The following is a 57,671-nucleotide window of genomic DNA, read 5'->3' as shown; positions in this document are numbered from 1 at the left end:
TCATCGCTTTCTTCTGGCTTCTCGGATTATTACGCCTTTTCGATATTTCCATTTCGGCGTACAGCGCGCTCGCCTTCCCCATTTTAATCGGGATGAGCCTCGACGGTTCCATTCAACTTTGGAATTCGTATTTTGAAAATTCCACCGGAAGCATTCACTACGTTTTCCGCACCACGGGAATCACTTGTCTTTTCGCAGAATTTTTAACCCTCATCGTCCTTTGCGGACTTTTTGCTTCTTCGCATCCAGGCATTCACGAAATCGGACTCATCTCGATTCTCGGACTTTTCTGTCTTATGCTTTCTCACCTTTTCGTTTTTCCGCTTCTCGCCGGAGCCATTGATCGTCGGCGAATCCGCAGGAGAAATCTTCCATGAAAAATCTTTCTATCCGCATTCAAAATATTGCGCCATCGCTCACCGTTGCCGTGGACTCTCTCGCTAAAAAATTAAAAGCCGAAGGAAAGGACATCGTTTCTCTCGGCGCTGGCGAACCCGATTGGGATACTCCCGAAGAAATTTGCGAAGCCGCAAAATCCGCAATCGATGAAAAGAAAACACGTTACACAGCACCGCAAGGAATTTTAAGCGTCCGCGAAGCGGTTGCAAAAAAATTGAAAAATGAAAACGGTTTAGATTATGCGCCGGAGCAAATCATTTTAACGAGCGGTGCAAAGCACGCGGTTTTCAATTCTCTTCTCGCGCTCATTAACCCCGGCGACGAAGTCATTATTCCAGAACCGTATTGGGTGACTTATCCCGAACTCGTGAAATTATTGGGCGGTATTCCTGTCATTGTGCACACGAAAGCCGAAGATGATTTTCAAATGAGTCCGCAAGAATTGGAAGCGGCAATTACCGCAAAAACGAAAGCGGTGATTTTAAATAATCCGACAAATCCGACGGGAACTCTTTACACGGAAAATGTTCTCGGAGAAATTGCAAAGCTCATCGTCAAACACGATTTGTATGCGGTCTCCGACGAAATTTACGAGCATTTTTCCTACAGCGAAAGTTTTCATTTTAAAAGTCTCGCCGCGTTCCCGCAAATGGCAGAGCGCACTCTCATCATCAACGGACTTTCAAAATCGCATTGCATGACCGGTTGGAGAATCGGCTACGTCGCCGCCCCGAAAGAAATCGCAAAACTCATCGCCAAAGCGCAAGGACAAACGACGCATCACCCGTCGAATATTGCGCAATACGCAGCCGAAAAAGCGCTTCAAATGCCACTCAACAATGTTTACAAAATGCGCGATGAATTTAAACGCCGCCGCGATTTTCTCTTTCAAAAAATTTCTGCGATTCCCGGAGTTTCTGCAAGACTTCCGCAAGGCGCATTTTATTTGTTCGCAAATGTGAGCGCACTTTTCGGGAAAAAATCTCCGGACGGCAAAGTGATTTCGGATTCCGTCACATTCTGCACTTATCTTCTCGAAAAAGAAGGACTCGCAATTGTGCCGGGAAGTGCATTCGGCCGCGAAGGCTATGTGCGATTCTCGTATGCTGCGTCGATGGAAACTCTCGCCGCTGCCGCAGAACGCTTCGCCAAAGGAATTGCTCAGCTGCAATAATTTATGGCTTCTACTTTTTTGGTGCAAAAAATTTCTCCGGATGAACCATTTTTCATCGGGCGCGGAAAAAATGTGAATTTTGAACTTCACGATGCTTCCGTTTCGCGCATGCATGCAAAAATTGAATTTCAAAATGGACGTTGGATTTTCACCAATTTAAGTCAAACTTCGGGAACTCTTTTCGCCGGGAAAAATATTGAACAAAAAGAAATTGAAGACGGCGATATTTTCTTGCTCGGTTTGCAACAACTTCGTTTTGCGTTAAAACAAAATGAGCTTACGCTTTCTCATGTGCGTTCTCTCGAAGATGTGCCCGCGATTCCGCTTTCCAAAGATTCTCCGATTTTCCTCGGGCGCGGTGAAGACGACGATATTCCGGGAACCATTTTGCATCCCGCTTGTCCGAAAAAATTGGCGCAAGCGACTTTGTGCGGAAAACGTTTAAAGCTCATTTTTTTACAATCGCATTTTCATCGCGTACAATTTTTAGAAAATCACGAAACCTTAAAATTGCCGTGGTGTCTTTTGGAATTTCGCGATGGCAATATTTTTCTGCATCAAAAAGACATCGGATTTTCGTTAACCGTCCACGATGTTTCCGTTCATCTTTCGAAAAAAAATATTTTAGAAGACATTCGATTTTCTTTGCCCGCCGGGAAAATTCTTTCGATTATCGGATTAAGCGGACAAGGAAAAAGCACACTCTTAGAACTTCTCGCAGGAAAAGTCAAACGCCAAAACGGTTCCATTTTTTTAGATGGCATCGATTACGAACAAACGAACATTCGCCGCGAAATCGCTTACTTACCACAAGAACCGCTTTTGCGAAATGCGCTCACGGTCATGGAGACGTTAAAACTCGCCGCCCGCATTTCTCTTCCGAAAGATTACACGAAAAAAGAAACCGAAAAACGCGCCTGCAAATTGCTTCAGTTGTTGCATATTTCTGCGTTAGCCGATAGCCGCATCGCTGTCCTTTCGGGCGGAGAACGCCGCCGCATAGCGATTGCGACGCAACTGATGAGCGCACCGGGAATTATTCTTCTCGATGAACCGCTTTCGGGTTTGGATCCGCTGAATGCGAAACGTCTTTGCGGTCATTTAAAAGAACTCGCTGCCAAAGGCCATACGGTCATTCTCACAACGCACAGTTACGAAGCGTTACAAATTTCGGATAAAGTCCTACTCATTCATCAAGGAAAAGTGGGATTTTACGGGACGCCAGAAGATGCGTTTCATTATTTCAACGCCGAAGATCCCGAAGGCATTCTCGAAACTCTTTCCGATAAAACCGCAGAAAATTGGCGCGATTCCAAATTAGAAACCGCAGTGGATTTTCCCGAATCCGCGCGCAGTTATTTTCCAAAAGTTTCACACAAAAATTTTTTCTTTTCTTTTTTCCCCGTTTTATTTCGGCAGTGGTTCCGCGACTTCGGAAAATTATTTTCTCTCATTTTGCAGCCGTTAATTATCGGCGCTTTGCTTTCGATGATTTTTTCGAATTCGTCATCGCTTTGGGTCGCAGCTTTCGCTTTGATTTTATGCGCGAACTGGTTTGCTCTTTCTCTTTCGGTGCGCGAAATCGTCCAAGAAAAAAATTTACTTTTAGACGAATTTCGCCGCGGCGCATCGCCCTTTGCCGTCATCACGACGAAGCTTATTTTCACCGCATTTTTTGCCTTTCTTGAAACCGGAATTGTCTATGCGTTCATCGCCAAAAACATCGCAGTTTTTCCGAGCATTTTATTATTCGTCATTCTTTTTTGCAGCGTTCTTCCCGCCGCTTCCGCAGGAATTTTCCTCAGCACTTTTGCGAAAAATCCGGGACAAGCAAACGCATTTCTTCCGCTCGTCATTTTACCGCAGATTGCACTTTCGGGCGCTCTCGTTCCCTTTGATCAAACTTCGAGCATTGCGCAATTTCTTTCGCATCTCATTTGGACAAGTTATAATCAGTCTGCGCTCAAAGCTCTCTTTACCGGGCTAAATCCGGAACATTTCGACATTTTCATTCCCGCGGGAATCGCTCTCTTAATTTATATTATATCCATTCTCGCTCTAAAAATCATGAAGAACGCAAAATGACAGCAGAAAAATTTCCAAGACCGTTCAACGAAAACTATGAACTTCTCGGCGTCCTCGGCAAAGGCGGTATGGGCTACGTTTACAAAGCCCTGCAAAAAAATTTAAAACGCGAAGTCGCTTTAAAAGTTCTCGACGCTTCTTCGGACAAAGAATCGATTGAAAGATTCTACATGGAAGCGCAAGCGATGAAGGAATTGGACCACCAAAATTTGGTGCAAGTTTTTGACTTCGGTCGTCAAGGAAATCAGCTTTTCATTTCGATGACATACGTCCGCGGCAGTACGCTTTCAGAACTTTTGGAGCACCGCCGCCGTTTAGATTTTGATGCGATTGAAATCATTACGAAGCAAGTTGCCCGCGGGCTTTTATATGCACACAGCAAAGGAATTGTGCACCGCGATGTGAAACCTTCGAACATCATGATTACGCACGATAACCGCGTGTATTTGATGGACTTCGGCATTTCGCACATTCAATCTGCGGAACGTCTGACTCTCACCGGCATGACGATGGGCACTCCCGAATATATGTCGCCCGAACAATGTCACGGCGACGAAGTTACCATCGGCTCGGACATTTACAGTTTAGGCGTCATCTTATTTGAAATGACTTGCGGACGCCTTCCCTTCACCGGTTCCAAGCCCATCGAAATTGCGATGAAGCACGTTCAAGAAGAACCGCCAAATCCCGAAAATTTCCGTCCCGATATGCCGAAGGGTTTAGCGAAGCTCATCTTAAAATGCTTGAAGAAAAATGTTTCGGATCGCTTCAAAAATATGCAAGAATTTTTGGATGCGCTCGACATTGTTTTTGCGCCGTTACATCCGGGTGAACAGCATCACGGACACGATACGATGAGCATTCGTAAACTCATCAAAAATCGTCCGCTGATTTCCAATAAAGTCACGGACAATGTGCGAAAATTTACCAACAAGCATGTGCTGCTTTTTGCGATTGCCCTTTTCCCGCTTTTAATCCTTTTAATTTTAGCGTTTCTCTTAACTTATAAACCGCCCAAAACTTTGCAAGAAGTTTCAAGCGTTGATATTCGCGCCGCCTACGAAGAAAAAAATGTCGAAGGCGATGGCGATTATGAACCGTCCAATTTATTCGATAAAAATTTGCGCAGCGCATGGCTTCTTCCGTTACAAGAAAATTCGCGTTCTCCCATTTTCATTCTCGATTTTAGTTCGCCGACAATCATTACACAAATCGGATTCGCTTCGGGTTTTCAAAAATCCGTTGACGATGAATTTGGCGATCGCTTTTTAGTTTTTAATAAACCGAAAACTCTTTCGCTTTTAACCCGCGAAGGATTTCGTCAAACGATTCAGCTCGAAGACATTAAAGGCGTTCAGTATCCGCAAATCAAAGCGATGGAAACGACCGAGATTCAAGTCTTTTTAGATGAAGCTTACGTTACCGATCCATCGAAAGATTTAGCGATTTCTGAAATCCGTATTCTCGGGCTTTTAGCGCAATGATCGACGCAGGGAAAAGTGCGAATAAAAAGAAAGGACGCTTCGCCGAATTGCAAGCGACCGCATTTCTTTGCCGAAAAAATTGTCGCATTCTCGCCCGCAATTATCGCTATCTCAACGGCGAATTAGATATCGTCGCCCAAGCGCCCGACGGCACCATTCTTTTTGTCGAAGTAAAATCCGTTTGGAAATCCGACAAAGGGACGCCCGCAAGCCGCGTCAATTCCAAAAAGCAATTTCAAGTTTGGAAAACCGCAGTGCACTTTTTGCATTTTCACGGAGGCCTCGATCAGAAATCGCGATTTGATGTCGTCTGCGTGGACATGAGTCAAGGAACGCCGAAACTCACGCATTACGAAGACGCCTTCGTCGCAAACCAAGTCATTCCGCGTTGCTAATTTTCGCTTCCCTTTTTCGCTTTACTATTTTTTTTCTATGCGTTTAGAAGTTCATCCCTTAAATCCGCAGGCTCGTTTCGTCAAACAAGCCGCCGACATTTTAGACAAAGACGGTCTCGTTTTATACCCGACGGAATCGGGCTATGCCATCGGATGTTCCGCCGAATCTTCGCGGGCAATTCATCGCTTGTATCAGTTGAAAAAGCCGATGAAAAAATTTGTGATGGCGATTATTTTGCCCGATATTCGGAAAGCTTCGGAATACGCTCACGTGAGCAATTTCGCTTTTCAAATTATGAAGCATCGCGTGCCAGGGCCTTATACATTTATTCTCCCCGCAGATCCTTCCATCGCTCGCAAGCTCGATGTCAAACGTCCCGAAGTCGGCTTCCGGATGCCCGAGCATCCTTTTTTCAAAGAACTTTTCCGCATTTACGACAAACCGATTTTGAGCACAGCGGCAAAAATTTCGGACGATGAAGTTTTCACCGAGCCCGATGATTTGTGGAAACTTTTCGAACATAAAGTCGATATGATGATCGACTGCGGACCGATTGAAATTAAGCCGACAAATATCATCAGCCTCGTCGGCGATTCCATTGAAATTATCCGTGGCGATTTACTTCCCGAAGAATAATTTCAAATTAAAATCGCACTTCGTAAGAAAAAATCCAAGCCGCGACCCACAAGACCGCGAGAATAAATCGCGATTCGCGTTTATACGGATGCAAAAAATAAATCGGAAGAAATGTCGAAGCTAAAATAATTAACGTCGCCGGATGAAATTCTTCGCCGCGATACGAAAGCGAAAGCATTCCAAAAAATTCAATCCACATCCAAAGTAAAGATGCGAGAATTCCAAAAAGGCGTCGCCGCATTTCTAAAAATAATGAGGAAATGCAAAGGGTTAATGCGAGCATTCGAAAGGGTAAAATTTCATATTGCGGATAAGTGGGCGAAGCGACAAAGTAAATAAAAAACTCCGCCGCCAAAAGCACCATCGCAATCGAAGCACCGCGTAATTCTAACGGCAATTTTCCGCGGAATAAAAAGGGCGCAGGAATCATCGCAAAAAGAGCGGCGAGCATATACGAAAAAGAACTCATTTTGCCTCCGCATTTTTTTCAGCTAATTTTTTCAAATGCATGACGAGCGCATTTGCTTCGGATTCCGAAACGCGTCCGCGAAAAGCTTGCATATAATTTCGGCCGTTTAAAATGACTTGCGAAAGCGAATCGACGCCGAGAGAATCGATTCGTTCGCGCGAAAGTTTTTGCGGTAACGGATAATATTCGCGAACAAATTTTTTGTTGAACTTTCCATCTTTTCCGTGGCAAGAAGCGCAGCGTGCGTTGAATAATTTTTCGGCTTCGCGTTCGCTGCGCACCGTCTGCGTTTTTTCGGCTTTCACTTGAATGTAATCTTCGTCATATGCGGTTTCATGCCCGCGGTAAATCCATGCACTAGCCGAAACGAGAGCGCAAAAAATAGCGATAAAAGAAACGATAACTTTTGACTTGGAAAAAATTTTCCACGCTGCGATTCCAGATAAACTCACTATAGCGACAAGCGCTGCAATCGGAAGCAAAAACGGTACGATGCGAAGAATTGGAAATGCCGAAGCATTACAGATAAAGTAAGTTGCAAATCCTGCGGCGCAGAAAACGCCGAGAAGAATCGAAAAGAAAAACGGTCGTTTTGCAAATAAATTTTTCGGCAATTCTTCTGCCGATTCTTCGTCCAATGCTTTGGCAAAAAATTTCTGCGTAAAAATTCGGAGGAGCGCAAATAAAACGCAAAAAAGTCCGATGCCAAATGATAAAAGTCCGATGTCCACCCAAGTCCAATCGAGCGGATTTTTTTGCACCAAAAGAATGCGTTCCCACCAAAGAGAAATGATGACGGCAAGCGCCGCCGACGCCCGCACCATCGAGCGTTCCCGCAACGAAGGAATCCAAAGCAACTGCGGAATTAAAAATCCGAAAACGAGAATTTCTGGATGCCAAATATTTTTTGTTAACGCTTCCCAAATCCAAAAAGAAAGCATCGCCCACGAAAAAGTGATGAGCAAACTTTCGATGCGACGAACGCGGCGTTTCAAAAGTTCTAATAAAATTTGCACCAGCGCAATTCCCGAGAAAAGCGCGCCGCTAATAAAATAAAGCGGAAAATATGCGCCTTGCCATTCGGGGACAAATGTCACCGCAAAATCGAGAGAGACAATCGTATGCACCCAAAGCACAAGCGGAAAAAGTATCCACGCCATCGGTCTTCGAAAACTTTCGAGAGTTGAAAATTTCGTTTTCAAAAGATGCAACAAAAGAAAAAGAGTCGAAGCCGTCGTGTAAGCGAGGATGGCGACAAAATCCCACGTGAGCGGAGATTCGGGATTGATTAAAAATGTGCGCACATTGCCAAAGGGAATCATCGCATCAAAGCGACTCGGAATTCCCAAATGAATCAGCGGGAAAGTGCCCGCGATAACGAGAGATGCTAAGGTGGAAAATTCTGCGATTAACGCAATGCGATGCTGAAAGCGTGCGCCCAATACGAGAAGAATCGCCGAGAAAAAAGTTCCCGCATGCGCAAGTCCAATCCAAAAGACAAAATTAGAAATCGGCGTTCCCCAAAATTCTTTTTGCGAAATCGCCCAAGACGCAGGCCCGAACGCAAGCGCAAAATCCACAGCGATGAGTCCCGGAATCAAAAGGATAATTCCAAAAATCAACAAATACCGATTCATAGTTTCCCCAAAAGATAAACGACAGCGGGCGAAAAATCCGCAATCGCTTTCGGCGCATACAGAATTCGTCCACGCGTTGCACGCACGAGTTCCGAATCTGCATCCAACCAATTTCCGCAAATAATCGCTCGATTCGGACACGCTTCTGCACAAGCGGTTTTAACTCCAGAACCGTCCCAATTTTCGCCCCAAGTTTTCGCACGAATTCTCGCATTTTGTAAACGCTGAATGCAAAGCGAACATTTTTCCATCACGCCTTGCGGACGTAACGGAACTTCGGCATTGAATTTATAAGCGAATCCATTTTCTTCGGCGCTTGTATAATTGAATTTTCGCGCGTGCAATGGACAATTCGCCCCGCAGAAACGCGTCCCAATGCAACGCGGATAAACCATTGCCGAAAATCCGTCTGGGCTTGCAACGGCAGCTCCCGTCGGGCAAACTTTTTCACACGGCGCATCGCCACAATGCGCACACATCACAGGAATATCGCCGCGCATTTCAAGCCAATGCATAAAGCGTCCGCGCTTCGATTCGTCTTCGTTTACCCGCGGCACATTATTTTCAACCATGCAAGCGAGCGCACATTTTCCGCAGCCATTGCATTTTTCCAAATCAATCGCCATGCCAAATCGCACATCGGCATGCGGAAATTTGGGATGCGCTCCCGGCCGCGAGATGCGCACTAAATTTTCATTCGTCGGCGTATTCTTGCTGGCGATTGCGATTTCTTCTTCGAAAAGTTTTAAATCGGGCTTGACCGAAACGCGGTGAAAATTTTCGGGAATCGGACGCATGCGTCGGCAGCTTACGAGCGAAAAAAGCGCAGACATTCCCGCCATCAATTTGAGAAAAGTCGCCCGCGAAATTTTCATCGATGACACCTCGCACAATCCGTGGAAGCTTTGGGAAATCCGCGATTTCCGCGATGACAATCCATACAATCTTCCATCCGAACAATCGGACGCTTTCCCGCGTTAATTTCTTTTGCAGAACCGTGACACGTTTCGCAAGTTACTCCTGCTTTCGTATGTAATCCATGCGGGAAAATCACATTCGCCGGCAAAAGACTTGTAAAACGAAACGGAAAATCCGAGGCATTTTTGAGCGCTTCTTGCAATTTTTCATCTTCTGCGGTGCCGGTGAGCGGCAAATTATGACAATCCATACAGTCCGATTTCGCAGGCATTAACGCGCGCATTCCCGTTTCTGCTCCCCCATGACACTTGGCGCAATCGACTCCGATATTTTCGCCGTGTTTTTCGTGGTCAAATGAAATCGCCGAAGGCACATGCAACGATTCAGGATAAACCAAAAGATCCCACAGAAGAAGCCCCGTTCCGCCGACGAGAATGAGGCAAAGCAGATATTTAACTTTTCGTTTCAATTTGTAAAAAAATAAAAATCCAAAACCAAAAGCCGAAAACTTTCTATCTTTTTAGCGCTTAAATTCCAATCAAGGAAGTTCACTTTATGAAACGTACACACAACTGCGGCGAACTCCGCAAAGAAGACATCGGTAAAACCGTTTCTCTCGCAGGCTGGGTTGACCGCCGTCGCGATTTGGGCGGCGTTATTTTCGTCGATCTCCGCGACAAATACGGAAAAACTCAGGTCGTCTTCAATCCGGAACGCAACGCCGAAGTTCACAAACTGGCAGATAACCTCCGCAATGAATTCGTCATTTACATTACCGGTGAAGTCCAGGCTCGTCCCGAAGGCATGGAAAACGATAAGCTCGCCACTGGTGCTGTTGACGTCAAAGTGGACAAGCTCGAAATTTTGAACGAAGCACAAACTTCGCCGATTGAAATCAACAACGCCAAAGAAGAAAGCAAAGAAAACGATGACTTCCGTTTGAAGTATCGCTACTTGGACTTGCGCCGTCCGTGGATTCAGAAAAATCTTTTGCTCAAGAGCCGTTTCCTCAAAGCGGTTTATGATTTCTTCTACGCAAACGGTTTTGAAAATATCGAAACGCCGGTGCTTTGCAAATCGACGCCGGAAGGTGCCCGCGACTATCTCGTCCCGTCGCGCGTGAACCCGGGCGAATTTTACGCTCTTCCGCAATCTCCGCAACAATACAAGCAGTTGTTGATGATTGCAGGCTTTGACCGCTACTTCCAAATTGCGAAGTGCTTCCGCGATGAAGACCTCCGCGCAGACCGTCAGCCCGAATTTACGCAGATTGACGTGGAAATGTCTTTCGTCAATCAAGACGAAGTCATGGAAATGTTCGACAAATTCGTGACCGAAGTTCTCGGCAAAGTTTGGAACTTTGAACCGCCGCGTCACATTCGTCGGATGAAGTGGCACGAAGCGATGCTCAAATACGGTTCGGATAAACCGGACCTTCGCTTCGACTTGGAAATTCACGATGTTTCTGAAATTGCAGCGACATCGAATTTCGGCGTTTTCAAAAACGTCGTCGCAGCCGGCGGAAAAGTCCGTGGCATCGCTGCCAAGGGTTGCGTTGATTTTACCCGCAAGCAAATCGATGACTTGACCGCTTATGTCGCCAAGTACGGAGCAAAGGGTCTTGTGTGGATGCGCGTCAAAGAAAACGATGTCGTCGAAACGCAGGTTGGTAAATTCTTCACCACCGAACAATTAAACGCTCTTCGCGACGAAGTCGGCGCTAAAAACGGCGACATGATGTTCTTCATCGCAGGTCCGGAAAAAGTAGCCGCTACCGCAATGGGTCAGCTCCGTTTGGAAGTCGCCCGCATCAAAGGTCTCCGCGATCCGAAGAAACGCGAATTTGTTTGGATTACCGAATTCCCGATGTTCGAATACAGCGAAACGGAAGGCCGCTACATGGCGATGCATCACCCGTTCACCAATCCGCTTCCGGAACATCTCGAAATGATGCTCTCGGGCAATTTGAAGGATTGCAACGCCGAAGCTTACGACCTCGTTTTGAACGGTGTCGAAATCGGTGGCGGTTCGATTCGTATTCACGATCCGAAAGTCCAAGAAAAAGTCTTCCGTCTTCTCGGTCTTTCCGAAGAACAAGTCCGCGATAAGTTCGGCTTCTTCGTGGATGCGTTCAAGTTCGGCGCTCCTCCGCACGGCGGTCTCGCCTTTGGTTTGGACCGTGTCGTCGCCACGATGGAAGGTCAAGATTCCATCCGCGATTTCATCGCCTTCCCGAAGAACACAAGTGCTTCGAGCCCGATGGACAACTGCCCGAGCGAAGTCGATGTCGCTCAGTTGAACGATTTGCATATTTCGATCAACAAAATCGACTAAGTCCATTTGTCAAAAAAGCCCCGCAATGCGGGGCTTTTTTTGTGGTTTGAATTTTTGAAAAGCCGTCAATTCGACAAAAATTTTCGATAAAAATTAGATAAAAAAAACTCCACAGCCGTTCGGAAGTGGAGTTGTTTTTTGTGAGTGTGGTCTAGGATGTTTGTTGTTTTTCTAGCCACAAATCTAAAAGCATTCCCTAAAAATGTGAAGTCTTTTTCCGCAGAAAGCGTTGTAGTCTTTTACAACAATTACACGAAAAGAAGAATCATTAAAAACGACGCAACCGCGATAATTCCCATCGCCGGTAAAATCGCCCGCCGCATATTTTTATCGCCGATGACACAAGCGAGAACGCCTTTGCAAAGAGTATTCGCCAAAGCCGCGAGCGCAATCGCTTTGCACGCCGCCGACACAAGCACCGTATTCGACTTTGTCATATCCAAAACCGAAAGCGTAATCGCATCCATATCCGCAAGGCCGGTGATAAAACTCGAAAGCAAAAGCGCATCACTTCCGAAATATTTCTGCGTCGCATTCGCCACAAAAAGAACCACGGCGAAAATAAATCCAAACTTAATCGACGGGAGCAAATTAAACGGATTCGTAAAATTTTCATTTTGCGTCGGATGCAAAAGTTGATTGCGACGATGTAAAAAGTAAGCGTAAATGAGTCCGGGAATTGGCGGAATTAAAAGAGCGAGAGCAAGTCCTTTCGCTGTCGCGGGCACAAAGAGAATGCAGATTAAATAAACCCGCAGATACATGACCGACCAAGCGATGACAATTCCTGTCGTTAATGAACCCGAAAATTCTGGATTATCTTTACTGCGCCCCGAAAGGCTGAGTGTTAACGCTGTACTTGAAGCAAGCCCGCCAAAAAGTCCTGTTAAGCCGATGCCTTTTCCCGGGCCAATCCATTTGATAAGCACATAACCGATAAAAGAAATTCCCGAAATAAAGCAGACAAAAAGCCAAATTTTATACGGAGAAATGACTTCTAATCCGGGTGGACCGTAAGCGGTTTTTGGAAGAATCGGAAGAATCACCGCCGAAATAAGCGCAAATTTAAGAGTCGCCACAATGTCTTCGCGCGAAACGCGATGCGCAAAAGAATGCAGCGGATCTTTGAGAGTCAAGAGCCCGAGAACAGCAATCGCCGTCGCGACACTTTCAAGAATTTTTCCGTAATAACAAAGTCCGCCCATCAAAAAAACGGCAAGCATGGCGACCGTCGTCGTAAGCCCCGCCGCCAAAATACTTTCTTCCGATTTGCGTAAAAATGTCGCATGCGAAACCGCAAGAATAAGCCCGAGCACAACTAGCACGCCGATAAACGGCACCGCAGTTCCCATCTGCATCGAAAGGAGTGCCGCAATCGCGCCCAAAAGCCCCGTAATCGAAAACGTGCGAATCCCAGCCGGATGCACATCCGCCTGATTTTTAAACGCACCTTCTCGCTGTAAACCGATAATCAGTCCGATTGCGAGCGCACAAGCTAGTCGATAAAATGAACTAAATTCCATACAAAAGAAACTATACAATTTTTGGAAAAAAGCAAGAGAGCGCGCCGAAGGCGCGCTCTTCACAGTTCCCATTTTGAAAAATTTAATGCGTGTGTCTTCCGAGAACGCGGTGCGGAATTCCGTGAGCGATTAAATCCACTTCGCAGCCGTACATTCCCTGCACCATTTCCGGAGTGATTTGAGCGCCCGAATGAAAATGCACTTCGCGGTTCACGCAAGCGACGCTTTTCACATGATTTGAAAGCACCATCAAATCGTGGCTGACGATGACAATCGTCATTTTCTCATTCAATTTGGCGAGAAGTCCGTATAAATCTTCTTGCCCGCGGGCATCGATATTGCTCGACGGTTCATCGAGAAATAAAATTTGCGGATCCGCAGCTAACGCCCGCGCAATTAAAACCCGCTGCCGTTCTCCGCCCGAAAGTTCTCCAAGACGTCTGTTAGCAAACGATTCCATTTTCACCGTTTCTAACGCTTGCGCAACTTTTTCTGGATTCGGTTTATACTGAGGAAGTCCCGTCGCCACCGTTTCGGCAACCGTAATCGGAAATTCCAAATTGCGATTGGTATTCTGCGGCACATAACCGACCGAGATTTTTTTTGTCGGAACTTTTTCGCCAAATAAACGGATATCGCCCGCGGACGGTTTGAGTAGCCCGACAATCAATTTCATAAGCGTACTTTTTCCGCCGCCGTTCGGTCCGATAATCGCTAAAAAATCCCCCGCAGAAACCGAGAAAGAAACGTCCGAAAGCACCGGCGTTTTGTCGTAAAAAAAACTGACTCCGCGGACTTCTATCGCTGGGAACGGATTCACTTCGCTTCTCCCGCAAGAGTTTTCAAGAAGAATTTTAAGTTCGCTTCAAAATCGTAAGCGAGCGGATCGATCGAAACAATTTTCGCTTTAATTTCTCGTGAAAGCGATTCGGCTGCGCGACGGCTAAATTGCGGTTGCACAAAAACCGTCGAAACATGATGTTCTTTGGCTTCGCGGACAAGATTGGCTAAATCTCGTGGCTTCGGTTCTTTGCCGTCCATTTCCACGGCGATTTGCGTTAAACCGTAATCGCGGGCGAGGTAACCGTAAGACGGATGAAAAACGATGAACGTCCGCTTTTCCACCGGGAGCGCATTTATGCGATTTGAAAATTCCAAATCCAACTGCGTCATTTTTTTGTTGAACGCTTCTAAATTCGTGCGATAAAATCCCGCATTCGCCGGATCCATTTCGACGAGAGTGCTGCAAATATTCGAAGAAATTAAAATCACTTGACGCGGCGAATTCCAAAGATGCGGATCCAATTCCGGACCGTCTTCATGACCTTCATGATCCTCGTGTTCTTCGTATAACCAAGAAATACCCGCCGAAAGTTCTGCAATGCGAATCTTCGGATTTACCCCTTTGAAGCGCGGCATCCACGCTTTATCCATTCCCGATCCATCGCTAAAATAAACCGAAGCTTCGGCAAATTTTTTGAGCACCGCAGGCTTCGGCTCAAAAGTATGCGGATTTGCATTAGACGGAACGAGAGTGAGCACGTCCATTTTATCGCCAGCGATTGCCCGCACAATATTTGCGTAAGGCGCAAGAGTCACTGCGACTGTCAATTTTTCTCCCGCAAACAGAAATGTGGTAAAGCAAAAAATCCAAACGAAAAATAAACGATTCATCGAATCCTCAAAAGTTTATTTAAAAATAGTAAACTTCGGAGAATCCATTTTGAAAGCAAAAAACTTCTCCGCAATTCGAGAAGTTTCTGTTCGCATTTTATTTTTTTACGCTCGGCGAAATGCCTTGATAAATCGCTTGCAATGCGCCCGCCACATAAGCCAAAGGCGCATTCCAGTTAATCGCGACTTCGTTCGTCGCATAACTGCATTCATCATCTAAATAGGCCAAAGCCGGTTTTTCGGACGAAGCATAATTCGGACATTTCCACGCATCTTTTCCGTCTAAGTTGATGTCTTGCTTTCCTAAATGCGGACCGCCTACAAGCATTCCGGGGACAGGATCATCCACCAAATCGCATTGACTCGGGCGATGATGCGGCTTTCTTGGACTTCTAAATCCAAATCCTGTTACGTATGAAATTTCCATCGGATTTTTTCCGATCAAATAATCTAAAACTTGCTGAGCGCCATCGACGTAACTTTTGTCTTTTGTTAAAAGGTAAGCGTGCAATAAAACCATCGCATTATTCGCCATCGCACTGTTACTTCCCCAATTCCAACTCCAATCAAAAGCCGGCAAATGATAACCGCTCGAATCGCCCACGGCGCGCAAATTATTCGCTTCGTTCATCATCACTTTTTTAGCGGCATCTTTTACATCTTTGGGGAAAGCTTCGTCTAATGCTACGCGAAATACGGCAAGCATATTGACATCGCCCCACCAAGCGCCATTATTTGTAAAAGGATTTTCTTTCAGCTCTTTTAAATAATTCGCTTTTTTCGTCGCGCGGTAAAGTTCTGCCGAAGCCCACCGGAACTCATCTTTTGCATCTTCGCCACTATGCGTGTAATTTCCAGTTTCCACATCGCTCGGTTGCTTGTATAACGCTTTGGGATTTTTCTTTGCCCACGCATACGCCAGTTCCGAAGCCTTCAAACACTTTTCCGCATAAGCTTTGTCAAATTTTTTATAAACGACAGAAGCTTGCGCCATCGTCGCAGCAAAATCTAAAGTCGCCGTTAAACTTTTCAGAATCGCATAACGCGGCGCCCCATCTTTTTCGGGCATAACGGGGCCGCCAAACGCTAAAGTCGTTACCTTATGATAAACTCCGCCGTCATTATCTTGCACCGAAAGCATCCAATCTAAATTGTAGCGCACTTCTTCTAAAATCGCGGGATAATTTTTATACTCGCGCGGAATATTCCACGAAAGCGTATCCATATAACTCGAGAAATTTTCGTAAAGTTCAAGCAAAGTAAAAACGGTAATGCCCGAATTCACAATGTATTTGCCATAATCGCCGGCGTCGTACCAACCTTTCGGCGAACTTATCACTTTCAATTCTTTAGGCGCTTTTTTCCCAGTCGCTTCTTCGTAGCCTTTTTTCGTACTTTCATCGGTTCCGTAAACGATGACTTTATCGTCGGGATGTCCGGAAGCACGCATCCATTTTCCGCCGTATTGATAATCCACAGGTGCGCTGACGCGCTGAAAATAAAACCACTTTAACGCAGCTTTTGTCAAATTTTCGTATGCGTGATTATCGATGATAATCGGGTTTCCTAAATATTCGCCGCCGCGGTATAAGCGGTAAACGCCGGGAGTTTTAATCGACGAAAAATCGTAAGTCTGCACTTCTTCGCCACTATAATTCCAATCGTAAACTAACGGCGCTTTAATCTTTAAAATAGTTTTGCCGTCCATATCGCGGATTTCTGCATCATTGGCATCGCTTCCGGGCACAAGCGCGAACTTTTCGGATTCTGGATTAAAGCCCAACTGATTGATTAAAAGAGGTCCAGCAAAAACAGATGCCGCAAAACAGAAAAAAGCAAATTTGAGAAAATTCATAAAAATCCTCAGCGAAGTGGAACTTTCTCTAATATACAGAAAAATTTTTCGCCTTGGAATTTTCTTTTTTCCATTTTTTGGATTCTTTTGTAAACTCAGCGAAAAATGTATCAACTGTATGACAAAAATTCGCCCGTTTAAAATCTTTTATGCAAAAATTCACATCTATGCATTCAATTTTCGACCTTTTTTTATTATATTATGCGCATGAGTTTTAGAAAGCCAAAAGATATTGCCTTGGAATTGGTTCCGCGTTCGCTCGACGGCATCCTCGCCGAAGCAAAGCAATCGCTTGCGACCTTTCCGTTTGTCACTTCCGTTAACGTGCCCGAAATTCGCCGTTTGCCGATTAAGTCCTTTGAACCGTCGCAGTTGCTTTTGCAATCGAACATCGACACAACGCCGCATTTTCGTTTAATCGACCGCACCGAAAAAGATTTGCTGCAAAAAATTTCTGCTCTCGTCGAAGCGGGTTTAAAGCAAGTGCTTCTCATCGGCGGCGATCCTGCGCACGATGATCCGAATTTTGTGCCTTCGGGATTAACGACTTTAAGCGCCATTCAAGCGGTCAAGCGCGAATTTCCGGGACTCAAAATTTACGCGGGCTTAGATCCGTATCGCAGTTCTTTCCGCGAAGAATTGGATTATGCCTTCGCCAAACGCGAAGCGGGCTGTGACGGATTTTATACGCAGCCGTTTTTCTCCATCGGGATGCTCGAACTTTGGCTTGAACAACTTCCCGAAGCCGAAATTTGGTTTGGCATTGCGCCCGTTTACACCGAGCGTTCCAAAAATTATTGGGAACGGGTGAACAACGTCGTTTTCCCGCCGAATTTTAGCTTTGACAAAAATTTTAACACGCGTCTCGCCCGCCAACTTTTGGTCACGATTTCCGAAACACAACAACGCGCCTATTTAATGCCCGTCGCAAACGGTGCCATCGAATATTTGCAGAATCTTTTTGATTGCTAACGTTTTACCGTAACGGTGAAGCGCATCTGCCCAACAAATCAAAACTTTTTGCCGAAGATTTCATTTGAAATTTCTTCGGCATTTTTTGAATTGCTTCCGGAGAAGTGCTGCTAGCATTCGGGTCAATTTCACGAATCGTTACGAATTGATAATAAGGATGATCATTGTCCGAGCGCATCAAAACGGTGCCGCCGCCTTTTAAAATCGGAGCATAAGCATCGGTATAAGAACAGCCGGAAATGGCTTCGGAACTCGCTCCGCGGAAATCGATTCCCGCATCTTCCACAGCGCCGACAAATTCCCACTTTCCCGGAGGCGTTGCATTTGACGTGGAATCAATCCACAATTCTAAACGCACCGTACTCGCGTCTTTATTCCTTGCGACATATTTCATCCCAATCCATTTTCCAACAGGCAAAACGTCGCCATTCCAAAGCGGGTCTTGATTTCCCACTCCCGAAGTGGTGCGATAGTAACTTTCGGGATGTTTCCATTCTTTTTCAAAATCCCATTTACCATCATTGCGAAAGCGAGCGTAATAAGTCGTCGCGTCGCAATCATCTCCCCCGCTCGACGCATGTCCAAGAGGACCGGAACGCAATCCCACAATCATTCCGCCGTAATCTTTCCCGCCGAGAGCATTACGCATAAAGTAACCCGTGAATTCGACATTCAAAAAGAATTGAGTCTGCGAACCGCGTAAACTGTTAATGTGAAAACGCGGACCGTCATTCCAATTCATCTGCATGACGCCTTTTCCGTCGATGTCAAAAGAGCCATCGCCAGCGCTATGACTTTCCGTCCAATCGAGCGGATCATCCGAATCGCCGTCCCATTCTACTTGGCGGGCTTTTCCATTCGCCCAATGCGCCGAATTCCATTCGACAGAGCCCGCTTTCGTCGGGTACATTTCTTGAAACCCGAAAGAATCATAAGTCGTTTCGGCAAATAAAACCGATGAAAGACCAAGAAATAGCGCAACGAATTTCTTCATGCAAAAAATTCTCCCGAAATTCAATTCATTTTCGCAACTCGAATTTTAATCCGATAATTTTCCCCAAGAAGAACCATTACACATATAAAGTGCATTTTCATCTTCGACGAAAACGATAAAACGATTTTTGGTCGCGTTGCAAACGCCTAATTTATCAGCGCTTTCCACTTTTGGAACGGCTGCGCTCGACGAAGAAATCGCAGCGCTACTAGAACTCATCTCACTCGAAGAACTTACGCTTGAAGAACTTTCCTTTGCCGAAGAATTGTTATCGCCGCGGCTCGAGCTGCTCTTTGCAGAAACTTTTTCCCAGTCATCCGCGCAGACATAATCTTCTTTTTCTTGAGTTACCCAAACGATTTCGCCTTGATTTTCCTTTCCGCATTTTTCCAGCGCATAAATCGAAGGCACTTCTTTCCGCAATTTTTTCCAACCCGATTCTTCACAGCGGTAACGCCGCGCTTCGCTTTCGACAAAGACGCTATCGCCTAACGAAGCCGCATCGCAAGAATCCAAATTTTTCGTTTCATCCACATGGCGAATCGTGATATTCCACGATCCATTTTTACAAAGATAAAAGCGACTTTCCTTTTTAATGAAAACAGAATCCCCGTCAAAATTTTTCGAGCAAATGCTTAAATCTTCTCGGGTTTCGACTTCATCAAAATTCGCTTCCGGCTTACTAGAACTCGAGGAATCGCTGCAAGCCATCCAGGCGAGAGCCGCAGCCGAAGTCAGCGCAAAACGCATCCATTTACCGCTCATTTTCGAAGAATTTTTCATCTGTTCGTTCCTTTTGTAAAAGGCTGTTTACATAAAAATACATTAAATCGGACAAAAGTGCGAAAAATTTAATGCGTTACCGCCGCACTGCGAGAAATATCACATTTTAAAACAAAAACAGCCGACTGCAAAGCCGACTGTTTTGAAACGCTTTTATTAACGCTTACGATTCCGGATAGACCGAAACCTTCTGCGCACCAGCATTCTGTTCGAACTTGACCTTTCCGTCAACGAGAGCGAACAAGGTGAAATCCTTGCCCATGCCGACGTTTGCACCCGGATGGAAGTGGGAACCACGCTGACGAACGATGATGCCGCCAGCCTTGATTTCTTCACCTGCGAACTTTTTCACGCCGAGATATTGGGCGTTGGAATCGCGGCCGTTACGAACGGAGCCTTGACCTTTCTTGTGAGCCATTATTAAGCCTCCTTCGACTTGCGGATGGAATTCTTCTTGACCTTAGCGGGCTTCGGAAGACCTTGTGCGATCTTTTCTTTGCGAGTCAGCGGTACGTTCTGCACCTTCTGAGCGGCAAGAGCCTTGATGCGAGCGCGGTTGCGTTCAACAATCTTCTGATCGACAACTTCGGATTCTGCACCGGCATGGAGTTCCGTGACGAGCACTTCCGTATAGTCCTGACGATGACCGTTGCGACGAACGTAACGGGTACGACGCTTCTTCTTGAAGACGATGATTGTATCGTACTTATCTTGGGCGAGAATTTCGACCTTGACAGAAGCATCATTCAGGACAGGGGTGCCGACCTTAACTTCTTTTCCGTTGGAGAAAAGAAGGACGGACTTGAGCTCCAGAGTAGAACCGACAGCAGCGTCGAGGCTCGGAACTTTGTAAGTCTTACCGACTTCGACTTTATACTGGAAACCACCTGTTTCAACAATAGAATACATAATATTCCTTTTTTTAGGTTTGCTGTGGGCTCCCAAATATAGAAAACATTTTGAAAAATGGAAGCCAAACGAGAAACTTTTTCATTTTTTTCAAAAATTTTTGCGAAAGAATTCCGTTGTTACATTCATTTTAGCAAAAATTGCCCTCAAAGAGTTAAAAAGTCCGCAAAATTTCCCCGCTGAACATTCTTCGGCTGACCGTAAAGTCTATTTTTTTTATCTTTTAAAAAAACATGTTTGGTTTTCACAAGGAATGCGAATGAACTCTATTGTAAGCCTGAATGGCAACTGGGAACTTCTGTTCGATACAGAGGACACGGGAATTGTCAACCGCTGGTATGCAACATATCCATCGGGCACGCAAAAAATTCAAGTGCCAAGCGTTTGGGAAAAATATTTTAGCAAGGTTTCGATTTCCCAAGATGCCGCTTTCTATTTCAAGCATTTTACAGTCGATGCCAAACAGATTTCTAAGCGTATTTTCTTACGGTTTGAACGCATTTCGATGCATGCGACTTTCTGGCTCAACGGAAAATATCTCGGTTCGCATTTCGGTGCTTACACTCCTTGCATTCTCGATCTTTCGAAGGCGATTAAACCGGGCGAAGATAATGTGCTCTGCGTCCGCGTTGCCAATATGGGCTCTGCCAATAGCCGCATCGACCTCGGCCGCGAAAGCAAAGAAGGGGCAGACGACCGTTTCGTGCGCCCGACCGAAATGCCCGTCGGTCTTCCGTGGAGCGAATATCCGTTCGGAGGAATTTACGGCAATGTCGATTTGATTCTCGGCGGTGCCGCTTTCATTACCGGAGTTCAATTAGAACCGGACTTAGACGAAGAACGCATCGCTGTCGATGTCGCTTTTAACAATCCGCGCGGCTTCAACGCAAACCTCCGCATTTTAATGCGAAATCCGCAGGGCGAAGTGGGCGAACTTTTGAAGGAAAATTTGAAACTCGAAAAAGAAAATACTTCGAGCCGTTTCGTCCTCAAAATCAACAATTTTAAAAAGTGCGTTTGGACGCCCGCATCGCCGAAACTTTTTGCGATTGAAATTCAATTAGAAGCCAAGGGCAAAGGCAAAGGCGAACCGGATTATTCTTTCTCGGTGGTGAAGAATTTTGCATTCCGCAAATTCGATTGCATTAAAGGCGACTTCTATTTGAACGATTCCATTATCAAAATCCAAGGCGTCACCTATACGCAGCACTTTAGCGAAGGCGGTCTTTGGACTGCGGATACGAAAAAACTCCGCAAAGATTTGGAAGCGATTAAGAAAGCGGGATTTAACACGATTCGTTCGAACGGTGCACCGCTCACGACCGCTGCACTTGATATTTGCGACGAACTGGGACTTCTCGTCTTCCAAGAATTCCCCATTTACACGATGCGTTCTACGCCGCGCGGACTCGAAGAAGTTTACAAGCTCATCGAAGAAATTGTGATGGAACAAAAACATCACCCGTGCATCGCAGCGTGGATTCTCGGTTCGGAAAATGGTCCGCTCGTTCTCGAAAACGGAAACAAATTATTGAATGCGGTCGATGACTACGACAAGTGCCGTCCGATTATCAGTAACTTGAACTGCGTTTATCTTTCGAACGAAGAAGAATTCCACAAAGATACCGGAAAACTCATGGGCGTTACCGACGAAAAAATTCGTCTGTATTCGTCGCACCGTTTGCATTTGCGCATGAGCCCGAATGCAGCGCTCACGGACTTCCTCGCCCATTACTGCGACAAGGCTTCGGTCGAAGACGAAGAAGAAATTTCCATTCCGGATACAACTCTTGGCAATTCGCAATTCCAAGATGAATATGCGGAATTCGTGAACGACACCAACGGAAAAATTTTGGTGACGTTAAAAAATCACACATTGCTTCCGGCTTCGGCGCCTTCGATTAAAGGTTCGCGCAGTGCGAAAAATGATAAGGCGGTCAAGACGCTTTACAAGCAATTAGAAACTTTCGTCGCCGACAAGAAACTTTCCATTTGGCGCGATGTCAAATCGTTTACCGCAGACACAAATCGTCTTGCGCTGCAGAGCAAATTGACGCAGATTAACGCCATCCAAAGTAATCCGCTCGTTTCGGGATTTATGCTCGATCAATGGGCAGATTTTGGCACGGACTTCTGCGGACTCGTCGATGAAAATCGCAACAGCAAAGGATTCGATGCCTTTATGCAAGCAGCGACAACGCCGACGCGTCTTCTCGTCACCGGATACGAACCGGTTTGCGCTCCGCAATCCGAAATTTCTTTCCAACTCGCCCTTTTAAACCAAGCGCGTTTAGAAGATGTGGAAATTGAAATGGCAATCGTCGATGCGAACGGGAAAAAAGTTTCCTCGCAAGTGCAAAAGGCAAAGGGCCAGACGAGTTTAACTCCGCTCGGAACCTTTACCATTGTAGCGCCGAAAACAGCTGGCGATTACAAATTGATGTTCACACTTTCTGCTCTTGGCGAAGTCGTGAGCGTAAGCAGCGAAAATCTTCTCGTTCTCGAAGACGCTGATGTGCAAAAAGCGATATCGCAAGTTTGCTTCCTCGATAACAGCGGCGAAACTTCGGACGACGCCAAAGCGGCTCTCGCAGGTCCCGAAAAAATCATCTTTACCGCGAGCTTAAGTTCTTGGAATGATGATGTTTTGAACCGTATCGTAGAACTCACCCGCGACAGCGGCAAAACGCTTTTCCTCTCGGATTTGAATCCAGAAGATATTGAAGCGTTCAATTCGAGCCATCATTTTGCGCAGACGATTGATTCGCATTTTACAACCGGTGCGAACGGCATCTCGGTGCATTACTTGATGAACAATTCCGAACTCCTTCCGGAATTTGCGAACCATCAAATTTTAGATGATCTCGCATCGTCGGTAATTCCAAATATCTCGCTCACCGAATTGCCCGAAGCAAAAGTTCTCGCCCGCTCGGTTTCTATCGTGAACGGCGAAATCAAAACCGGCGTCGATTTGCAGATTATTCCATTTGGCAAAGGTCGCATCGTCTTCAATCAGCTGAACCTTTTTGAAGGCTTGGAAACGAACCCGCTTGCAGACCGCGTCTTTGCAAAATTGGTCAAAATGTTAATCGGCTAAAAAATTATGATATAAAAAAAGTCCGCGAAAGCGGACTTTTTTTGTTTGCAGAAAACTCAAATTTTTTTCGCAAAAATTTCGAGCGGATTTCTGAGAGAATGCCGCGGACTCGGTTTGCCGTTTTCAGGATCAGCGTAGCCTAAATCCAATAAGCAGACGAGTTTCAAATTTTCGGGAAGCGCAAATGCGTTTGCGATTTCTTGCGCGTTAAAGCCCCGCGCCCAAAGCGTATCGAGCCCGAGAGATTTCGCTTCGAGCATCATATGCGTCGTGACAATGCTCGCGTCTTCGAATCCGCAATCGTGATCGTCATGATGATTAATCGCTTTATAGCTCACCGCAGAATCGTAGCAAACCATCAAGACAACGGGAGCGTTATACGCCATCCGCGTCGCCTGTCGAATTTTTGCAATCGCGCCTTCGCTTTCTAAAACGAAAACGCGCACCGGCTGCGAATTCGTTGCCGTCGGCGCAATTCTTCCCGCTTCTAAAACGAGTTGCAATTTTTCTTCTTCAACGGGAGTCGCAGAAAATGCACGGCAGCTGAATCGGCTTTTCGCTAAGTCTAAAAAGTTCATTTTATCCTCGTTTATTTTTTCGCCATTAAATTTTCGGGATTGAGCGGTTCTAGTTCGGGGATGACAAAGCGGCCGTCTTTGCGAACCAAGCGATCGTCCAAATAAATTTCACCGCCGCCATATTCCGGCGTCATGATGAGAACTAAATCCCAGTGAATGGCCGAAACATTTCCGTTCGGCGCATCTTCGTAGCATTTCCCCGGAGTAAAATGAATACTGCCCGAAATTTTTTCGTCAAAGAGAATGTCGCACATCGGATGATGCACAAACGGATTGAAGCCAAACGAAAATTCGCCGACGTAACGCGCACCTTCATCGGTATCAAAAATCGCATTCATCGCTTTCGTATTCGACGATGTCGCTTCGACAATTTTTCCGTTCTTAAACACAAGACGAATATTTTCAAAGCGTTTTCCTTCGTAAAGAGTCGGCGTATTATACGTGATGACGCCGTTGACGCTATCGCGGACCGGTGCGGTATAAACTTCGCCATCGGGAATGTTCATCGTTCCGCAGCACGGCACTGCCGGAATTCCGCGGATGCTGAAAGTCAAATCCGTTCCCGGCGCTTTGAGATGCACTTTATCCGTTTTATTCATCAAGTCGATGAGGCCTTGGGCTGCGCGACGCATCGCTGGATAATCCGCAAGGCACGCTTGGAAATAAAAATCTTCAAACGCTTCGGTGCTCATGCCAGCGCCTTGCGCCATCGACGGATTCGGCCAACGGAGAACGCACCAACGCGTTTTGTTAATGCGCCAATTCAAAACCGGATTACGAATCGTGCGATTCGCCAGAGAACGTTTATCGGGAACATCGGAAAGTTCTACCGAATTATCGCTTCCGCGAATCGCCAAATACGCTTGCATTTGCTTCATAAATTGCAAATCGTGTTCGGCAGAAAGTTTTAACTGTTCATCGGTAGAATTCATCAAAAGGATGCGATTCACCGCATTGCGATGCAGCGTCACATACGGTTTTGCGCCGACTTGAGAAACCGCTCGCACTAACGCAACTGCGACATCATCGGGAGTATCGGTGAGCTCGATTAAAATATTTTCATTTTTTTGAAGAGCTAAAGCGTCGCGGACTAGCATTTCCGCAAGCTGAACAATTCTAGGATCCATTTTTTTTGCCTCGTTTTTTCTCAAATCTAATTTAGTTTTGCGCTTTCGTTTTTTGAAATTTCTCTCGATAATTCCTGAGCGCGTCCGCGCGGAGAACGTCCTTTTCATTCCAAAATAATTTTACACATTTCTAACACGGAAAGTCTATAATATAAAACATCAAATCATCCTATTTGTTCTAAATTGGAATAATTTTTACACAGACAGAAACAAAACTGTGCAAAATTTCTTTTAAAAAGGATGGTTTGGTATGCATGTGAAATCACTTTTGAGCTTCTGCATTCTCGGGGGCATCTCTTTTGGCATTGCCGCCACAGGTGACGCTTATAACTGGCCAAGTTATCGTTCGGACTTGGATTACGACACGCGTTCTAATATCGGTGTAATCAATCCGCCGACGAAATTTTCTACAGACTGCGATGGCGTTACAGGTCAAAAAGCGGGAAAATGGTGGGCTTTTTATTGGGGAAATGACCGCGACCCGCGCGTAACCGACGAAGCAATCGACAGTTTACTCGCTAAATACGACCGCGATTTTGGATTTTTACGCGATACGATGGGCTGGGCTCCTGATAGGCGAGCACAAAATGGCTATTACAGCGCTGTTTATTACTATGGTTCGGGCACCTGTGCAGGTGGCGCAAAAACAGACACGACAGGTGGATGGCAAACCAATGTGGGTAGTAATTATTACGAAGCCGTTGCCGCATCATTTTACCCAGTCTATAGTTTTAATCCGAGTTGCCCTTATCACGATAAAGTCGCCCAGCAAGATGCGATGGTGCACGAAGGCATTCACTCGATGACGAAAGCTTACCCAGGCGCACAAAATGCCCACTGGTTCCAAGAAGGCGGAAACACTTGGATTCAGCAAGAAATGGCAGCGCAGCGCGATAAAAGCGGAAATTGGCATAGCGGCATGGGATTTTTAAATGCGGGTGCAGTGATTGCTCCATTTGTCCCTATCGAAAGTTACTCGGGTTGGCTTTTGGACGGTTCATTTGGCGGTCCTGATGCTGCAGGCGTTGGCGTTTACAATGGTAGCACTCAACTTTGCAACTGGCGAAATCTTTTAGGCGGTTATCAATACGGAAACGTCTTCCCCACTTTCTTAGGCGAATGGGTCGGTAAAGGTGCTGTCCGCTGGATTTACGGAAACGCTTACGGAAAAACAAATTACTTGCTTGAAACATTTGCCTTAGACAAAGGTTTGGGCGATCAAAATACTCGCCGCTTAATCATGGAATACCGCGCACGCCTTGCTCTTTTAGATATGAAGCTTTGGTCTGAAAATATGCGCACCTTATTAAACGATAACTTTGGCGGAGTTGCCAAAGCAGAATGGTCCCCGTCGAATGGAACCGTTGATCCTTGGACTATGACGCCTTACCAAACGATGACGAAAAATGGCGAATGGCTTGTTCCCGAAAGCAGTACAACTCCGGGCTGGTCGGGTGCAAATATTGTGCCGTTAACCGTTCAAAATGGCGCAAATACAGTCAGTGTAACTCTTAAAGCTTTAGGCGAAAATATGAGCGTTCAACTTTGCTACCGTGCAACCGATGGAACGCCAGTTTACAGCGAACCTGTCCAAATCAAAAATTCCGGAAGCGAAAGCACGACCACTTTAAAGCTTTCGAAAACTCCGCAAAGCAATGTCGTTTTTGCAGTGATTTGCAACACCGATTATCAATACACCGGAAACGAAAACATCCGCACCAATCATTATAATTACAACTTAAAACTCGTCTCGGGTTTAAGCGGAGCCGCCGATGCGCATACGAAATGGTATAACGATTTCCAATTAAAATATGATTGGCCTGAAATTGGAAACAATTATTCTCCCGATGTTTCTTCGAGCTCTGTCAAACAATCTTCGAGCTCTTCTGCAAAGTCTTCTAGCAGCGTAAAATCGAGTTCTAGCCAAAAAGTTTCTTCGTCTTCGATGACGTCTAGTTCTTCGTCCGCTTTAATCGAAGGTAGCGTCGTCAAGACATACGAAATTTCTACAGAACTTCCGATTGATGATAATTACGCCGCCGTGAATGTACAATTTGACGCCGCAGAAATTGCGCAGAAATTAGGCATCGATAATATTTCGAAAGCGACATTCATCGCGAAAGAATCGAACGGAAATATTACCGCAAAATATACCGCGTTAGCACCAGGCCACTGGTTTGATAATCAAGGAAATGTGACCGATTGGGGCGAAAACGCTTACGTCTTTGGCGAAGCAAAAATCGAAAGCGCAGAAATTGCGATTGGACATTATCCGAACCACGTGAAAAACGGAGAAATTTATCGCTTTACGCAAGGCTTTAATTATAACGGCAAAACGGTTTTGCTCAATATGACTGTAAAAATCACCAATGAAAAAGCAAATCCCGATGCCGGCAACACAACCGCTTTAACTTATGGATTGAAAGGACTCGCGTCGCATTTATCGTTAAACAATCAAGCAGGACTTCTCGAAGTCAATTACACATTGGATCGCAATGACTTTGTGAAAATCAGTTTGTTCAACGGCTACGGCGCACTCGTTTCCAATCAATTCATCGGGAAAAAATCAGCGGGCTCGCACACCTTTACCTTTGATTTGCGTCAAATGCCTTCGACCACTTACATTGTAAAAATCACAAGTGGCGCATACCGCGAAGCCAAAAGCATTACGATTGCGAAATAATTTTCATCTCTCCAACCCCTAAAAAAAAGAGTTTTGTCATTTGGCAAAGCTCTTTTTTTGTGAAGAACTCTCGCGATTTTTTGAATTCAAAATTTGTCCGTTTAAAAATTTTTGGAGTCATCTTGAACGAAAAATCTCCCTTTTAAATTCTAGCGGGCAAATTTCCCCCGGGAAATCTCATTTTCAAAAATCCGGCGAACTTATTTCCCCTGGGAAATTTCATTGCCAAAAATTCAGCGAACATATTTCCTCCGGGAAATGTCATTGCCAAAAATCTAGCGGGCAAATTTCCCCCGGGAAATGCCATTGCCAAATTCTAGCGGGCAAATTTCCCGCAGGAAATGTCATTTCCAGAAATCCGGCGGGCAAATTTCCCCCGGGAAATGCCATTGCCAGAAATTCAGCGAACATATTTCCCCCGGGAAATCTCTTTGCCAAAAATCCGGCGAACATATTTCCCCCGGGAAATCTCATTGCCAGAAATTCGGCGAACATATTTCCCCTGGGAAATGCCATTACCAAAAATCTAGCGGGCAAATTTCCTCCAGGAAATTCCATTGCCAAATTCTAGCGGACAAATTTCCTCCGGGAAATGTTATCACTGAAATCCCAGCGGGTTCATCGCCTGGGGGAAATGTTAGCACTGGAAATCTAGTAGTGTCATTCTGAGCGTAATGTAATGGAGCGAAGAATCTAGCACTTGGTTTGTGAATTAGAAGAAGTCCTTTTTTGGACTCAATAGAAAATGCTAGATCCTACCCCAAAGGGCTTAATTCAACTAAGGAACTAAAGTTCCAAGTTTCATATATCGCTTCGCCTACGGCTCCACTCAGGATGACACGGCAGCGCCTACGGCTTCGCTCAGAATGACACGCAGTTTCCAACAACTGACAACTAACCACTGATCACTATTTCGCATCCCCCGCGCGCCATCATCTACACTTCTCATTCCTCAATCCTAACTCCTCATTAAATTATTTATTTTTGCCGCGCGATGGCATTTTATTCGGATGAAACCATTCAAGAGTTAAAACAGCAAGCCAATATTGCGGATATTATTCAGCAATTTGTGCCGTTAAAGCGTTCTGGCGCAGGGCGCTTTGTGGGGCGTTGCCCGTTTCATAACGATCACTCGCCCTCAATGAACGTAAATCCTCAAATGGGAATTTATAAATGCTTCGCTTGTGGCGCAGGCGGGGACGTTTTCAAATTCATCATGGAGCACGAAAAGCTCGACTTTAAAGCCGCCGTCGAATGGGTCGCCAATGCCACAAATTTTGTGCTCCCAGTTCTCGGGAAACCCGAATCGCCCGAAGTCACCGAAGAGCGCACCCTTGTCCGCGAGCTCAATGATCTTGCGGCGGATTGGTTCGTCGAGCAGTTGCCCAAAAGCGAAAAAGCTCTCGGTTACATTGCATCGAGGCACTTGACCGAAGATACGCGGCACTTTTTTAAAGTCGGTTACGCTCCCGATGGACGCGAAGGATTTTTAAGTTACGCGGCAAAGCACGGATTTTCTCCGCGGCAGCTCGTCGAAGCGGGGCTTGCGATTGAACGCGAAAACGGAGGCATCGCCGATAAATTCCGCGACCGATTGATGTTCGCCATCGAAAATCTCTCGGGCAAAGTCGTCGCATTTGGCGGGCGCATTTTAGACAAAGAAAAGAAAGCGCCGAAATATTTAAATAGTCCGGACACTGCGCTTTATAAAAAAGGCGAGATTCTCTACGGACTTTCCAAATCCAAAAGCGAAATTCCGAAAGCGGGATCCGTCATCCTCGTCGAAGGTTACTTCGATCTCATCAGCCTTTACCAAGCCGGCGTAAAAAATGTCGTCGCCGTTTCGGGAACCGCTCTCACCGAGAAGCACGCAGAAATTCTTTCGCGTTATACAAAGTCCGCGTATCTCGTTTTTGATGGCGATGAAGCAGGTCGCAAAGCGACAAATCGCACGATTGAAATTGTGCTCCCGCAAGGAATCATTCCGAAAATAGTCGCCCTCTCTCGTCCGAACGGCGAAAAAATTGACCCCGATAATTTTGTAAACGAACACGGAGCTTCTGCCGCAGACGATTTTCGTAGCGAACTTTCTCACGCCGAAGATTGGTTCGATTATCTCGCCCGCATTACGCCGACCGAAACCGTCGAAGATCGCGCCGCATTCGTCACGCATATTAAATCGATTTTAATCCACATCCGCGACCGCGAACTGCAAAATCAATATCTGCGATTAGTCGCCGAACGATTTGGTTCCGAAGCAAACTTTGCCGGCATCCAACCCGAAAAAGAAAAACGAAAATTTTACGACGACGGAAACTCTCTCCCCGCCGAAATTCCCGCCGAAGAACAAGTGCCGTGGCAAGCGATTCCGAAAATGGAACTGCGATTTGTTAGTCTCATCATCGCATCGCCGAGCCTTTGGGAACCCGCAAGCGTTTTCTTCGATTTGGATTTTGCAAGTTCCGGAGTCAGTTTATTTGCGTCCGAACTTTTGGACGAACTTTTGGGAACTGCCCTCGCCGAATACACCGAAAATAAAGAAATCAATTTGATGCGTTTGCACGATGCGCTTTCGCCGCTCCCCGCACAAATTCTCGAATCTTTTGGCGAAGAAACTTGGGAACCTGCCGCCGCGCAAAAAGAATTTTTAGAATCCTTAGCCGAGCTTGAAATTCGCACGGCAGAACGTTTCCGCGATTCGCTCAAATCGCGCCCGATGACCGCAGAACTCGTGCAACTGCGCCTCGCCCTCCACGCATTTGCGAGCAAAACCATTCGCGCCCGCGTCCGAGAAAGCGAAGATGTTTCGCAAGATGCTACATTTTTCAAAGACTTACTTGATTACCGCGAAAAACTCATCGAGTTTAGCGGCAAATTATAACCTGGAGTCATTATGCTTTCAATCCAAAATCTCAAAGCCAGTCTTCTCGACGGCACTCCAATCCTCAAAGGCATTAACCTCGAAGTCAAACCCGGCGAAATCCACGCCATTATGGGATTGAACGGTTCTGGAAAAAGCACTCTCGCCAAAGTAATCAGCGGGCATCCCGCTTACAAAGTCGATTCGGGCTCAGTCGAAATGGACGGCAAAAATTTACTCGAACTCGATCCCGCTTCCCGCGCAAACGAAGGATTTTTTGCAAGCACGCAATATCCGATTGAAATTCCGGGAGTTCCGAATGTGGAATTTTTACGGATGGCAGTCGATTCGAAACGCGCTTACTTAAAAATGGGTCCGATTTCCGACGCCGAATTTAACGACCGCTTAAACGAAGCGATGCAACTTTTGGAAATGGATGAACGTTACCGCACTCGCGGATTAAACGACGGATTTTCGGGCGGCGAAAAGAAGCGCAACGAAATTTTGCAAATGGCGATGCTTCTTCCGAAATACGCATTCCTCGACGAAACCGATTCTGGCCTTGACATCGATGCGCTCCGCATCGTTTCGAACGGCATCAATCATTTGCACAATCAAAACCGCGCCGTGATTTTGGTGACTCATTACGAACGCCTTTTGGATTACGTCAAGCCCGATTTTGTCCACGTTCTCATCCACGGAAAAATCATCCTTTCCGGCGGCCCCGAACTCGCCAAGAAATTGGAAAAAGAAGGCTACGAAAATCTCGAGGGAAATGTCTAATGCAACAAGAAGCACTCGGAAAAATCCGCGCCCTCGGACTCCCGACGCGTCGAACCGAAGATTGGAGCTACTTCCCCACTTCACTTCTTTCGAAAATTTCACGGCTCACCTTTATCGATGACGCTCATTTTAAAATCGACGCCGGCGATGCTCGCAATGTAGAACGCCTCGCCGAATCCAATTTTTCTGCTGCCGATTTTCAAATCGAAAAAGAAACCGATATTTCGGCGCTCCTCCCGCTCGCCCTCGGCGCAAAATCTTTCGTCAAAGAAATTCCCGAAGGCGCAAACGAAACCGGCATTCTCAAAGCCCACGATGAATTTTCGCACACCGTTTTCCGCTTAGGGAAAAACGCCAAAGCTTCTCTCGAAATTTTGGAAAATAAAATCGTCCGCGAAATTTCTGCCGAACGCCTCGACTTTTTCGTCGACGAAGGCGCAGAGCTTGAACTTTTCTCGACCGAAGAATCGCACGCGGGCGAACTCAAATTTCGCAGTATCCGCATTCACCAAGAAAAAAATTCCCGCGTCAATATTTTGGATTTGAACCGCACCGATTCCACGCGCCGCGTAAGCGTTTCGGCTTTCTTAAATGGCGAAGGCGCAGAATTTGCGTTTCGCGAATTGAATCAGCTCGGAAATTCAGCGAGTGAAAACGGATTCGTCCGCGTGTATCACAACGCAGCAAATTGCAAAAGCCATCAATTTGTGCGGAATTTACTTTCGGATCATTCTTACATGAGCTATGACGGCGGCGTTACCGCGGGCTTAGATTGCCCCGGCACCGATTCTTCGGAACTCATCAACACGATGCTTCTCTCGGACGATTCGAAAATTTGCGTGAAGCCGACCTTAAAAATTTACCACGATGATGTCGCCTGTTCGCACGGCAACACCGTCGGCTCTCTCGATGAAGAATCCATTTTCTATTTGATGAGCCGCGGCATCGAAAAAGAAAAAGCGGAGGCTCTTTTAATGCAAGCCTTCGCTAAAGATGTAATCGCCGAACATCCAGGCGCCTTAGGGCGAAATCGAATGTTCAAACTTCTTGAAGTATAAAAAATCTGCGCCGTCGAGCGCAGATTTTTTTATCGCAAATTTTTCTTTGCACCACGGAGAAGATTCTTCACCTGCTTCGCGCTCATCGGCGGTTCTGTCGGCGTATTGCGACGGCTCTGCGGGTAACAATCTTCGCAGTAATAATGCACGACGACGCCGTAACTCGCTGCGCCATCCTTGATGTCGGTTTCGCGAGAACGATGCGGACGCACGAGCGCTTCTTTTTTGCACTTTTCGCAAATTCCCATTTTCGGTTCGCTATGTTTGCGTTCGCGCACTTCGTGCTTTTTCGGTTCTGCTTCTGCCCACGCTCTAGCAGATGCCGCATTTTTTGCATAAAATTTATCGCTGAAATCCATTTTCCAACTCCTTTTTTGAATTAAAAATTCGCTGAGATAAAAACAGTCCCAACAGCGTATGACAAAGCGATGTGGGATTATGATTTGAATCATATAAACTGCGCGCAAATTTTCCGCGGAGCAGTTGAGCTTTTTCAAAATTTTCGACGTGAGAATCAAAATCCAAAACATGAACGCGGTCGCCGTCATCGAGTCCGCGGACTTTTTCGTTAAACTTCGAAACTTCCGTTTCGCCTTCGGGGAACGCTTTCTTCGGAATCGTAATCAGATAAAGCACCGACGCAGTCTTCGATAAAATTTCATCGAGTAATAATTTATAGGACGCAAAGACCGCATCCGCATCGGTTACCGTCCGCAATTCGTGAAGGCCAAGCCCGAGAACAATGCGTTCTGCGAGTTTTCCGAAAATATCGTAGGGCGCCCGAGAAAGAACCGTCGATAGCGGATAACGCACCGACGAAGAAATTGCAAATTGCACAGGACGTGTCGGATTTTCGCAGAGGACGATTTCCGAAAAAAGTTCTGCAGCTTCGGCATCGGCCCCCATCAATTCATCGCTAATGATTTGAATTCTGTGAGTCACATTACTAAACTACTTTATTTTTAGGGAAAAAAGCAACCCTAGACCAAGCTGCCTAGTTCAATTCAAAATGTGAGATAAATCACAATGCGAAGGGCATCTTGGCAAATAATTTTTAGTCCGCAGAATTTTTCTGCACCGTCAATTTCCAATAATTTTCTTCTCTTGTTCGAGAAACGATGTGATTTCCGTCTTCTAACATGACCCGCGGAATATTTTCAATCGGTTCGCCGTTATCGACGAAGAGAGTGATTTCTTCGCCCGCTTCCATCCCCGAGAGAACAAGACGCGCCCGCACCGATCCCATCGGGCAACGTACGCCGCGTAAATCGACAACTCCCGAAGTCCACTTCGAAAAATCCACCGTCGGCGGGAATTGAAATGCGTTAGCGTTTTCGCAAAAATGCACCAAATCGTGCGCATGCGCCGAAGGTTTTGCAATCCAATCGCCAATATCAAACGGAAAAGCGTTTTTCGGGAGGCGTTCTACCCAAGAAAGTGCCTTTTCTGGCGAAAAAACGGCAAAATCCGGATGCGTTTTGCGGAAAATGCCGACGAAAGCGTGCCCGAGCAAAAGCCGCAGAGAATTGTCCAAATTCGGGCTATCTTGATTTGCGCTGAGCCATCTTTCTAACGGCGACTTTTCCATGGAATTTTGTGTCATATTTTTGTCATTAAATCCAGAAGGAATATAGCAATATCGACTGCGAAATTCTATATTTGGCGCCAAGCATCTAAAATGCAAAAGGTTTAACCATGGCTCAATATTTACTGGATATCCTGTTTGTTGTGTACGTCATCGCCGGAATCGGGCTTGTCGTCTACGGATTCAACTGCTACTGGAGCATCTATCTCTTCCTCAAGAACAGCCGCCGCGTCCGCCTCGCCGACCGCAAGAACTTGCTCCAATTCTACCGCGACCACAAGATGGACGAACTGCCGATGGTCACGACGCAGCTTCCGGTTTTCAATGAAGCAAACTGCGTGGAACGCTTAATTGATGCGGTCTGCGCCATCGATTATCCGAAAGACAAACACGAAATTCAAGTCCTCGACGATTCGACCGACGACTGCTACGAAGTAACAAAGCGCAAAGTCGAAGAAAAGCAAGCCGAAGGTTACGACATTAAACTCATTCACCGCACAAACCGCAAAGATTTTAAGGCGGGCGCACTCAAAGAAGGGATGGAAGTCGCAAAGGGTGAATTCCTCGCCATTTTCGATGCTGACTTCGTCCCGCAGAAAGACTTCTTGTTGAAAACCGTTCCATATATGGTCATCGATTCTTCCATCGGTCTTGTGCAAGGTCGTTGGGGACATTTGAACCGCACCGAATCCGGTTTGACTTTGGCGCAATCGATTGGTATCGACGGTCACTTTGTGGTAGAACAATCGGCCCGCAGCTGGGGCGACCTCTTTATGAACTTTAACGGCACCGCAGGCGTGTGGCGCAAGCAAGCGATTCTCGATGCAGGTGGCTGGGAAGGCGATACATTAACCGAAGATATGGACCTTTCTTATCGGAGTCAGCTCGCCGGTTGGAAAATGAAATTCGTCTTCGATGTGATTGTCCCCGCAGAACTTCCCGATGATATTAACGCATTTAAGGCGCAGCAATTCCGTTGGGCAAAGGGCTCCATCCAGACCGCGATGAAAGATTTGCCGCTCGTCTTCAAAGCAAAAGTGCCGCTCCGCAAAAAAATCGGTGCCTTCCTTCACACGACTCATTATTCCATTCACCCGTGTATGCTTTTTACAGCGCTCTGCGCTTATCCGCTTCTCGCTTGGTTTGAACCGGTTGCAAATCTCCCGACTTGGCTTTTCTCGATTGGCTTTGCGTTTATCTTCCTCGCGGCGATTGCGCCTTCGACTCTTTACTTTGTTGCGCAACGTTGCTCCGGTTATACTGGTTGGAAAACGCGGATGCTTTCTCTCCCCGTTCTGATGGCGATGGGCGTAGGCATTGCGATTAGCAACACCCGCGCATGGTTCTCGGCGGTCTTTGGCAAGCAAGGAGTCTTCGTCCGCACGCCGAAAACCGGCGGAAAGAAATATTCTCACTTCCGTCAAAAATTCCCCTTCTTAGCTCTCTTAGAAATCGCCGTCGGCGTTTACTGCGTTCTCGGTCTTATCGCCTACATCGGCGCCCAGAAATTTATCATCGGGCCTTTCCTCGCCCTCTACGCAGTCGGCTTCTTAGCCGTCGGCGCTTTAAGCTTTATCCAATACTTCCAAAACTTAATAGACGCAAAGAAAAACTAAGACAAAAAGCGCGCCAAACGGCGCGTTTTTTTTTGAGAAATGAGGAGGGAGAGTTTGAAGAACTTAGAGCTTAGAACTTTGAACTTAGAAATCTCTAAGCTCTAAAATCTTGCATAGCGCGCGACAAAGTCGCGCCATTATAACATTCCTAATTCCTCATTTTTTCTCTTGCAACGTTGCGGGAAGGCATTTAACATGTCAAATTCGTCCATGCAACGCTGCAGCAAGCCATTTAACATGTCAAATTCGTCTATGCAACGCTGCAGCAAGCCATTTAACATGTCAAATTCGTCTATGCAACGCTGCGGCAAGCCATTTAACATGTCAAATTCGTCCATGCAACGCTGCGGCAAGCCATTTAACATGACAAATTCGTTCATGCAACGCTGCGGGAAGGCATTTAACATGTCAAATTCGTCCATGCAACGCTGCGGGAAGGCATTTAACATGTCAAATTCGTTCTTGCAACGCTGCGGCAAGCCATTTAACACGTCAGATTCGTTCTTGCAACGCTGCGGGAAGACTTTTTAAATGAGGAATGTAGATGATGGCGCGCCGGGTTTTGAGAACTTAGAGTGGAGAACTTTGATCTTAGAAATACTAAGCACTAAGTTTTAAAATTTCATTCTTTGCGAACGCAACAGGAAACTCGTCCCTCATTTTTGAGAGGAGCTTAATTTAAAAGTGAAATGGATAAAAAAACAAGGTAGCCAAAATGGCTGCCTTGTTTTTTAAGTGAATTTTTGAAAAAATTCGCGACCCGCTTCGCGGGTCGGGGGGTGGCAGTTTTTGCCGGGCTTACGCCGGGCTAAAACTTGCAAAAAAATGTTATGTGAAATTAGTCTTAATTTTTTAGGCAACGATAGAAAACGCGCAGTCCTTGTAGTAGCCGTCCAGCTTCGCGTTCTCGCTGTCGTGGAACAAGCGCATGCCGTAGGCGTTGTAGCTACTGTTCTCGGTACTAGACCAGAAGAAAGCGGTGAAGCCTGCGTAGCCGAAGGAGCCATTGTAGTACCTGTAGCCCGCGGGGAGCGCGGACAAACCAAAGGCGTCTGTTCCGTTACCACTTTTTCCATCGTAGTCATACCAACCAGTACTAGACTTGAGAATCTTGCCTGCCGTAAAGCTCCCACCCACTGCATCGAACAAAGTATTCCATTCAGCATTACTCGGCAGGTGCCAGCCTTCAGGGCAAATGCCCTGCACCGTTTTAGGCATTTCACATTCTACGTCATATCCGCAAGTAAGTCCGTCAGCAGCCAACTTGACAGAGTCAATTGCAGCAGCCCAAGTGTAAAGGCGACCAGTTACTTTGCATTTTTCATCATCTTTATTATAGCACCAAGACTTGCCAATCGAGCTCTTTGTTGTTGAGCTGTCAGCATAATTCAAGTTTTCCGCCATCCAAGTCTGGTCTCCGATTTTTACCGTCTTGTAAACTTTGCCATCGCGTTTGTCCGTCATGGTGCCGTAAGCAATATTTGGATTCAAGAAAGTTTCCTTCGGCACATCCCAGCTCCAGCCTGTTATTGAACTAGAACTCTGTTTCGTATTGATGCTTGAACTGGAAATTTGTCCACTTGATGATGACATTTTCATAGAGCTGCTAGATTTTACGGAACTACTCGATTCTTCTGAGCTACTGGAATTTATTGAGCTGCTTGAAATTTCACTCGACGAGGAAACTTTTTCGCTGCTACTGAACTTTACTTCTTCACTTGATGACGAAACATTTACAGAACTGCTGGAATTTTCAACATCGCTCGGAATAAAACTCGATGACGAAATTTCTTCGCTAGAAGAAGAAACGACAGCATTTACCCAAGAACCATTGACGCAAACGTAGGCAAGATTTTCATCCTTCACATACGCGGTTACGCCTTCGCACGTGCCGCTACAAACCGGAAGGTTGTCAAACGTCCCTACAACCATATCTTCGACGCGAGAGCTCGGGTCATCGGGCAAATTGGAATCGGGCTTTGACGAATTGCTATCGTCGCCGCAAGCCGTGAAAGCCAAAAGCGATGCTGCAGAAAGAGCAACCGCTGCCGATTTTATTCCCAAATGAAGTTTCATATTCTTACTCCAATGCTATCTTTTCACAATAAAATGTAAAAAAAAACAGAAATGGCTAGGAAATTTTTCTTTCTGGGTGACACCGCTTTCTTTTCGCCTACGCATCCCTCATAATGATTATATTTTTTTCAATGACCGCGAAAATGCAAATAACTCCAACTGCACTCGGGATTTCCGAGAAATCGATGGCGATACTTTTGCAAATTTTGAACGCTCAGCCGCACATTTGTTATGCAAAAATTTTTGGGAGTCGCGAAAAAGGAAACTACAAAGAAGGTAGCGACATCGACCTCTGCTTGTTTGTCGATAACGAATTTCCTATAAAAAACAAGCTGCATATGATGCGCGCCTTTGAAGAGTCTTCGCTGCCCTACAAGGTGGATTTGCTAATATTTAGCGAGCTGCAAAATGAAAATTTCAAAGAACACATCGAACTTGTAGGAAAGACAATCTATGAAAGAGCAAATTAGATACAAACAACGTTTAGAAAACTTTGCGAAGGCTCTTTCAAACTTGAACGAAGCTGTGGAACTTGCAAGCGAGCGCCCGCTTTCTAAACTCGAGCAACAAGGGCTTTTGAAGTCGTTTGAATTTACATACGAACTTGCCTGGAAGAGCATGAAAGACTACTTGGAATTCCAGGGATTGTCAGGTATCATCGGGAGCCGCGATTCTTTTAGACTCGCGTTACAAAACGGCTTAATCAACGAAGGCGATACCTGGCAAGATATGGTCGATGACCGCAATCTGTTGAGCCACGATTACGACGAAAAAATCGCAACCGCTATTGCAATGCGCTGCCCTGCCTACGCAAAACTTTTAAACGCCTACCTAAAAACCATGAGTGCAAGGTAAGCTACTATATGAAATTTTAGTTCCAAGTGCTAGATCCTACCCCAAAGGGCTTAATTCAACTAAGGAACTAAAGTTCCAAGTTTCATATATCGCTTCGCTCAGGATGACACATCGCTAGTATACCGCATAATTTAAAATTTCCTGTAATTTTACAGTAAATTTCAAGTAGAGTAAATTTATATGAAATTTTTCTTTAACAAGAAATCAAACAAACTCATATAAACAAATCCATTTTCGTCGGTATAAGTCGCTATATCATCGCCTACAATTACAATTTTTTTAAAGGAGTCTTCTATTTTTTTTAGCGATGCAATTTCTTGCATTCGTTTTTCTTCATCATGAATTGCGTATGCCGACTGGATATAATATTTTTCAGTTCCATTAGATGCGATAAAATCAACCTCTAGCTGATTGTAGATCAGTTGAACCAGCAAACGCAAAAGTGAACATTCCTAATTTAATTTCATTGTTCTTTGTGCGGCGCGCATTTTCCCCATCGGCGCGAAGGTGAAAAACGGAAATTCGACGAAGAAGAAAAGGGCGAGAGAAATCAGCGGGAAAAGAATGCGGAGAACGAGATCCGTCGATTGGAAAAAGTAGCCGCCGAGTCCGCCGAGAAGAATGTGCAAAATGAGAATGGGAAAAAAGACCTTTGTCAAGCTCCCGACAGTAGCGCCCGCGACCGGAGAACCTTTGCCGAGAAAAACGCCGACGATAATTGCAAACGCCAAAATGCCGAGTCCATTGACCGCGAGGAACGCGAGATATTCTTCTGCGGGAAATTGTCCTTGCTGAGAAATCGCCGTCCAAAAATATCCCGTTAAAAGAGCCGGCAGAAACGCTTTGAAAATTGCGACGCGCACGAATAAAAAGCAGAGCAGAAAAATTCCCGTGAGAGAAGCAAAAATCGGCACTGCATTTTCCTTGACAATCGAAAATGTCTGCGGCACCGCCGTAAATTGTTTAAGCACCGATTCCACCGCCGAAAATCCATACGAAAAAATCGCACTAAAATCGCGGGCAAATACACCGTAAAGAATGGCGAAAATCAAAATGAAAATCAGACGAAAACGGAGAAGCAATTCTCCAAAACGTTGAAGCGGAGAAGCTTTTTTTCTCAAATCCATAATTACCTCGAAATGACCAATTTTTGTTTTTTGCGGAAAGTTTTCGCTTTGGCATCGGCCGATGCCGCCACTTTCGAAACGACAATGTAATGGTATAAACCATTCGCCAATTTGCGTCCGTAGAAATCTTTTCCATCCCAATGCGTCTTTCCCGAAATCGCATGCGGAATGCGCTGCACCATGCGTCCGTTTTGATTGTAAATGAAAATCGTTACGTCCGATGAACGCCCTGCCGCTAAATCTTTAAAGTAAAAAGTCGTACCTTTGCGCTTCATCGGATTCGGCGCATTGAACACATCCGAAAGCCCTTCGGAAAGTCCTTCGGTAATGTTGACTTTGACCGTGCGCGTGGATTCGTTGCCGATAATATCGGTTGCCGAAACTTTGAAAAGGTAAATTCCCGCGGGATATTTACTTTCGGCGAAATTCATGCGGGCGACGGCTTTTTTACTCGACTGTTCCACATAAGGCCACGGATGAAACGGCGATGCAGAAACTTGCCCATCGACTTCAAATTCGACGCCTTCGTTGGCTTCTTCGCGGAAATTGATTGCGGTCGAATCTTTGATTGTTACTTGCAAACATGCGGGAGACGCAAGAGTTACCATTTCACCTTCGGAGAATGAAGTGCCCGATGCCGGAGAAAGACAACTTTGAATGCTAATCAACGGCGGTAATGTATCGTTTGCGATAATGGAATCCGCATACGCCGACGTTCCCGAAATCGCTAAACCCGAAACGAGACTGCGCCCGATTTTCGCCGTGGAATTGCCATTTGCCCAAAGACGAATTTCGGCAGCGGTATCGCCGAACGCAATTTTCCGCGGCGTGATAAAATGAATCGAAAAACGTCCGTCTTTGACTTCGGTATCTTCGCTGAAAATTAACGAACCATCGTAAAGAACCGAAACGGAATCGTTATCCGAAGGTTCTTGGCTTAATTTTTTCTCGTAACTTTGCTCGAGAATGGAAATATGCAATTTTCCGTTCGAAATGCCTTTCACGCTTCCGCTCAAATTCATGCTGTCGAGGGCGCGAATCGTGTCAATTTTTTGATCGAGTTGAATAGAAAGCCCCGCATTCGGCATCGGCACAACGGGCTCGCCGAGAAGCGCATAACGTTCATTGTTATACCGCTGCGACGAATTTGAGGATTCCGAAAGTCCCTTTGCCTGCATGTAAGCGCGTCCGAGAGTTCCGCCCGACGGGAATAATGCATTCGTTAAAACCGACTTGGCAAAGACGCGGTTTAAACTGCCGTAAGTTTCACGGGTTGCGCCAATTGAGGCAATCGCACCGCGCTTCGATGCTTGAATAAACGTTTCCGAAAGAGAAGTTTCGTCGCCTTTGTCAAAGCGTCCGACGGTACACGAGAACGAGCCGAGAATCGTATAACGCGATTCATTGGAAAGATTCGAAACATAAGACGGTTTCATCAAGCCTTCAAACGCCCAATCCGAAATTGAGCCGTGTCCAAAGTAAACGGTAAATAGTGCGCCTTGATTGATGCGGTTTAATAAATCCGAAGTCGCTTCCGGTTTTTGGCCCGACGCATCGGCGGTATAATCCAACAAATAAATTTTGTGAATGTCCAAATGGAATCCGTTTTCCGAAGAACGCTTCCACAATGTCCGCGCTAAATCTTCGGCTGGGCTCGTGTGATCAATCGGATCAACTTCTACGCCGGTCCACGCATCGTCTGCAGAAATTATCACCGCATTACGCCACGCCGAATTATCCGCCGAAAGAGTTTTTTCGTGTTCTTCAATTTTTTCGTTATACGCATTAAACGCCGAGACGCTTCCTAATGGAAGTCTTCCCACGTATAAATCCAAATCGTATTTTCCCGAGAGAATTTGTTCGCCCGAATCGAGAACCGCAAAGAAATCTTCGGCAGCAGCGTCTTCTTTTTCAAACGGCGGCAGCCAATTTGTTTTAAATCCCGAATGGAATCCGCGGTAATCGAAATTGCCATTGCCCGCGAGAACAGCGTAAGTTAAATTCGGCGAAACGCTCCGCGCATAAGCCAAATAATTGCGAATGGCAATCGGCGTTAAAGAGCCGCCCGAATAAGCGCGGTAAATATCTTCGGCGAGAACGACGCTCGTGTTATAAGTCGCGAACGCTTTTCCGCTCGAACGGAATTTGGCAAGTTCAACGGCGGGCACTTGGAAAGCTTCCGGTGCGATAATCAAATATTCCGTTTTCGAAGAAATGCGAGAAATGTCCGAGAGAATGCCTTCTATCCGATTGGGGATGCCGTTAATCGCTGCGGGCTTGCGGAAATTTTCTGCATTGTAAGCGAGATAACGCACATCTTCTTTGGACGAAATGCTATCGGTGAAAAATCCATTTTGGATAGCGAGGAGTCCGACGGGTTCAAAATTTTTGAATTTCATCACCTGCGCATGAGACGTCATCGGAATGCGAATGCGGCCACTCGACTTCCCCGGCAAAATCCATTCAGCGGTATCGTTTTCCAAAGTCGGATTCCACGCATAGGCGAGAGTAAAACCATCGAATCGATCGGGCACAGAATGATTCGGGAGAAGTCGCATCGCATACGAATTTCCCGAAGATTTTAACGGCGGATTTTCAATTTCAAAATTTCCCATCGGCAATTTGCGATCGTAGCCGTCAAATGTTTTCCCGTTTACAGTAAACGTGAATCGCATTTTGGCTTGCGCCGTTGCCGAATGCGGCACATACGAAACCGCGAGGAATTTTTTTCCGCTTTCTTTGAAATGCGGCAATTTATCATTTTTCGCCGTGAAAAAACTCGACGAAGAAATTTCGAGCGAATCGTTTTTTCCATTCCAAAACCAGAACCATTCCTTGCCCGAAGCTTCATCATTTTCGCCAAAATAAACATCGCGAAGCGCAGCGTCTTTTTCGGTGCGCACATAACGAAGCACTTCGATTTCTGTTCCCGATGCCGGAGAATTTAAAGTCGAAACGCGAGCGCCTTTTCCGGTAGAAGAAAATCCCAGTTGAAAATATTGAAAGAAACTATACGGCGATGACGAATAATAATAGTCCATGCCTTTGCTTGTAAACGAAGCGTCTTCAAAGTCGAAACGTTTCCACATCGATGTGCCGTAGCCGACAAAGAAAAGTGTATCGCCATCGTCAAAGGTGCCGTCTGCGCGCAAAGAATTCGGACTGTGATCGCGAATGTCGATCGGAATTTCGAATAATTGATCGGGCACAATTTCCGCAGAACTTTGAATGACTTCGGTTAATGTATCTTGACGCGCTCCGTATAAGCGCAATTTTTCGACCGGAATTCCTTCGCAGTCTGCTGCCCGCGAGACTTCATTGCACGCTGCCCGAAATTGGCGAAATGTCACCGCATAAAGTCCATCTTCATTTGTATTTCCATTGTCGCGGTCGCCTACGGCCAAGCGCACAAGCCAATTTATCTTCGAAAAATCCGATGCGGCAGCTTTGCGCAAAATGCGTCCCGTCTGAGAAGCGATTCCAAAGGACGCAGCCCCTTTCGGATTTTGTACCATCGCAATCGCACGCTTTCCTGGATTTTTATTTTGCGGCGTTCCTGCAAACGAAACATTCACCTGAAAATTTTTCCGAATCGAAATCGTCGAACCCGAAATTTGTAACAGCGGAACAAAAACATCAACCGTCCAAATGCCATCGCGCAAAATGGGTTTCGAAATTTCTAACGCACCATTTTGAAGCGAATCCGAACGGCACCAGTTTCCCTCAAAACGGCTGCGCGCCAAATCCGAAATCGTGACCGTCGGCTTGGCATTCGCAGGAATCGCTATGCGGTAAGTGCGATACGGTAAATGCGAACCTTTTTTGTAAAACGCATTTTCGGGTAATAAACGTGAACCGCCGTCGGCGCAAACTTCTGCACTCGATTCCACAACCTGATCGGTAAAAACAAAACGCGTCCGCGAATCTTCGACCGATTCGAACGCCCACAAGAATGAAATAAAAATCAGGGTGAAGAGTGCAGAAAATTTCACAGCTTATCTTCCTCCGACTAAAATTGAATCCACTTTAATCGTGGGCTGTCCCACAGTCACCGGCACATAACCCGAAGAAGCTCCGCAAACTCCTGCTGCAATCGAAAGATCGCTTCCGACCATCGAGATGCCTTGCAAAACTTGATCGCCTTTTCCGATGAGAGTGGCTCCGCGGACCGGTCGTCCAATTTTTCCGCCGACGATTTCGTAGCCTTCTTCGACCGCAAAATTAAATTCACCCGTCGCAGGATTCACCGAACCGCCCGCCATTTTTGCCGCATACAGTCCGTGATCAACGCTTGCAATCATCGCATCAAAAGAATCTTTCCCCGGTGCGATGAAACTGTTCCGCATGCGACTTACCGGCGCAAATTTATACGATTCGCGGCGACCGCTTCCAGTGCGCGCACAGCCGACTTCTTTTGCGCCGACCATGTCCGCCATATAATTTTTCAAAATTCCGTTTTCGATTAAAACCGTCCGTTCGGATTTCATGCCTTCGTCATCGACGGCACAACTTCCCCACGAACCGGCGATCGTTCCATCGTCAATTGCCGTTAAGCAAGGCTGCGCAATTTGCTTGCCGAGTTTTCCGCAGAATGGACTTGCTTGATGCCGAATCGCTTCAGTTTCTAGCGGATGTCCAACCGCTTCGTGGAAAATCACACCGCCAAATCCGGGGCCCATAACGACTGGCATAACACCGCCCGAAATGTAGCCCGCATCGAGCATGCGCAGCGAACGTTCCGCTGCGATTTTTGCCAAATTCGTCACGTCAAATTTTTCTAAGCATTCATAACCAGCCAAAGCTCCTGGCGCTTCGCGCGAAACAATTTTTTCGGAATCGCGTCCTGCGGTGACGTTAATGCCTAGGCGCGTATGCGTCCGAAAATCGCTGACATTGATACCGCTCGAACTCACGATATGAATGTGCGAACAGGAATCGGTGATGCTTGCGACAACTTGGCAAATGCGATTCGAAACTTGGCGAGCATTCGCATCTGCGCTGTGCAAAAAATCCAACTTGTAGCCGTTTCCTAAAACTCCCGGATCTAAAAAATCTTTCGCAGGATTTCCAAACCGAGAAATTTCCGCAGAAAATTTCGGCGCTGCAGACTTTCCTTTTTCCCGCCCGAACGCAAGGGTCTTCACCATTTGCAAAAGAGCGTCTTTGCTTTCTTCGCTCGTAAACGCATAAAGCACTTCCGTTCCATAAATCAAACGAACGCCGATGCCGAATTCGGTTCCCGCCGACGCCGTTTCAATTTTACTGTCTTTTAACGAAAGAGTCGAAGAACGCGTTTCTTCTTCGTAAATTTCGACGTAATCTGCGCCGCACTGCGTTCCAAGTTCTAAAATGGATTCTGCAACATCTCGATTCATAATTTTCTTTACAAATTCACCTTTGAAATTTTCCGCACCGGAATTCCCGCTTTTTGCATTTCATTTTTAATTTGCGGAACAGTATAAGTGCCAAAATGCACCATGCTTGCGACAAGCGCTGCATCGGCTGCGGTTTTGCAGAAAAGGTCAGCGATATGTTCCGGTTTCCCGGCACCGCCCGAAGCGATGACAGGAATGCCCACAGCCTTTGCCACTTTATCGGTAATTTCTAGTTCGTAGCCATCGCGGACGCCGTCGGTATCCATCGCGTTTAAGCAAATTTCGCCTGCGCCGAGAGATTCCGCTTTCTTCGCCCATTCGACAGCATCGAGCCCCGTCGCTGCGCGACCGCCCTTGATATAAATTTCATAACCCGAAGGAATTTTTTCCGAGACGCCGACGCGCTTTGCGTCCATCCCGAGGACGACGCATTGATTGCCAAAAGCTTTTGCGCCTTCAGAAATAATTTCCGGATGCAAAACAGCGAGGCTGTTCACGCTCACTTTTTCTGCGCCCGCGAGAAGCACTTGGTGCATATCTTCGAGATTGCGAATGCCTCCGCCGACCGAAAATGGAATGAAAACATTTTTTGCAATTTCTTTCACCATTTCAAAATCGCACGGGCGATTTTCTGCGCTCGCAGTAATATCGTAAAAGACGAGTTCGTCCACACCGTCTGCGCTATACTTTGCGCCGAGTTCCACCGGATCGCCGATGTCGATATTTCCTTTGAACTTAACGCCTTTCGTCACTTTGCGATTGCGCACATCCAAGCAGATGATTAAACGTTTCGTTAGCATAATCCGCTCCAACAGCTAAAGTTTTTGAGCACGCGTAATCCGACGTCGCCGCTTTTTTCCAAGTGGAATTGCGTCGCGACTAAATTTTCTTTCACAACTGCCGATGTAAATTTCTGCGAGCCGTAAGTCGTTTCGGAAAGCGCATTTTCCGGAGAAATTTCTGCCGGGTGATAAGAATGCACAAAGTAAAAATCGCTTCCGTCGGCAATGCCTTCAAAGAGCGGATGTTTTTTCAAAAAATGAACTTGATTCCAACCCATGTGCGGAATTTTAATGCCCGCTTCTTCTTCAAAACGGACAGCTTTACCGTCGATGAATCCTAACGTTTTAACGCCGCCGTTTTCTTCGCTCGAATTCAAAATAATCTGGCAGCCGATGCAAATACCGAGAACCGGACGCTTATTCGCAATCACTTGGGCGATTGCATTCCCGATGCCCGAATTCGTTAGCGTTTCCATCGCACTTTTTGCAGCGCCCACACCCGGGAAAACCAAGCGGTCTGCGTTAGCGATTTCTGCGGGGTCACGCGATGCTTTGACTTCAATTCCCAAATGCGCAAAAGCGTTGAGCACCGAAGTTAAGTTTCCTGCGTTGTAATCCACGACGATAAAATTTTCCATAATCTTCTCGTTTGAAGAGGATTTTTTTCAAGAAAAATTCTGCGGGATTTCCGCAGAACTTTCTCGTTTTGACTTAAATCAAACCATCAAAGAAATTGTTTCCCTTATCGTCCACGAGGATGAACGCTGGGAAATCCTTAATGGTAATTTTGCGGATGGCTTCCATGCCGAGTTCTGGGAAGGCGACGACATCGTTGCTCAGAATATTTTGTTCCGCAAGAATTGCGGCCGGACCACCGATAGATCCGAGGAAGAATCCGCCGTACTTTTTGCAAGCGTCGGTGACTTCTTGGCTGCGGTTTCCCTTAGCGACCATAATCATCGAAGCGCCCTTGCTCTGGAAACGCATCACATACGGATCCATTCGGTTTGCAGTCGTCGGGCCAAAGCTTCCTGTCGGCATTCCCGCCGGAGTCTTTGCCGGTCCCGCATAATAAATCGGGTGATTGCTTACGACTTCGAGAACTTTCTTTTCCATTTCCGAAAGTTCTGCGCCGCTTTCTTGCTTATCGAAAATTTCAGCGATTTTTGCGTGCGCCATATCGCGGGCGACGATCATCGTTCCCTTCAAATTCAAGCGGGTCTTGACCGGATACTTCGTGAGGTCGGCGAGGACTTCTTTCATCGGGCGATCCAAATCAATTTCTACCGCCGGAGCCAAGTTCACCACATTGCCTGCGGGGATATACTTTTCCGGATGATGTTCCATCTTTTCGAGCCAGAGACCGTTTTCGTCAATTTTCGCTTTGATGTTACGGTCTGCCGAGCAGCTTACACCGATAGAAACCGGGCAACTTGCCGCATGACGCGGGCAACGGATAACGCGGACATCGTGGACAAAATATTTGCCGCCGAATTGTGCGCCGATGCCAGTCTTTTGGCAAATGTGCAGCACCTTTTCTTCCATTTCGAGGTCGCGGAAAATGCGTCCGCCTTCCGAACCGGTCGTCGGAATATCATCCAAGTAACCGCAGCTTGCGAGCTTCACCATGTGCGTATTCATTTCGGCGCTTGTGCCACCGATAACAATTGCCAAATGATACGGCGGGCACGCTGCCGTTCCGAGGGTTTTCACCTTATCGGCGAGGAATTTTTCCAAAGACTTCGGGTTGAGGAGCGCCTTCGTCATCGGCCAGTAATAAGTTTTATTCGCCGATCCACCACCCTTTGCCACAAAGAGGAATTTCATTTCGGCGCCTTCTTCGGCGTGAATGTCGATTTGAGCCGGCAAATTGCAAGCGGTATTTTTTTCTTCATACATCGAAAGCGGAGCGATTTGACTGTAACGCAAATTCTTCGTCGTGTACGCATTGTAAATGCCTTCGGAAATCGCTTCGGCATCGTCAAAGCCTGTCCACACCTGCTGGCCTTTATGCGCAACGCAAATAGCGGTTCCCGTATCTTGACAGAACGGAAGAATTCCCTTGGCGGCAACGGTTGCGTTTTTGAGCATCGTCAATGCGACGAATTTATCGTTATCGCTCGCTTCGGGATCTTGCAAAATTTTTGCCACTTTTGCCGTGTGCGATGGGCGCAAGCAAAATTCGACTTCTTCAAAAGCGGCTTCCGAAAGCTTAGAAAGCGCTTCTTTCGAAACTTTCAGAATTTTCTTTCCTTCGAATTCAGCGACGGAAATTCCGTCTTTGCCGAGATTCACATATTCAGTCGTATCTTTGCCGTGCTGGACTGTTGCTTCGTATTGAAATGCCATAGAAACCTCTCATTCAAATAAATGATCATCTAGAAAATAGAATTTTCGCCTTTTTAAGAAAAATTATTTACCACTTTCCTGTTTGAAGAGTTATCTTTTTCCTTGCACTTGGCGGTTCATCTGCCAAAAATGTTTTTTATCAAGTGAGGAAATAATGAAACTCAAGAAGACTCTCGCCGCAGCGTTAATGCTTTCTGCATTTGCGTTCGCCGCAGAAACAGCAACACCGACTCAAGCCGTTCCTGCAGATACCACGAAAAAAGTGGAAGCTCCAGCCGAAGCCGCTAAAGCGGAACCGACACCTGCTCCAGCTCCCGCTCAAGCAGCAGCCCCCGCGGATACCGTGAAAAAAGCTGAAGCTGCACCAGCCGCAGAAGCAGTGCCCGCACCGGCACCCGCTCCGGTTGATACCGCAAAAGCTCCAGTCGCCGAAGCCCAAGCTCCGGTCGTAGCCGATTCCGCAACTGCCGAAGCAGCTCCGGCAACCGATTCTACCGCAGCAGTCGCAGCCGCTCCGGCTGATTCCGCAAAGGCTCCTGTCGCCGATTCTTCTGAAGTTCTCGAAGCAAAAGCCGCTCCGGTGGATTCTGCAAAGACCGATTCCGCAGCAGTCGCTCCGGTCGCAGCAGATACCGCAGCCGTTGTCGCCGCAGCCGATTCTTCGGCACAAGCTCCGGCTGATTCTGCCAAGGCAGAACCGAAAGCCGCAAGTGGCGAACCGCGCACCGCAGGCCAAACGATTATGGAAAACCCGCTGGAATTCCTCATCGTGAGCGCCGCATTCATCGCAAGCGTTCTCGTGATTATCTTCACCGGCAAAGACTAATTTTGTCAAAAAGAAATGAAAGAAGCTCGCCCATCGGCGGGCTTTTTTCGTTTAAACTTTTGTTGTAAAATCAACAACGCTTTTTTCTTTTTCCCTCTTTGCATTTTTTCTTCGGGCTTTTAATTTATCAGTATCCAAATGCGAGGAAAAATGAAATTCACCACTTCTACTTTAATTTTGCTCTTCGGAGCAACTCTTTCACTCGGTTGGAACATTGCGGGGCAAGTGATAACAGAACAGGGCGAAGGCATTCCCGATGTTCAAATTTCTTCTTTTAATTATACAGGAATTGCCGCCGTATCCGATGCCTCTGGAAATTTCCAACTTTCCAACGATCCCAATTCTATCCAAGCGATTTCCCGCAAAGAAATGCGCGTGCACTTTGACGGAAAATTTGCGACATTACAAAATGTAAATGTCCGCGTTTTAAAAATTTCGCTGCTGGATGCGCTCGGCAAAGTGACTTTCCAGCAAGAATTTTTCAACGCAAACGGTTCTCTCTATCTCGATTTAAGTCGCCTTTCTCATTCCAAAAATTTTCTGAAAATTTCTGCCGATGGCGCAGGCTCCGTTTATGCATTAGACCATCGCGGCATTTTGAAAAAAGCCGGTGATCCGCTCGCTTCTCTCTTCTTCAAAAAAGATGGCTTCGAAGAAACGATGTATCAAATGAAAGCCGAAGAAGAAGTCGGCGTAAAAATTACTCTCAAAGTCAAAGGAAGTTCAAAGCCCATTTCTTCTTCAAGTCAGAGCAGTTCTTCTTCTGCAGAAATTTCATCTTCCTCAGAAATTCCCGATGAACCGGTCAACTGCGCAACGAAAACTTTAAAGCCCGGCGATTACACGAAAGAAGTCGATGGCCGCAAATACATTGTTCACGTTCCGAATACTTATACCGGAAGTAATGCGGTCCCGCTCCTCGTCGATTATCATCCGATTATGGGAAGCGCGCAAGGTTGGGCAAGCAGTAAAACTTACGAAGCAGCAACCCTTTCTGACGCCGTAATTATCGCATATCCCGACGGCGCAACCGGCGGAATGGGGCAAGCGTGGAATGTCGGCCCTTGCTGCACCGATGCCGATGACATTACCTTTAGCCGCCACTTGATTCAAGAACTTCAAAACGAAGCGTGCATCGATCCGAAGCGCATTTACGCCGCAGGATTTTCGATGGGCGGCGGCATGTCAAATTATGTCGCTTGTAAAATGGCAGATGTCTTTGCCGCAACGGCTCCCGCGTCCTTTGATTTAGCAAAAGAAGTCGTCGATGCCGGCGAATGCAAACCATCGCGCCCCATTTCCGTTCTCAATTTCCGCGGTTCTCAAGACGGCGTCGTCCCTTACGCAGGCGGTTATTCTTCGATGGTTCCCGGAAAACCGATTACATTCCTTGGCGCACAAAATAACCTTAAAGAATGGGCGAAAATGAACAGTTGTTCTGGCGAACCCAAAGATCAAGGCAACGGCTGCGTCATTTACGAAAACTGCAGCGCCGGCGTTCAAGTCGGACTTTGCACCGATAAAGGCGGCGCAAGCTGCAGCGGAAACGGCCACGACGCCGGCTGCGCAGAAATCGGTTGGAAATTCCTCAAACAATTTACAAAGCCCTAAGTTTCCCGTTCATAACACACCACCAAAAAAGGTCGTACGGCTCTGCCGTGCGACTTTTTTTATGAGGAATGAAGAGTGTAGAGCTTGGTGCGCCGTAGACGCAAAGCGCCTAACTTTATAATTGTTAATTGTGAATTATCAATTCTGCATTATTATCCAATGCATAATTAACAATTAACAATGCACAATTGGAAATAATGGCGGCGAAGCCGCGCGGGGTTTTGAGAACTTAGAGCTAAGAACTTTGATCTTAGAAATTCTAAGCTCTAAAATCTAAGTTCTAAGATCTTTCTTTCCACTTTTTTCGATTTTAAGTAAAATCTTCTTTACTTTTGATGCATTTTTACTGATTAAAGCGTCTATACTCTTAGATAGGGAAAATTGTCCATATCTGCTTTTTTGGGGGCGTTCCCAATGGAGAACAAAATGACGAATAAAAATTCTCGTCGCAGTCATGACGCTTTCTTCCGCTGACTTTTTGCCGATAAAAATCATTTGCGGGCGTTGTTGAAATTGTGTGCGAAGCAGAAACCGGAAATCTCTGAGTTTTTGAAAGCCATCAATTTGAATTCGCTCGAGCAGATTCCAGATTCGTATTCCGAAGTGGACGAAACGGGCGAAGCCGATTTAGCTTTTCGCGTGAAAGCTGCGAAAGGGCATCCCACTGTGGTTGGGATTCTGTTGGAGCATAAATCAGGCTCGGATAAATTCGTCTTTGCCCAAATTTCTCGCTATGTAAATAAAGTGATGAAATTGCAGAACGATTTGGTTGACGTAATGCCGACGCGGGCTTTCATTTTTTACAACGGCAAAGGTCCGTGGGACCCGTTTAAACTTTTGCGTAAAAATTATTCCGATTACTTTTTTAAGCCTGTGTTGCCTTTTCAATGCCATTTCATCGACATGAAAATGATTTCGGACGAAGATTGCATCGGCTGCGATGATGTTGCAACGGCAATGGGTGTAACCGCAATGAAATATGCGTTTAACCGGAAAAAATTGTTGGCAATTCTTCCCAAATTTCAAAAAGCCTTAACGCAGATTCCTTACGATGAAGCGAAAAACTTGCTCGAAAAAATTAGTGTATATTTGAAGGAGTATTTGGGAGAAAGCATCCTCAAGGAGTTAGATATGGCATTCGTAAGCATCGGACAAAAGTACGGATTCGTCAGCGCCGGCGATGTCTTTCGCCAAAGGCTCGCTGCAGGTAAGGCTGAGGCGCTTGCGGAAGGAATTTCCAAAGGGCGTAAGGAAGGACGTGCAGAAGGAATGAAAAAAGGAATGATGGCTAAAACGCGTTCCCTCGCCAAAGGCTTTTTGAAAAAAGGCATTTCCGTTGAAACGATTGCAGAGGTCACCGGCCTCACGATTGATGAAATCAAAGCACTGTAAAAAAAGAATCGCGAAAGCGGTTCTTTTTTAGTTGGAATTGATGACAATGCATAATGAACAATTAACAATGCACAATTGAAAAGAAAATGCGGACTTTTAGTCCGCACTTCCTTTTCCCATACTTCATCCTAGCTCAAATTCCAAAAATATGTTTCAACATGTTGTTCCGATTTCTTTCGCAATTTGACTTTTGACGGTGGTAAGTGCGATTCTCCAACCATGTAAACGCTCCACGGATCAAAATAATTCACAAGATTAAGGTGTTTTTCAAGAAATTCGTAAAGCGGAAAATTCGTCTTTCGTAGTTCCTCAAATGTTTCCTCGATGTTGATTCCGCTTGCATCGAGCAGTTGCTTGTATTCGGCGTCTTCTTTAGGATATTCAAAGAGAATCTCCTTGAGATAAGCGATATCCATTTCATATCGAACGCAAGTATCGGGCTCGTTTCTTCCCATTATTTGGGGACATTCATTAGGATGTTTTGAAAAATACGATAAACGGTTTAGCACATAATGTAATGGAATCTTTTGCCAGCCACAATCCGGTTTTACATAGAACCATTCTTCATTGTCGTAAAAATAATAGTAATCCGTAAACATAACTTCTGGGCAGATTTCCATTTCAGAATCACAAGTTCTGTGAGAACGGTGCCCTTTCCATCTATTTGTGCAATATGTTTTTGATTCGGTGTCAAACAAGGCTGGATTATTTTCTGTTCCCGGTGCACCAAGAGTTTCTAACTGCCCCAGTGAAAATAATTGTTCCACCAATTTCGGGGAATCATAATAAACCATCAAGATGATACCTACATAGCTTAGAAAACCATCATTGATGATGTTTCCGTATTGAATTGTGTTGTCGGGCAATCGGCGGACGATTGCTGCATGTGTTCCCATAAGAATTCCTTTGTTGGAAATGATGAACATGTAAATTTCATTCTGTAAAATCAATCATTCATAAAAAAGGGCTCGGCTAGAGCCCAGAATACAAAAAGTGAAGCTTTTACAGTCTATTTTTGGTTTTGCAAAAGCTAGAGTGCGAGCAGTTCCTAAAAGCAAGCGCCTACGAACGATCGAATAGCGTATCAACGCAGAAGGTCAAGAACATCCTCGAAAAAATGTATGGTTTGGGGGTGAGCTCAACACAGGTTTTCGATGCGCCGTAGGCGCGCTTTTTTTAGATCTTAAAGCGAAGAGCTTTGAACTTAGAAATCTCTAATCTCTAAACTCTAAGTTCTAAGCTCTAAAATCTTCCCCCACCTTTTGATTGTTTTCCATTTGAATTTCACTTTTCCCCTTCCGTTTATAGAGGGCGCTCATCTTGAGCTGTGCGATTTGCGTGTTCACGAAGCTTGCGAAATTTTCGTAATCGGCGTCCCCTTCGAGAATCATGTGGGCGTTAACCACACGCACCAAATTGCTGTAGGCGTTGTCGCAGACGACCCTTGCCTGCTTCATCGCACCCGCCGTCTTGACGGAGCGCTCGTCGGTGCGCGTATTCGTGTACTCGCGGACCATTTCGTTTGCCTGCTTCAGACGTTCTACGATAGCCATAAGGTTAAGAGTTTCAACATGCGCCTTGTGCGAGCCTTCCAAATCCTGGATAAAGTTTACGAGGGAGCCCGTTTCCTTGTCAATTTGATCGCGAACGTTGATTTTGTAATCCACGATATGCTGGTTCAATACCGTTGCAGCGTTTGCAAGTTCTGGAATCGGAGCGTCCAAATGGGCTTCGACAAGCTTCTTGTAGCCGAGATAAAGCTTGTCGCGGAAGCTGTCTGCCTGGGTAATCTTGTCTGTCGCAAGGCTTTTCGAAGATGTCGCAAAGCAATCGTCTTCGGCCTTAAGCGTTTTTTGCAGAGCGTCGACTTGATCCTTGCACTTGGTGCTCACATTTTCGTCGGCAAGGGCGCGCGCAAGGAGCTCCTTCATAAACAGAAAATGTGCAGCGTTGTTCAGGTAAGTTAACTTGTAACTTTCGATTTGACTCATGTGTCCTCCAATAGGATGGTTGATGTGTTGTCCCAAAATCCACTCACCGATAATAATGTAAGTAAAACAAATTCAATCGTTACAAAAATTTGTGTAATTTTTTGTTTAAAAAGTGAAGATAACTGTTACCTCATTCCAAAACGCTCATCCCCTTTTGCAAAATGATATTCTGATTACCCAATCAGGCTATTCATTATTGCAGAGAGATATTTTTATTACCCAATTAGGCTATTCATTATTGCAGAGGGCTATTTTTATTACCCAATCTGGCAATTCACTTTTGAAAAGGGCTGTTTTTACTACCAAATTAGGCAATTCACTTTTGCGAAGGGCTATTTTTATTACCAAATCTGGCTATTCACTTTTGAAAAGGGCTGTTTTTACTACCAAATCTGGCTATTCACTTTTGAAAAGGGCTGTTTTTACCACCAAATCTGGCAATTCACTTTTGCGAAGAGCATTTGTTGGGCAAAACAGGGCTTTGCACTTTTGAAGTGGGATATTTGTTGAGCGAAACAGGGCTTTGCACTTTTGAAGTGGGATATTTGTTGGGCAAAACAGGGCTTTGCACTTTTGAAGTGGGATATTTGTTGAGCGAAACAGGGCTTTGCACTTTTGAAGTGGGATATTTGTTGGGCAAAACAGGGCTTTGCACTTTTGAAGTGGGATATTTGTTGAGCGAAACAGGGCTTTGCACTTTTGAAGTGGGACATTTGTTGGGCGAAACAGGGCTTTACACTTTTGAAGTGGGACATTTGTTGGGCGAAACAGGGCTTTGCACTTTTGAAGTGGGATATTTGTTGAGCGAAACAGGGCTTTGCACTTTTGAAGTGGGATATTTGTTGGGCGAAATTGGGCAAATCACAAATGCAAAGGGTCATTTGTTTTTGAAAACAGGTCCATGCAATTTTGCGGAAGGGATTTGGGTTGGCAAGCGATGGCACTTGGAGGTTGATTATTCAAAAAATGTTTATAAAAAAAATTGTCATTGGGATGACAGCGAGGAAAATTAAATTTACATTAGGAAATCCAATTTGTCGCCCTATTGTATGGAGAGAATTAAAATCTTATGGCTAAAAAATTAAGTTCTCAGCAAATTTCCGCCCAGGCATTTTTAGAAGTTTGGAAAGACCGGGGTTTTGAAAATCGCGAAACGCAAAAATTTTGGATTGATTTACTGCAAAGCGTGTTTCAAGTGAAAGATGCGGTGCATTACATCGAATTTGAAAAGCCCGTGAAACTTTCGAACGCAAGCCGCATCGACGGCTACATTGCAACGACGAAGGTTCTTATCGAACAGAAGGGCAAAGACATTGACCTAGACAAAAAGGAAAGGCAGTCCGACGGCGAAGAACTGACGCCATACGAACAGGCAAAACGCTACAACGACAACTTGCCCTATTCCGAAAAAGTGCGCTGGATAGTCACCTGCAACTTCCAAACATTCCATATTTACAACATGGAAGACAAGGAACCCGTGAAGACGCGCGAAGTATTAAACCTAAAAGACTTTGGCAAAGAATATTACCGCCTGAATTTTTTAGTCGACGAAAATGACCAGCACACGAAACGCGAAATGGAAGTGTCCATTGCCGCAGGCGACATCGTGGGCGAAATTTACGAGAAGTTTTTGGCGCAGTACAAGAACCCGGAATCGCCCGAGACCTTGAAGAGCCTGAACGTGCTTTGCGTGCGCATCGTCTTTTGCCTGTATGCCGAAGACGCGGGGCTGTTCGGCCGCCACGGCATGTTCCACGATTATCTCGCGCAATTTAACGCCCCCCAAATGCGCCGCGCTTTGATTGAACTTTTTAACATTCTCAATCAAAAAATCGAAGAACGCGACGAATACTTAAAAGACGAAAACCCCACACTCGCCGCATTCCCCTATGTGAACGGCGGACTTTTTGCCAAGCCCAAGGGCGATGCGGATATCGAAATCCCGATGATAACCGACGAAATTCGCGACCTGCTTTTGGCGAAGGCATCGGATGATTTTGACTGGTCGGAAATCAGCCCGACGATTTTTGGAGCCGTTTTCGAAAGCACATTAAACCCGGAAACACGCCGCAAGGGCGGCATGCATTACACGAGCATCGAAAACATTCACAAAGTCATCGACCCGCTATTTTTAGACGATTTAAAGGCAGAACTCGCATCGATTTTAGAAAAAGTCAATCCCGAAAAAGAGCTGAGAAATTTCCAGGCAAAACTTTCGCATTTGACTTTTTTGGACCCCGCGTGCGGCAGCGGAAACTTTTTGACCGAAACCTATTTGTGCTTGCGCAGGCTCGAAAATAAAGTATTAAGCACCCTTTCAAAGGGGCAAATGGAAATCGCTTACGATGTAAGCAGCCCTATTCAGGTGCAAATTCAACAATTTTACGGAATCGAAATCAACGACTTTGCGGTAACCGTCGCAAAGACTGCGCTCTGGATTGCCGAAAGCCAGATGATGAAAGAGACGGAAAGCATCATACACTCCGCGATAGACTTCTTGCCGCTCAAGACAAACGCGCACATCGTGGAAGGCAACGCGCTAAAAACAGACTGGCAGACTTTTGAAAACAGTGCCGAAGTGATGAGCGGCACCTTCTTCGAAAAGGAATCGCACGAAAAGCGCAACTACGATTATATCATCGGGAACCCGCCATTTGTGGGGGCACGCTTGATGAATGCGGAACAAAAACAGGATCTTGAAAATGTTTTTGGCAAAGATTGGAAAAATGCCGGCAACCTGGATTATGTGGCGTGCTGGTACAAAAAAGCGGCTGATTTAATGAAGGGTAGCAATACAAGGACCGCACTCGTTTCAACCAATTCGATTTGTCAAGGTGAGAGTGTTGCCAACCTTTGGAAACCTCTTTTTGACGATGGGGTGCATATCGATTTTGCACACCGCACTTTCCGCTGGGATAGCGAAGCAAGCATTAAGGCGCATGTGCATTGCGTGATTGTGGGCTTTAGCAGTGACGAAAATAAAAAGCCAAAAAGGATATTTGCTGGTGATGAATGTATTGATGCAAAAAACATTAATGGGTATTTGATTGATGCTGAAAATTTCTATTAGTGTCCGGTAAAACTTTTTAATTCAACCTGAAATCTAACAAAAAAGGCGACTTCCGTTTCCGGGAGCCGCCGCTTTTGACTATAGTTTCTTTTGCACATAAAACAAATTCAAAAGCACTATGGAATGTAGAAATTTTACCGGACAGCCGATATACGCACAAATCACAAAATACCTCTCTAAAGGCGAAATTCTGAGGCAATCCCGCAGCGTTGGCGGGGAACGCTATGTCAAGAAGTTCGACGGGTTCCAGCACCTGCTCGTGCTGTTGTTCGCTGTATTCAAAAATTACAGCTCCCTGCGCGAAATCCTTACGGGAGTGAACACGGAAGCGAGGCACCTGTGGCACGCCGGGTTCACGGGACCGCTGAAGATGAGCACTTTCTCCGACGCGAACAACAGACGCCCCTGCAAGTTCTTCGAGGCCGTCTACAAGTCGCTCTACGAAAAGTTCGGCCGTTTTTTACCGGACAGTCGCGACTATGAATGGGCGCAGAAACTGTACGTGATGGACTCCACGACCATATCGCTGTTCTCGAACGTCCTGAAGGGAGCCGGACGAAACCCGAAAATCGGCAGGAAGAACGGCGG

The 57,671-nt window shown here is 46.0% G+C and carries 52 protein-coding genes and 1 pseudogene (1 of these 53 running past the window's edge); 23 read left to right on the top strand and 30 right to left on the bottom strand.

The genetic code is table 11. The features are described from left to right. The 6 genes in view from B0H50_RS05210 to B0H50_RS05185 are tightly spaced (at most 37 nt apart) and all read left to right on the top strand, a layout consistent with a single transcriptional unit that may run on beyond the window. Positions 1–377, top strand: the final stretch of a protein-coding gene (locus B0H50_RS05210) for an efflux RND transporter permease subunit (RefSeq protein ID WP_146193685.1). 2,023 nt of this gene lie to the left of the window's left edge; 377 of the gene's 2,400 nt are visible here — the last part of the coding sequence; its start codon lies beyond the left edge, outside the window; it ends in the stop codon at positions 375–377. Continuing rightward, positions 374–1,573: a pyridoxal phosphate-dependent aminotransferase gene (locus B0H50_RS05205; RefSeq protein ID WP_109587353.1), complete on the top strand. Its 1,200-nt coding sequence runs from the start codon at positions 374–376 to the stop codon at positions 1,571–1,573. The genes B0H50_RS05210 and B0H50_RS05205 overlap by 4 nt, the downstream gene beginning before the upstream one ends. A 3-nt stretch (positions 1,574–1,576) precedes the next feature. Further along, the gene (locus tag B0H50_RS05200; RefSeq protein ID WP_106198721.1) at positions 1,577–3,658 is read left to right on the top strand and encodes an ATP-binding cassette domain-containing protein; all 2,082 of its coding nucleotides are present in this window, start codon (positions 1,577–1,579) and stop codon (positions 3,656–3,658) included. After that, positions 3,655–5,142 carry a serine/threonine-protein kinase gene (locus B0H50_RS05195; protein WP_106198722.1) on the top strand — a complete coding sequence of 496 codons (1,488 nt, stop codon included), beginning with the start codon at positions 3,655–3,657 and terminating at the stop codon, positions 5,140–5,142. Before B0H50_RS05200 ends, B0H50_RS05195 begins: the two co-directional genes overlap by 4 nt. Further along, a complete protein-coding gene (locus tag B0H50_RS05190) occupies positions 5,139–5,537 on the top strand; it encodes a YraN family protein (protein WP_106198723.1) in 399 nt (132 codons plus the stop codon). Before B0H50_RS05195 ends, B0H50_RS05190 begins: the two co-directional genes overlap by 4 nt. A gap of 37 nt (positions 5,538–5,574) precedes the next feature. Continuing rightward, a complete protein-coding gene (locus B0H50_RS05185) occupies positions 5,575–6,174 on the top strand; it encodes an L-threonylcarbamoyladenylate synthase (protein WP_106198724.1) in 600 nt (199 codons plus the stop codon). Between the two features lie 7 nt (positions 6,175–6,181). Here B0H50_RS05185 and B0H50_RS05180 read toward each other — a convergent pair whose 3' ends face one another. From B0H50_RS05180 to B0H50_RS05165, 4 genes are read right to left on the bottom strand one after another with little or no spacing between them, the layout of a single operon-like run. Further along, positions 6,182–6,643, bottom strand: a complete 462-nt coding sequence (locus B0H50_RS05180) for a hypothetical protein (RefSeq protein WP_106198725.1) — start codon at positions 6,641–6,643, stop codon at positions 6,182–6,184. After that, positions 6,640–8,280 (bottom strand): c-type cytochrome, encoded by a 1,641-nt coding sequence (locus tag B0H50_RS05175; protein WP_106198726.1) that lies wholly within the window; start codon positions 8,278–8,280, stop codon positions 6,640–6,642. Before B0H50_RS05175 ends, B0H50_RS05180 begins: the two co-directional genes overlap by 4 nt. Next, positions 8,277–9,155, bottom strand: coding sequence for a 4Fe-4S dicluster domain-containing protein (locus tag B0H50_RS05170; protein WP_106198727.1), 879 nt, complete (start codon positions 9,153–9,155; stop codon positions 8,277–8,279). Before B0H50_RS05170 ends, B0H50_RS05175 begins: the two co-directional genes overlap by 4 nt. Next, a complete protein-coding gene (locus B0H50_RS05165; protein WP_106198728.1) occupies positions 9,152–9,667 on the bottom strand; it encodes a cytochrome c3 family protein in 516 nt (171 codons plus the stop codon). Before B0H50_RS05165 ends, B0H50_RS05170 begins: the two co-directional genes overlap by 4 nt. 86 nt (positions 9,668–9,753) lie before the next feature. Between B0H50_RS05165 and aspS the strand changes: the two genes are divergently transcribed. Then, complete coding sequence (gene aspS, locus B0H50_RS05160) at positions 9,754–11,532, top strand: aspartate--tRNA ligase (RefSeq protein ID WP_109587352.1); 1,779 nt, start codon at positions 9,754–9,756, stop codon at positions 11,530–11,532. A 248-nt stretch (positions 11,533–11,780) separates the two neighbouring features. On the opposite strand, the gene B0H50_RS05155 is transcribed toward aspS, so the two are convergent. The 4 genes from B0H50_RS05155 to B0H50_RS05140 form a co-directional block, all read right to left on the bottom strand. Further along, positions 11,781–13,055, bottom strand: a complete 1,275-nt coding sequence (locus B0H50_RS05155; protein WP_158256482.1) for an MgtC/SapB family protein — start codon at positions 13,053–13,055, stop codon at positions 11,781–11,783. An 82-nt stretch (positions 13,056–13,137) separates the two neighbouring features. Next, positions 13,138–13,875: a metal ABC transporter ATP-binding protein gene (locus B0H50_RS05150; RefSeq protein ID WP_106198731.1), complete on the bottom strand. Its 738-nt coding sequence runs from the start codon at positions 13,873–13,875 to the stop codon at positions 13,138–13,140. After that, positions 13,872–14,729 carry a metal ABC transporter solute-binding protein, Zn/Mn family gene (locus tag B0H50_RS05145; RefSeq protein ID WP_109587351.1) on the bottom strand — a complete coding sequence of 286 codons (858 nt, stop codon included), beginning with the start codon at positions 14,727–14,729 and terminating at the stop codon, positions 13,872–13,874. Before B0H50_RS05145 ends, B0H50_RS05150 begins: the two co-directional genes overlap by 4 nt. A 97-nt stretch (positions 14,730–14,826) precedes the next feature. Next, the gene (locus B0H50_RS05140; protein WP_106198733.1) at positions 14,827–16,584 is read right to left on the bottom strand and encodes a glycoside hydrolase family 9 protein; all 1,758 of its coding nucleotides are present in this window, start codon (positions 16,582–16,584) and stop codon (positions 14,827–14,829) included. A gap of 207 nt (positions 16,585–16,791) precedes the next feature. Here B0H50_RS05140 and B0H50_RS05135 point away from each other — a divergent pair, with 207 nt between their 5' ends. After that, positions 16,792–17,556 (top strand): methylenetetrahydrofolate reductase, encoded by a 765-nt coding sequence (locus B0H50_RS05135; protein ID WP_158275883.1) that lies wholly within the window; start codon positions 16,792–16,794, stop codon positions 17,554–17,556. A 4-nt stretch (positions 17,557–17,560) separates the two neighbouring features. Here B0H50_RS05135 and B0H50_RS05130 read toward each other — a convergent pair whose 3' ends face one another. From B0H50_RS05130 to rplU, 4 genes are all read right to left on the bottom strand, one after another. Further along, positions 17,561–18,550 (bottom strand): hypothetical protein, encoded by a 990-nt coding sequence (locus B0H50_RS05130; RefSeq protein WP_106198735.1) that lies wholly within the window; start codon positions 18,548–18,550, stop codon positions 17,561–17,563. Between the two features lie 45 nt (positions 18,551–18,595). Beyond that, positions 18,596–19,333 (bottom strand): hypothetical protein, encoded by a 738-nt coding sequence (locus B0H50_RS05125; RefSeq protein ID WP_109587349.1) that lies wholly within the window; start codon positions 19,331–19,333, stop codon positions 18,596–18,598. Positions 19,334–19,496: 163 nt separating this feature from the next. Beyond that, positions 19,497–19,751 carry a 50S ribosomal protein L27 gene (gene rpmA, locus B0H50_RS05120; protein WP_106198737.1) on the bottom strand — a complete coding sequence of 85 codons (255 nt, stop codon included), beginning with the start codon at positions 19,749–19,751 and terminating at the stop codon, positions 19,497–19,499. A 2-nt stretch (positions 19,752–19,753) separates the two neighbouring features. After that, on the bottom strand, positions 19,754–20,242 hold the full coding sequence (gene rplU / locus B0H50_RS05115; RefSeq protein WP_106198738.1) for a 50S ribosomal protein L21: 489 nt from the start codon (positions 20,240–20,242) through the stop codon (positions 19,754–19,756). A 259-nt stretch (positions 20,243–20,501) separates the two neighbouring features. On the opposite strand from rplU, the gene B0H50_RS05110 reads away from it, so the two are divergent. Next, positions 20,502–23,339, top strand: coding sequence for a glycoside hydrolase family 2 protein (locus tag B0H50_RS05110; RefSeq protein ID WP_109587382.1), 2,838 nt, complete (start codon positions 20,502–20,504; stop codon positions 23,337–23,339). Positions 23,340–23,395: 56 nt separating this feature from the next. Here the strand turns inward: B0H50_RS05110 and B0H50_RS05105 are convergent, their stop codons facing one another. Both B0H50_RS05105 and B0H50_RS05100 read right to left on the bottom strand, forming a co-directional pair. Then, positions 23,396–23,917 carry a nitroreductase family protein gene (locus B0H50_RS05105; protein ID WP_106198739.1) on the bottom strand — a complete coding sequence of 174 codons (522 nt, stop codon included), beginning with the start codon at positions 23,915–23,917 and terminating at the stop codon, positions 23,396–23,398. An 11-nt stretch (positions 23,918–23,928) separates the two neighbouring features. After that, a complete protein-coding gene (locus tag B0H50_RS05100) occupies positions 23,929–25,044 on the bottom strand; it encodes an aminopeptidase (protein WP_106198765.1) in 1,116 nt (371 codons plus the stop codon). A 250-nt stretch (positions 25,045–25,294) separates the two neighbouring features. Between B0H50_RS05100 and B0H50_RS05095 the strand changes: the two genes are divergently transcribed. Then, a complete protein-coding gene (locus B0H50_RS05095; RefSeq protein WP_106198740.1) occupies positions 25,295–27,727 on the top strand; it encodes a DUF4859 domain-containing protein in 2,433 nt (810 codons plus the stop codon). A gap of 261 nt (positions 27,728–27,988) precedes the next feature. On the opposite strand, the gene B0H50_RS13120 is transcribed toward B0H50_RS05095, so the two are convergent. After that, positions 27,989–28,285: a hypothetical protein gene (locus B0H50_RS13120; RefSeq protein ID WP_146193684.1), complete on the bottom strand. Its 297-nt coding sequence runs from the start codon at positions 28,283–28,285 to the stop codon at positions 27,989–27,991. Positions 28,286–28,721: 436 nt separating this feature from the next. Here B0H50_RS13120 and dnaG point away from each other — a divergent pair, with 436 nt between their 5' ends. From dnaG to B0H50_RS05075, 3 genes are read left to right on the top strand one after another with little or no spacing between them, the layout of a single operon-like run. After that, positions 28,722–30,608, top strand: a complete 1,887-nt coding sequence (gene dnaG / locus B0H50_RS05085; RefSeq protein ID WP_106198742.1) for a DNA primase — start codon at positions 28,722–28,724, stop codon at positions 30,606–30,608. A gap of 12 nt (positions 30,609–30,620) precedes the next feature. Next, positions 30,621–31,370 (top strand): Fe-S cluster assembly ATPase SufC, encoded by a 750-nt coding sequence (gene sufC, locus B0H50_RS05080; RefSeq protein WP_106198743.1) that lies wholly within the window; start codon positions 30,621–30,623, stop codon positions 31,368–31,370. After that, positions 31,370–32,428: a SufD family Fe-S cluster assembly protein gene (locus tag B0H50_RS05075; protein WP_106198744.1), complete on the top strand. Its 1,059-nt coding sequence runs from the start codon at positions 31,370–31,372 to the stop codon at positions 32,426–32,428. The genes sufC and B0H50_RS05075 overlap by 1 nt, the downstream gene beginning before the upstream one ends. Positions 32,429–32,457: 29 nt before the next feature. Here the strand turns inward: B0H50_RS05075 and B0H50_RS05070 are convergent, their stop codons facing one another. From B0H50_RS05070 to B0H50_RS05060, 3 genes are all read right to left on the bottom strand, one after another. After that, entirely contained in the window at positions 32,458–32,787 is a 330-nt protein-coding gene (locus B0H50_RS05070; protein WP_106198745.1) for a hypothetical protein, read from the bottom strand. Then, positions 32,771–33,370, bottom strand: coding sequence for a hypothetical protein (locus B0H50_RS05065; protein ID WP_106198746.1), 600 nt, complete (start codon positions 33,368–33,370; stop codon positions 32,771–32,773). The genes B0H50_RS05070 and B0H50_RS05065 overlap by 17 nt, the downstream gene beginning before the upstream one ends. Before the next feature lie 112 nt (positions 33,371–33,482). Then, positions 33,483–34,031 carry a sulfurtransferase TusA family protein gene (locus B0H50_RS05060; protein WP_106198747.1) on the bottom strand — a complete coding sequence of 183 codons (549 nt, stop codon included), beginning with the start codon at positions 34,029–34,031 and terminating at the stop codon, positions 33,483–33,485. A 92-nt stretch (positions 34,032–34,123) separates the two neighbouring features. Between B0H50_RS05060 and B0H50_RS05055 the strand changes: the two genes are divergently transcribed. Beyond that, a complete protein-coding gene (locus B0H50_RS05055) occupies positions 34,124–35,629 on the top strand; it encodes a glycosyltransferase (RefSeq protein ID WP_109587347.1) in 1,506 nt (501 codons plus the stop codon). Between the two features lie 137 nt (positions 35,630–35,766). Here B0H50_RS05055 and B0H50_RS05050 read toward each other — a convergent pair whose 3' ends face one another. Both B0H50_RS05050 and B0H50_RS05045 read right to left on the bottom strand, forming a co-directional pair. Next, positions 35,767–36,120 carry a hypothetical protein gene (locus B0H50_RS05050; protein ID WP_109587346.1) on the bottom strand — a complete coding sequence of 118 codons (354 nt, stop codon included), beginning with the start codon at positions 36,118–36,120 and terminating at the stop codon, positions 35,767–35,769. A gap of 361 nt (positions 36,121–36,481) precedes the next feature. Further along, positions 36,482–37,705: a fibrobacter succinogenes major paralogous domain-containing protein gene (locus tag B0H50_RS05045; RefSeq protein WP_233244522.1), complete on the bottom strand. Its 1,224-nt coding sequence runs from the start codon at positions 37,703–37,705 to the stop codon at positions 36,482–36,484. Between the two features lie 131 nt (positions 37,706–37,836). Between B0H50_RS05045 and B0H50_RS05040 the strand changes: the two genes are divergently transcribed. Both B0H50_RS05040 and B0H50_RS05035 read left to right on the top strand, forming a co-directional pair. Then, entirely contained in the window at positions 37,837–38,175 is a 339-nt protein-coding gene (locus tag B0H50_RS05040) for a nucleotidyltransferase family protein (RefSeq protein ID WP_158275882.1), read from the top strand. Beyond that, positions 38,159–38,560: a nucleotidyltransferase substrate binding protein gene (locus B0H50_RS05035; protein ID WP_106198751.1), complete on the top strand. Its 402-nt coding sequence runs from the start codon at positions 38,159–38,161 to the stop codon at positions 38,558–38,560. The genes B0H50_RS05040 and B0H50_RS05035 overlap by 17 nt, the downstream gene beginning before the upstream one ends. A gap of 176 nt (positions 38,561–38,736) precedes the next feature. Here B0H50_RS05035 and B0H50_RS05030 read toward each other — a convergent pair whose 3' ends face one another. From B0H50_RS05030 to B0H50_RS05000, 7 genes are all read right to left on the bottom strand, one after another. After that, the gene (locus tag B0H50_RS05030; protein WP_146129181.1) at positions 38,737–39,000 is read right to left on the bottom strand and encodes an ATP-binding protein; all 264 of its coding nucleotides are present in this window, start codon (positions 38,998–39,000) and stop codon (positions 38,737–38,739) included. 12 nt (positions 39,001–39,012) lie between these two features. Next, complete coding sequence (locus B0H50_RS05025) at positions 39,013–39,687, bottom strand: hypothetical protein (protein WP_106198753.1); 675 nt, start codon at positions 39,685–39,687, stop codon at positions 39,013–39,015. 2 nt (positions 39,688–39,689) lie between these two features. Further along, entirely contained in the window at positions 39,690–43,679 is a 3,990-nt protein-coding gene (locus B0H50_RS05020) for a C25 family cysteine peptidase (RefSeq protein ID WP_109587344.1), read from the bottom strand. A 3-nt stretch (positions 43,680–43,682) separates the two neighbouring features. Then, positions 43,683–45,062 carry a TldD/PmbA family protein gene (locus B0H50_RS05015; RefSeq protein WP_106198755.1) on the bottom strand — a complete coding sequence of 460 codons (1,380 nt, stop codon included), beginning with the start codon at positions 45,060–45,062 and terminating at the stop codon, positions 43,683–43,685. 8 nt (positions 45,063–45,070) lie between these two features. Then, positions 45,071–45,862 (bottom strand): imidazole glycerol phosphate synthase subunit HisF, encoded by a 792-nt coding sequence (gene hisF / locus B0H50_RS05010; protein WP_109587343.1) that lies wholly within the window; start codon positions 45,860–45,862, stop codon positions 45,071–45,073. After that, entirely contained in the window at positions 45,856–46,482 is a 627-nt protein-coding gene (hisH, locus tag B0H50_RS05005) for an imidazole glycerol phosphate synthase subunit HisH (protein WP_109587342.1), read from the bottom strand. The genes hisF and hisH overlap by 7 nt, the downstream gene beginning before the upstream one ends. Before the next feature lie 73 nt (positions 46,483–46,555). Continuing rightward, positions 46,556–48,193 (bottom strand): fumarate hydratase, encoded by a 1,638-nt coding sequence (locus tag B0H50_RS05000; RefSeq protein ID WP_106198758.1) that lies wholly within the window; start codon positions 48,191–48,193, stop codon positions 46,556–46,558. A gap of 154 nt (positions 48,194–48,347) precedes the next feature. On the opposite strand from B0H50_RS05000, the gene B0H50_RS04995 reads away from it, so the two are divergent. After that, positions 48,348–49,019: a hypothetical protein gene (locus B0H50_RS04995; RefSeq protein ID WP_109587341.1), complete on the top strand. Its 672-nt coding sequence runs from the start codon at positions 48,348–48,350 to the stop codon at positions 49,017–49,019. A 150-nt stretch (positions 49,020–49,169) separates the two neighbouring features. Then, positions 49,170–50,630 (top strand): alpha/beta hydrolase family esterase, encoded by a 1,461-nt coding sequence (locus B0H50_RS04990; protein ID WP_158275881.1) that lies wholly within the window; start codon positions 49,170–49,172, stop codon positions 50,628–50,630. 273 nt (positions 50,631–50,903) lie between these two features. On the opposite strand, the gene B0H50_RS13440 is transcribed toward B0H50_RS04990, so the two are convergent. Continuing rightward, positions 50,904–51,125 carry a hypothetical protein gene (locus B0H50_RS13440; RefSeq protein ID WP_199191883.1) on the bottom strand — a complete coding sequence of 74 codons (222 nt, stop codon included), beginning with the start codon at positions 51,123–51,125 and terminating at the stop codon, positions 50,904–50,906. Here B0H50_RS13440 and B0H50_RS04985 point away from each other — a divergent pair, their 5' ends adjacent. Next, positions 51,126–52,022, top strand: coding sequence for an Rpn family recombination-promoting nuclease/putative transposase (locus B0H50_RS04985; RefSeq protein ID WP_332888810.1), 897 nt, complete (start codon positions 51,126–51,128; stop codon positions 52,020–52,022). 128 nt (positions 52,023–52,150) lie between these two features. Here the strand turns inward: B0H50_RS04985 and B0H50_RS04980 are convergent, their stop codons facing one another. Continuing rightward, the gene (locus B0H50_RS04980) at positions 52,151–52,948 is read right to left on the bottom strand and encodes a hypothetical protein (RefSeq protein WP_146193683.1); all 798 of its coding nucleotides are present in this window, start codon (positions 52,946–52,948) and stop codon (positions 52,151–52,153) included. 309 nt (positions 52,949–53,257) lie between these two features. After that, positions 53,258–54,013, bottom strand: coding sequence for a DUF6261 family protein (locus B0H50_RS04975; RefSeq protein ID WP_146129182.1), 756 nt, complete (start codon positions 54,011–54,013; stop codon positions 53,258–53,260). Between the two features lie 112 nt (positions 54,014–54,125). Between B0H50_RS04975 and B0H50_RS13115 the strand changes: the two genes are divergently transcribed. The 4 genes and pseudogenes from B0H50_RS13115 to B0H50_RS04960 form a co-directional block, all read left to right on the top strand. Next, entirely contained in the window at positions 54,126–54,506 is a 381-nt protein-coding gene (locus B0H50_RS13115; RefSeq protein ID WP_146193682.1) for a hypothetical protein, read from the top strand. Between the two features lies 1 nt (position 54,507). Then, positions 54,508–55,026 (top strand): hypothetical protein, encoded by a 519-nt coding sequence (locus B0H50_RS04970; RefSeq protein ID WP_146193681.1) that lies wholly within the window; start codon positions 54,508–54,510, stop codon positions 55,024–55,026. A gap of 56 nt (positions 55,027–55,082) precedes the next feature. Then, positions 55,083–57,080: pseudogene (locus tag B0H50_RS04965) on the top strand (DNA methyltransferase); the annotation flags it as partial. A 121-nt stretch (positions 57,081–57,201) separates the two neighbouring features. Next, positions 57,202–57,671, top strand: a 470-nt coding sequence (locus B0H50_RS04960; RefSeq protein ID WP_146193680.1) for a DUF4372 domain-containing protein, incomplete at its 3' end; no start/stop codon positions are given.

It is taken from the genome of Hallerella porci (assembly GCF_003148885.1).
Classification (GTDB): domain Bacteria; phylum Fibrobacterota; class Fibrobacteria; order Fibrobacterales; family Fibrobacteraceae; genus Hallerella; species Hallerella porci.
This window is presented reverse-complemented; position numbering and strand designations above follow the sequence as displayed.

Coding starts and splice junctions, on each gene's coding strand:
- B0H50_RS05205 (WP_109587353.1), top strand. CDS start 374: ATGAAAAATCTTTCTATCCGCATTCAAAATATTGCGCCATCGCTCACC.
- B0H50_RS05200 (WP_106198721.1), top strand. CDS start 1,577: ATGGCTTCTACTTTTTTGGTGCAAAAAATTTCTCCGGATGAACCATTT.
- B0H50_RS05195 (WP_106198722.1), top strand. CDS start 3,655: ATGACAGCAGAAAAATTTCCAAGACCGTTCAACGAAAACTATGAACTT.
- B0H50_RS05190 (WP_106198723.1), top strand. CDS start 5,139: ATGATCGACGCAGGGAAAAGTGCGAATAAAAAGAAAGGACGCTTCGCC.
- B0H50_RS05185 (WP_106198724.1), top strand. CDS start 5,575: ATGCGTTTAGAAGTTCATCCCTTAAATCCGCAGGCTCGTTTCGTCAAA.
- B0H50_RS05180 (WP_106198725.1), bottom strand. CDS start 6,643: ATGAGTTCTTTTTCGTATATGCTCGCCGCTCTTTTTGCGATGATTCCT.
- B0H50_RS05175 (WP_106198726.1), bottom strand. CDS start 8,280: ATGAATCGGTATTTGTTGATTTTTGGAATTATCCTTTTGATTCCGGGA.
- B0H50_RS05170 (WP_106198727.1), bottom strand. CDS start 9,155: ATGAAAATTTCGCGGGCGACTTTTCTCAAATTGATGGCGGGAATGTCT.
- aspS (WP_109587352.1), top strand. CDS start 9,754: ATGAAACGTACACACAACTGCGGCGAACTCCGCAAAGAAGACATCGGT.
- B0H50_RS05155 (WP_158256482.1), bottom strand. CDS start 13,055: ATGGAATTTAGTTCATTTTATCGACTAGCTTGTGCGCTCGCAATCGGA.
- B0H50_RS05145 (WP_109587351.1), bottom strand. CDS start 14,729: ATGAATCGTTTATTTTTCGTTTGGATTTTTTGCTTTACCACATTTCTG.
- B0H50_RS05140 (WP_106198733.1), bottom strand. CDS start 16,584: ATGAATTTTCTCAAATTTGCTTTTTTCTGTTTTGCGGCATCTGTTTTT.
- B0H50_RS05135 (WP_158275883.1), top strand. CDS start 16,792: ATGAGTTTTAGAAAGCCAAAAGATATTGCCTTGGAATTGGTTCCGCGT.
- B0H50_RS05130 (WP_106198735.1), bottom strand. CDS start 18,550: ATGAAGAAATTCGTTGCGCTATTTCTTGGTCTTTCATCGGTTTTATTT.
- B0H50_RS05125 (WP_109587349.1), bottom strand. CDS start 19,333: ATGAAAAATTCTTCGAAAATGAGCGGTAAATGGATGCGTTTTGCGCTG.
- rpmA (WP_106198737.1), bottom strand. CDS start 19,751: ATGGCTCACAAGAAAGGTCAAGGCTCCGTTCGTAACGGCCGCGATTCC.
- rplU (WP_106198738.1), bottom strand. CDS start 20,242: ATGTATTCTATTGTTGAAACAGGTGGTTTCCAGTATAAAGTCGAAGTC.
- B0H50_RS05110 (WP_109587382.1), top strand. CDS start 20,502: ATGAACTCTATTGTAAGCCTGAATGGCAACTGGGAACTTCTGTTCGAT.
- B0H50_RS05105 (WP_106198739.1), bottom strand. CDS start 23,917: ATGAACTTTTTAGACTTAGCGAAAAGCCGATTCAGCTGCCGTGCATTT.
- B0H50_RS05100 (WP_106198765.1), bottom strand. CDS start 25,044: ATGGATCCTAGAATTGTTCAGCTTGCGGAAATGCTAGTCCGCGACGCT.
- B0H50_RS05095 (WP_106198740.1), top strand. CDS start 25,295: ATGCATGTGAAATCACTTTTGAGCTTCTGCATTCTCGGGGGCATCTCT.
- B0H50_RS13120 (WP_146193684.1), bottom strand. CDS start 28,285: ATGGAATTTCCTGGAGGAAATTTGCCCGCTAGATTTTTGGTAATGGCA.
- dnaG (WP_106198742.1), top strand. CDS start 28,722: ATGGCATTTTATTCGGATGAAACCATTCAAGAGTTAAAACAGCAAGCC.
- sufC (WP_106198743.1), top strand. CDS start 30,621: ATGCTTTCAATCCAAAATCTCAAAGCCAGTCTTCTCGACGGCACTCCA.
- B0H50_RS05075 (WP_106198744.1), top strand. CDS start 31,370: ATGCAACAAGAAGCACTCGGAAAAATCCGCGCCCTCGGACTCCCGACG.
- B0H50_RS05070 (WP_106198745.1), bottom strand. CDS start 32,787: ATGGATTTCAGCGATAAATTTTATGCAAAAAATGCGGCATCTGCTAGA.
- B0H50_RS05060 (WP_106198747.1), bottom strand. CDS start 34,031: ATGACACAAAATTCCATGGAAAAGTCGCCGTTAGAAAGATGGCTCAGC.
- B0H50_RS05055 (WP_109587347.1), top strand. CDS start 34,124: ATGGCTCAATATTTACTGGATATCCTGTTTGTTGTGTACGTCATCGCC.
- B0H50_RS05045 (WP_233244522.1), bottom strand. CDS start 37,705: ATGAAACTTCATTTGGGAATAAAATCGGCAGCGGTTGCTCTTTCTGCA.
- B0H50_RS05040 (WP_158275882.1), top strand. CDS start 37,837: ATGACCGCGAAAATGCAAATAACTCCAACTGCACTCGGGATTTCCGAG.
- B0H50_RS05035 (WP_106198751.1), top strand. CDS start 38,159: ATGAAAGAGCAAATTAGATACAAACAACGTTTAGAAAACTTTGCGAAG.
- B0H50_RS05025 (WP_106198753.1), bottom strand. CDS start 39,687: ATGGATTTGAGAAAAAAAGCTTCTCCGCTTCAACGTTTTGGAGAATTG.
- B0H50_RS05015 (WP_106198755.1), bottom strand. CDS start 45,062: ATGAATCGAGATGTTGCAGAATCCATTTTAGAACTTGGAACGCAGTGC.
- hisF (WP_109587343.1), bottom strand. CDS start 45,862: ATGCTAACGAAACGTTTAATCATCTGCTTGGATGTGCGCAATCGCAAA.
- hisH (WP_109587342.1), bottom strand. CDS start 46,482: ATGGAAAATTTTATCGTCGTGGATTACAACGCAGGAAACTTAACTTCG.
- B0H50_RS05000 (WP_106198758.1), bottom strand. CDS start 48,193: ATGGCATTTCAATACGAAGCAACAGTCCAGCACGGCAAAGATACGACT.
- B0H50_RS04995 (WP_109587341.1), top strand. CDS start 48,348: ATGAAACTCAAGAAGACTCTCGCCGCAGCGTTAATGCTTTCTGCATTT.
- B0H50_RS04990 (WP_158275881.1), top strand. CDS start 49,170: ATGAAATTCACCACTTCTACTTTAATTTTGCTCTTCGGAGCAACTCTT.
- B0H50_RS13440 (WP_199191883.1), bottom strand. CDS start 51,125: ATGATTTTTATCGGCAAAAAGTCAGCGGAAGAAAGCGTCATGACTGCG.
- B0H50_RS04980 (WP_146193683.1), bottom strand. CDS start 52,948: ATGTTCATCATTTCCAACAAAGGAATTCTTATGGGAACACATGCAGCA.
- B0H50_RS04975 (WP_146129182.1), bottom strand. CDS start 54,013: ATGAGTCAAATCGAAAGTTACAAGTTAACTTACCTGAACAACGCTGCA.